This is a genomic window from Phocaeicola coprocola DSM 17136 (assembly GCF_000154845.1).
Taxonomy (GTDB): Bacteria; Bacteroidota; Bacteroidia; order Bacteroidales; family Bacteroidaceae; genus Phocaeicola; species Phocaeicola coprocola.
In genome coordinates this window covers 1-57671 of record NZ_DS981496.1, presented here as the reverse complement: position 1 = coordinate 57671, position 57671 = coordinate 1, and the positions used below count along the sequence as shown (strand labels likewise).

At 39.1% G+C, this 57671-nt stretch carries 46 protein-coding genes, 5 tRNA genes and 2 pseudogenes (1 of these 53 running past the window's edge); 29 read left to right on the top strand and 24 right to left on the bottom strand.

The window, feature by feature from the left end; translation table 11 throughout:
• Positions 1 to 825, top strand: the 3' portion of a protein-coding gene (locus BACCOP_RS14380) for a helix-turn-helix domain-containing protein (protein WP_022125131.1). The gene continues 27 nt to the left of window position 1, outside the view; only the last 825 of its 852 coding nucleotides appear in the window; its start codon lies beyond the left edge, outside the window; it ends in the stop codon at positions 823 to 825.
• 5 nt (positions 826 to 830) lie between these two features.
• On the opposite strand, the gene BACCOP_RS14375 is transcribed toward BACCOP_RS14380, so the two are convergent.
• The gene (locus BACCOP_RS14375; protein ID WP_050756975.1) at positions 831 to 2084 is read right to left on the bottom strand and encodes a multidrug effflux MFS transporter; all 1254 of its coding nucleotides are present in this window, start codon (positions 2082 to 2084) and stop codon (positions 831 to 833) included.
• A 151-nt stretch (positions 2085 to 2235) separates the two neighbouring features.
• Between BACCOP_RS14375 and BACCOP_RS14370 the strand changes: the two genes are divergently transcribed.
• Complete coding sequence (locus BACCOP_RS14370; RefSeq protein WP_007570372.1) at positions 2236 to 3081, top strand: helix-turn-helix domain-containing protein; 846 nt, start codon at positions 2236 to 2238, stop codon at positions 3079 to 3081.
• 65 nt (positions 3082 to 3146) lie between these two features.
• On the opposite strand, the gene BACCOP_RS14365 is transcribed toward BACCOP_RS14370, so the two are convergent.
• The 6 genes from BACCOP_RS14365 to BACCOP_RS14340 all read right to left on the bottom strand — a co-directional run bounded on the left by BACCOP_RS14365 (position 3147) and on the right by BACCOP_RS14340 (position 15315).
• Entirely contained in the window at positions 3147 to 5510 is a 2364-nt protein-coding gene (locus BACCOP_RS14365) for an alpha-amylase family glycosyl hydrolase (RefSeq protein WP_007570371.1), read from the bottom strand.
• 69 nt (positions 5511 to 5579) lie between these two features.
• Positions 5580 to 6281, bottom strand: a complete 702-nt coding sequence (locus BACCOP_RS19295; protein ID WP_007570370.1) for a cadherin repeat domain-containing protein — start codon at positions 6279 to 6281, stop codon at positions 5580 to 5582.
• A gap of 27 nt (positions 6282 to 6308) precedes the next feature.
• Positions 6309 to 7952 carry a RagB/SusD family nutrient uptake outer membrane protein gene (locus BACCOP_RS14355; protein ID WP_040312114.1) on the bottom strand — a complete coding sequence of 548 codons (1644 nt, stop codon included), beginning with the start codon at positions 7950 to 7952 and terminating at the stop codon, positions 6309 to 6311.
• A 12-nt stretch (positions 7953 to 7964) separates the two neighbouring features.
• Complete coding sequence (locus BACCOP_RS14350) at positions 7965 to 10880, bottom strand: SusC/RagA family TonB-linked outer membrane protein (RefSeq protein ID WP_397434038.1); 2916 nt, start codon at positions 10878 to 10880, stop codon at positions 7965 to 7967.
• 234 nt (positions 10881 to 11114) lie between these two features.
• On the bottom strand, positions 11115 to 13295 hold the full coding sequence (locus tag BACCOP_RS14345) for a glycoside hydrolase family 97 protein (RefSeq protein WP_007570365.1): 2181 nt from the start codon (positions 13293 to 13295) through the stop codon (positions 11115 to 11117).
• 166 nt (positions 13296 to 13461) lie between these two features.
• Entirely contained in the window at positions 13462 to 15315 is a 1854-nt protein-coding gene (locus tag BACCOP_RS14340; protein WP_040312113.1) for a glycoside hydrolase family 13 protein, read from the bottom strand.
• Positions 15316 to 15531: 216 nt separating this feature from the next.
• Between BACCOP_RS14340 and BACCOP_RS14335 the strand changes: the two genes are divergently transcribed.
• The gene (locus BACCOP_RS14335; protein ID WP_007570361.1) at positions 15532 to 17154 is read left to right on the top strand and encodes a DUF6377 domain-containing protein; all 1623 of its coding nucleotides are present in this window, start codon (positions 15532 to 15534) and stop codon (positions 17152 to 17154) included.
• Positions 17155 to 17250: 96 nt separating this feature from the next.
• On the opposite strand, the gene BACCOP_RS14330 is transcribed toward BACCOP_RS14335, so the two are convergent.
• Complete coding sequence (locus BACCOP_RS14330; RefSeq protein ID WP_007570359.1) at positions 17251 to 17988, bottom strand: hypothetical protein; 738 nt, start codon at positions 17986 to 17988, stop codon at positions 17251 to 17253.
• A gap of 543 nt (positions 17989 to 18531) precedes the next feature.
• Between BACCOP_RS14330 and BACCOP_RS14320 the strand changes: the two genes are divergently transcribed.
• The gene (locus tag BACCOP_RS14320; RefSeq protein WP_007570355.1) at positions 18532 to 18987 is read left to right on the top strand and encodes a helix-turn-helix domain-containing protein; all 456 of its coding nucleotides are present in this window, start codon (positions 18532 to 18534) and stop codon (positions 18985 to 18987) included.
• 152 nt (positions 18988 to 19139) lie between these two features.
• On the opposite strand, the gene BACCOP_RS14315 is transcribed toward BACCOP_RS14320, so the two are convergent.
• The 3 genes from BACCOP_RS14315 to BACCOP_RS14310 form a co-directional block, all read right to left on the bottom strand.
• Positions 19140 to 20312 (bottom strand): iron-containing alcohol dehydrogenase, encoded by a 1173-nt coding sequence (locus tag BACCOP_RS14315; RefSeq protein WP_007570353.1) that lies wholly within the window; start codon positions 20310 to 20312, stop codon positions 19140 to 19142.
• Between the two features lie 202 nt (positions 20313 to 20514).
• Entirely contained in the window at positions 20515 to 20679 is a 165-nt protein-coding gene (gene rd / locus BACCOP_RS20005) for a rubredoxin (protein WP_007570351.1), read from the bottom strand.
• 72 nt (positions 20680 to 20751) lie between these two features.
• Positions 20752 to 21459, bottom strand: a complete 708-nt coding sequence (locus BACCOP_RS14310) for an NAD-dependent deacylase (RefSeq protein WP_040312120.1) — start codon at positions 21457 to 21459, stop codon at positions 20752 to 20754.
• Positions 21460 to 21597: 138 nt separating this feature from the next.
• Here BACCOP_RS14310 and BACCOP_RS14305 point away from each other — a divergent pair, with 138 nt between their 5' ends.
• Entirely contained in the window at positions 21598 to 22182 is a 585-nt protein-coding gene (locus BACCOP_RS14305) for an FKBP-type peptidyl-prolyl cis-trans isomerase (RefSeq protein WP_007570347.1), read from the top strand.
• A gap of 46 nt (positions 22183 to 22228) precedes the next feature.
• Complete coding sequence (locus BACCOP_RS14300; protein ID WP_007570345.1) at positions 22229 to 23104, top strand: FKBP-type peptidyl-prolyl cis-trans isomerase; 876 nt, start codon at positions 22229 to 22231, stop codon at positions 23102 to 23104.
• A gap of 65 nt (positions 23105 to 23169) precedes the next feature.
• On the opposite strand, the gene BACCOP_RS14295 is transcribed toward BACCOP_RS14300, so the two are convergent.
• Positions 23170 to 24075: a helix-turn-helix transcriptional regulator gene (locus tag BACCOP_RS14295; protein ID WP_007570343.1), complete on the bottom strand. Its 906-nt coding sequence runs from the start codon at positions 24073 to 24075 to the stop codon at positions 23170 to 23172.
• Positions 24076 to 24234: 159 nt separating this feature from the next.
• On the opposite strand from BACCOP_RS14295, the pseudogene BACCOP_RS21160 reads away from it, so the two are divergent.
• From BACCOP_RS21160 to BACCOP_RS14285, 3 genes and pseudogenes are all read left to right on the top strand, one after another.
• Positions 24235 to 24825 (top strand): annotated as a pseudogene (locus tag BACCOP_RS21160) (TolC family protein); the annotation flags it as partial.
• Positions 24826 to 24844: 19 nt separating this feature from the next.
• Positions 24845 to 25156, top strand: a pseudogene (locus BACCOP_RS20705) (ABC transporter permease); the annotation flags it as partial.
• A gap of 12 nt (positions 25157 to 25168) precedes the next feature.
• Positions 25169 to 26230 carry an ABC transporter permease gene (locus BACCOP_RS14285; protein WP_040312118.1) on the top strand — a complete coding sequence of 354 codons (1062 nt, stop codon included), beginning with the start codon at positions 25169 to 25171 and terminating at the stop codon, positions 26228 to 26230.
• A 249-nt stretch (positions 26231 to 26479) separates the two neighbouring features.
• On the opposite strand, the gene BACCOP_RS14280 is transcribed toward BACCOP_RS14285, so the two are convergent.
• On the bottom strand, positions 26480 to 28174 hold the full coding sequence (locus BACCOP_RS14280) for a Na/Pi cotransporter family protein (RefSeq protein WP_007570338.1): 1695 nt from the start codon (positions 28172 to 28174) through the stop codon (positions 26480 to 26482).
• Between the two features lie 81 nt (positions 28175 to 28255).
• On the opposite strand from BACCOP_RS14280, the gene BACCOP_RS14275 reads away from it, so the two are divergent.
• The 6 genes from BACCOP_RS14275 (at position 28256) to BACCOP_RS14250 (ending at position 35022) form a co-directional block, all read left to right on the top strand.
• Entirely contained in the window at positions 28256 to 29929 is a 1674-nt protein-coding gene (locus BACCOP_RS14275; RefSeq protein ID WP_177593510.1) for a nucleoside kinase, read from the top strand.
• Between the two features lie 115 nt (positions 29930 to 30044).
• The gene (gene rpoN / locus BACCOP_RS14270) at positions 30045 to 31523 is read left to right on the top strand and encodes an RNA polymerase factor sigma-54 (protein ID WP_007570334.1); all 1479 of its coding nucleotides are present in this window, start codon (positions 30045 to 30047) and stop codon (positions 31521 to 31523) included.
• A gap of 116 nt (positions 31524 to 31639) precedes the next feature.
• Positions 31640 to 32236: a hypothetical protein gene (locus BACCOP_RS14265; protein WP_050756974.1), complete on the top strand. Its 597-nt coding sequence runs from the start codon at positions 31640 to 31642 to the stop codon at positions 32234 to 32236.
• Positions 32237 to 32271: 35 nt separating this feature from the next.
• A complete protein-coding gene (gene gcvH / locus BACCOP_RS14260; RefSeq protein ID WP_007570330.1) occupies positions 32272 to 32652 on the top strand; it encodes a glycine cleavage system protein GcvH in 381 nt (126 codons plus the stop codon).
• Positions 32653 to 32668: 16 nt separating this feature from the next.
• Positions 32669 to 33178, top strand: coding sequence for a 5-(carboxyamino)imidazole ribonucleotide mutase (purE, locus tag BACCOP_RS14255; RefSeq protein WP_007570328.1), 510 nt, complete (start codon positions 32669 to 32671; stop codon positions 33176 to 33178).
• On the top strand, positions 33178 to 35022 hold the full coding sequence (locus BACCOP_RS14250) for a 4-hydroxy-3-methylbut-2-en-1-yl diphosphate synthase (protein ID WP_007570326.1): 1845 nt from the start codon (positions 33178 to 33180) through the stop codon (positions 35020 to 35022). The genes purE and BACCOP_RS14250 overlap by 1 nt, the downstream gene beginning before the upstream one ends.
• A gap of 640 nt (positions 35023 to 35662) precedes the next feature.
• Here the strand turns inward: BACCOP_RS14250 and BACCOP_RS14245 are convergent.
• Positions 35663 to 37366, bottom strand: coding sequence for a S41 family peptidase (locus BACCOP_RS14245; protein WP_040312117.1), 1704 nt, complete (start codon positions 37364 to 37366; stop codon positions 35663 to 35665).
• 42 nt (positions 37367 to 37408) lie between these two features.
• Positions 37409 to 38395 carry an adenosine kinase gene (locus tag BACCOP_RS14240; RefSeq protein WP_007570322.1) on the bottom strand — a complete coding sequence of 329 codons (987 nt, stop codon included), beginning with the start codon at positions 38393 to 38395 and terminating at the stop codon, positions 37409 to 37411.
• A 79-nt stretch (positions 38396 to 38474) separates the two neighbouring features.
• Between BACCOP_RS14240 and BACCOP_RS14235 the strand changes: the two genes are divergently transcribed.
• The 5 genes from BACCOP_RS14235 (at position 38475) to BACCOP_RS14215 (ending at position 40252) form a co-directional block, all read left to right on the top strand.
• Positions 38475 to 38548: transfer RNA gene (locus BACCOP_RS14235), tRNA-Asn, on the top strand.
• A gap of 25 nt (positions 38549 to 38573) precedes the next feature.
• Positions 38574 to 38650 (top strand) — tRNA-Asn (locus tag BACCOP_RS14230).
• Positions 38651 to 38672: 22 nt separating this feature from the next.
• Positions 38673 to 38746: transfer RNA gene (locus BACCOP_RS14225), tRNA-Asn, on the top strand.
• Between the two features lie 161 nt (positions 38747 to 38907).
• The gene (locus BACCOP_RS14220) at positions 38908 to 39294 is read left to right on the top strand and encodes an ISAon1 family transposase N-terminal region protein (protein WP_007570320.1); all 387 of its coding nucleotides are present in this window, start codon (positions 38908 to 38910) and stop codon (positions 39292 to 39294) included.
• Positions 39260 to 40252, top strand: coding sequence for an ISAon1 family transposase (locus BACCOP_RS14215; protein WP_155162804.1), 993 nt, complete (start codon positions 39260 to 39262; stop codon positions 40250 to 40252). Before BACCOP_RS14220 ends, BACCOP_RS14215 begins: the two co-directional genes overlap by 35 nt.
• Before the next feature lie 109 nt (positions 40253 to 40361).
• Here the strand turns inward: BACCOP_RS14215 and BACCOP_RS14210 are convergent.
• From BACCOP_RS14210 to prmC, 8 genes are all read right to left on the bottom strand, one after another.
• A tRNA-Leu gene (locus BACCOP_RS14210) sits at positions 40362 to 40446 on the bottom strand.
• Between the two features lie 15 nt (positions 40447 to 40461).
• Positions 40462 to 40534: transfer RNA gene (locus BACCOP_RS14205), tRNA-Gly, on the bottom strand.
• 77 nt (positions 40535 to 40611) lie between these two features.
• The gene (gene argH, locus BACCOP_RS14200) at positions 40612 to 41952 is read right to left on the bottom strand and encodes an argininosuccinate lyase (protein WP_007570318.1); all 1341 of its coding nucleotides are present in this window, start codon (positions 41950 to 41952) and stop codon (positions 40612 to 40614) included.
• 11 nt (positions 41953 to 41963) lie between these two features.
• Positions 41964 to 42389: an SRPBCC family protein gene (locus BACCOP_RS14195; RefSeq protein WP_007570316.1), complete on the bottom strand. Its 426-nt coding sequence runs from the start codon at positions 42387 to 42389 to the stop codon at positions 41964 to 41966.
• 104 nt (positions 42390 to 42493) lie between these two features.
• Positions 42494 to 43129 (bottom strand): orotate phosphoribosyltransferase, encoded by a 636-nt coding sequence (gene pyrE / locus BACCOP_RS14190; protein ID WP_007570314.1) that lies wholly within the window; start codon positions 43127 to 43129, stop codon positions 42494 to 42496.
• A 99-nt stretch (positions 43130 to 43228) separates the two neighbouring features.
• Positions 43229 to 43918: a ComF family protein gene (locus tag BACCOP_RS14185; RefSeq protein WP_022124810.1), complete on the bottom strand. Its 690-nt coding sequence runs from the start codon at positions 43916 to 43918 to the stop codon at positions 43229 to 43231.
• Positions 43902 to 44381 (bottom strand): regulatory protein RecX, encoded by a 480-nt coding sequence (locus tag BACCOP_RS14180; RefSeq protein WP_007570308.1) that lies wholly within the window; start codon positions 44379 to 44381, stop codon positions 43902 to 43904. Before BACCOP_RS14180 ends, BACCOP_RS14185 begins: the two co-directional genes overlap by 17 nt.
• The gene (gene prmC / locus BACCOP_RS14175; protein WP_007570306.1) at positions 44378 to 45220 is read right to left on the bottom strand and encodes a peptide chain release factor N(5)-glutamine methyltransferase; all 843 of its coding nucleotides are present in this window, start codon (positions 45218 to 45220) and stop codon (positions 44378 to 44380) included. Before prmC ends, BACCOP_RS14180 begins: the two co-directional genes overlap by 4 nt.
• A 34-nt stretch (positions 45221 to 45254) precedes the next feature.
• Here prmC and ribD point away from each other — a divergent pair, with 34 nt between their 5' ends.
• The 8 genes from ribD (at position 45255) to BACCOP_RS14135 (ending at position 54749) form a co-directional block, all read left to right on the top strand.
• Positions 45255 to 46289, top strand: coding sequence for a bifunctional diaminohydroxyphosphoribosylaminopyrimidine deaminase/5-amino-6-(5-phosphoribosylamino)uracil reductase RibD (gene ribD, locus BACCOP_RS14170; RefSeq protein ID WP_007570304.1), 1035 nt, complete (start codon positions 45255 to 45257; stop codon positions 46287 to 46289).
• A 133-nt stretch (positions 46290 to 46422) separates the two neighbouring features.
• Positions 46423 to 47880 (top strand): DUF6242 domain-containing protein, encoded by a 1458-nt coding sequence (locus BACCOP_RS14165; RefSeq protein ID WP_007570302.1) that lies wholly within the window; start codon positions 46423 to 46425, stop codon positions 47878 to 47880.
• 21 nt (positions 47881 to 47901) lie between these two features.
• Positions 47902 to 48639, top strand: a complete 738-nt coding sequence (locus BACCOP_RS14160) for an isoprenyl transferase (RefSeq protein WP_007570301.1) — start codon at positions 47902 to 47904, stop codon at positions 48637 to 48639.
• Between the two features lie 3 nt (positions 48640 to 48642).
• A complete protein-coding gene (gene bamA / locus BACCOP_RS14155) occupies positions 48643 to 51282 on the top strand; it encodes an outer membrane protein assembly factor BamA (RefSeq protein ID WP_007570299.1) in 2640 nt (879 codons plus the stop codon).
• Positions 51283 to 51399: 117 nt separating this feature from the next.
• Positions 51400 to 51912, top strand: a complete 513-nt coding sequence (locus BACCOP_RS14150) for an OmpH/Skp family outer membrane protein (protein ID WP_022124805.1) — start codon at positions 51400 to 51402, stop codon at positions 51910 to 51912.
• An 80-nt stretch (positions 51913 to 51992) separates the two neighbouring features.
• Positions 51993 to 52541: an OmpH/Skp family outer membrane protein gene (locus tag BACCOP_RS14145; protein WP_007570296.1), complete on the top strand. Its 549-nt coding sequence runs from the start codon at positions 51993 to 51995 to the stop codon at positions 52539 to 52541.
• Positions 52542 to 52648: 107 nt separating this feature from the next.
• Positions 52649 to 53479: a glutamate racemase gene (gene murI, locus BACCOP_RS14140; RefSeq protein WP_007570293.1), complete on the top strand. Its 831-nt coding sequence runs from the start codon at positions 52649 to 52651 to the stop codon at positions 53477 to 53479.
• A 43-nt stretch (positions 53480 to 53522) separates the two neighbouring features.
• On the top strand, positions 53523 to 54749 hold the full coding sequence (locus BACCOP_RS14135) for an anaerobic sulfatase-maturation protein (protein ID WP_007570292.1): 1227 nt from the start codon (positions 53523 to 53525) through the stop codon (positions 54747 to 54749).
• A gap of 279 nt (positions 54750 to 55028) precedes the next feature.
• Here the strand turns inward: BACCOP_RS14135 and BACCOP_RS14130 are convergent, their stop codons facing one another.
• Positions 55029 to 56291, bottom strand: a complete 1263-nt coding sequence (locus BACCOP_RS14130; RefSeq protein WP_007570290.1) for a peptidase U32 family protein — start codon at positions 56289 to 56291, stop codon at positions 55029 to 55031.
• Positions 56292 to 56795: 504 nt separating this feature from the next.
• Here BACCOP_RS14130 and BACCOP_RS14125 point away from each other — a divergent pair.
• A partial coding sequence (locus BACCOP_RS14125; protein ID WP_007570286.1) for a hypothetical protein occupies positions 56796 to 57671 on the top strand: 876 nt, incomplete at its 3' end.

Below are 57671 nucleotides of genomic sequence, written 5' to 3'. Positions count from 1 at the left end.
TCGATTATGCGATATGAAGAAACCGATCTATCTTCACTCACAAAACGCCCCTTTCGGTTTGAGTGTGGTATACAACTGCTTTGCATAAGCGGCAGAAGTATTATTTCTACAGGAGTAGAACAATATGATTTCTGTAAAACATCGGAACTGATTTTTCTAGCAGGAAGTCTTATCGAAGTCATCAAACCTTCTCCTGACTTTAAGGTAAGAATGTTGCTATTTCCTAAAAATATTTTTCTAAAAGCAGCCTTACCTATTGACACTTCTTACTTTAACTACATGAGTGAAGCGCCTTACTTTAACCATGCAGCAAACGATACAAGTTTAGCAAGCTGGAAACGAGTAAATCAATGGATGGATATGGCAGAACTTCTTTTCAGTCACCCTGCCAAATATTTTCGGGAGCAACTAGAACAAAATTTTCTACAAAGTTTGTTTATGTGGATATTCAATACGATTCCACAACAATATCTCTCCATACATAACAAGTATAGTAGAAAACAAATATTGTATCACCGTTTTATGGTCTTATTACGAGAGCATAGTACTCAGGAACATCAAATAAACTATTACGCTAACCAACTTTGTATTACACCGCGTTACCTGAACGAAGTCGTTATTCAATACTCTAATGGACGTACACCCAAACAGCTTATAGACGAACAGCTCACAGCCGAGTTAAAAGTACAATTAAGTAATCCTAGTCTGTCTATAATGGAAATAGCTCAGCTATTCAATTTTCAAGAGCCAGCCAATATGAGCCGCTTTTTCAAAAAGAACACAGGTATGTCACCCAAAGAATTTCGGAGTCGGAACAAGCTTTAAATATTTTATCCACGTTTTCTATTTATAATAGTATAGGGTAAATGAATCATAACATAACATATGCGATACAACAGATTTTTTTCACCCTCTCGAACTGGCATCGCATATCTTGCGCAGAGATATGCACAGACAGCTCCAGCCAGGAACAGCACTCCTGCCGTGTACATCATATCGCCTAAACCTGCTAAAGGAGGGACTAATCCACCAAACAGAAAACCAATAGCTCCCAACAGAGCAGAAGCAATACCAGCATATCTGCGTTCGCAATCCATTGCCAAAGCATTTGATGCAGTATAACTCATACCCACCATAGCAAGTAAACAGAAAATCAATATTTCATATATCCAAAAGTTACAATTCAGTGAAAGACAAACAAGCAGACAAGCAGAAACGACCAGCATGCCATTACTACCGATATGCAAAGCATGTTCCATAGTAGGAAGCTTAACTGATATAGTAGAAGAAATAACCATAGCGATAGCATTGATTCCAAAACACAAGCTGAACATCATAGGAGATAATCCATAGTGCTGCTGCATAATAAAAGGAGCTGAAGCAATATTTACAAAAAGTACTCCCATCGTAAAGCCATATTGCAGAATATAAAATAAATATCGGCGGTTACTCAATACTGTACCAAAATTTCGGCATATACCTTTCCAATTCACTTCCGGGCGGCGATGTGCAGGTAACGATTCTTGCATACGAAAACTACAGCACAGCAATACGCCTCCCAACAAAAATAAAAACCAAAAGATGCCATGCCATCCTGCACCCTCTGCCAATACTCCTCCTGCTATCGGAGCAGCTACCGTAGCAATACCATTAATAGCTCCGATTATAGCTAACATAGTAGCCAATTCACGTGCTGAATATTTATCAGTAGCTATCGAACGAGAAAGAACTACGCCACCAGCTCCAGCTACTCCCTGTACAAAACGCAATACCACAAACTGCATGATATTTTGCGAAAAAATACATCCGACTGTAGAAAACAGAAACAAGAATAAAGCAATTATCAATGGACGTTGACGACCATATTTATCACTTAACGGACCAAAAATCAATTGACCAATAGCTAGTCCTACCATACTGGAAGTAAGTCCCAGCTGAACCATAGAGGAAGTTGTATGAAAATAATCGGACATAGCAGGCAATGTAGGCAGATACATATCCATAACAAAAGGACCAAATGCACTTAACATGCCTAAAAATATCAGTATAAATAGCTTTGAATCTTGTTTCTTCGTCGTTATCATCTTTTTTACCTTCATTTTTTCGACTGCAAAATTACGCCATTCTCACAGAACGATTTATTTCTTTAAAAGTACAAAACATTTCATTTTAGGAACATATGTATATTTCATCAGAGAATATAAGTATATTTGCGGTATAAAACAGAAGTCATTCATGCCATATTCATTACCGTCAGACACACGATATATTTTATACGAAGAAACTGATCTGGCCCAGCTCAAACAAAAGCCATGTCACTTTAAATGTGGTATCTATTTAATATGTACACACGGACAAGCGCTTATTTCGACTGGTGTACAACAATATATATTCGAAGAACAGACTGAGTTAATCTTTCTGACTGGCAGCCTGATACAAGTGGTACAATCATCGTACGACTTTAAAGCACGTATTCTGATGTTTCCACAAGAGGTTTTTCTAAAAGCAGTACTACCAATTGATACTCCCTATTATAATTATACACATGAACATCCCTGTTATCATCATACAGAGGACGAACGAAGCCAAAAGACATGGAAAGAAATAAATTTATGGATGGACATGGCACAAATGCAATTCATGGACAATACACCTCAATTCCGCCAACAGCAGGAATATAACTTTCTACAAAGTCTATTGATGTGGTTATTCAATACTATTCAGGAAAAACTGGCTGTGAAAAAACAATACAGTCGCAAACAGATTCTCTATTATCAGTTTCTGCAACTTGTAAGAGAATATAGTACACGAGAGCATCAGGTAGCTTTTTATGCCGACAAGCTATGTATCACATCACGATATTTGAATGAGATTATTGCTTTATATGTAAACGGAAGAACTCCCAAACAGTTGATCGATGAGCAATTAACAGCCGAAATCAAAGTGTTATTGGATGACCCACATTTATCGGTTACCGAAATAGCACAGCATTTCAACTTCCCCGATCAGTCATACTTAAGTCGCTTTTTCAAGAAAAATACAGGAATGTCACCCAAAGAATTTAGAAGTCAAGCAAGATAACAATATACACACAATAAAAGGGAACATACCTTTAAAGCCGTAAACGATATGTTCCCTTTCTTGCACTATTTTACAGGAATAGAGAAATTCGTATATAAGCCAAAACTGTGTGCTGGAACCTCCAAATGTGTAGCCGTAATGATTTCTGGCATTCCTTCTTTACAGAAGTTATACCATTCTCCCGTTACAGGGAATACATACTGCATATCAACAGGTCGGTCAGTAAAGTTACCTACGACAACAAGTTGTTTACCATCAACAGTTTCCAAACGGATATAGCGTCCGTCATTCCAATCATTATCAGAAACCCTCCATTCCTTAAAGGCATTTTGGCCAAAGACATCAGGATATGCCTTACGCAATGCTAACAACCGACTATAAGTGGTATATAATTCATTTCTTTCTGGTATATCTTTATAAGACCATAAAACAGGCTTAGGATCTGTCTTGTGATCTTCACCAGAAATAACTTCTCCTTGCTGGTTAGCATCTCTCGAAATATCATATCCCAATTCTCCGAATTGCCAGATCATTTTAGGTCCTGATACCATAAAGAAGAAAGCAGCATTTGCCTCTAGTTGTTGCATCTGTACAGACAAATCGGTTTGTAATAATCCATTTCCCCATTGGGTTTGTTTATAAGCACACCGCTCTTCGTCATGACTTTCCATGTAACCAACCCATCCACCTTCTTTCATAGTCGTATTAAAGGTAGTAAGTCCAGTAAAACCACTTCCTTCACTCCATCCCATTGCAGACTGACAATAAGCATTATTCATATTACGCCATAACTTCATTCCTATTTGTGACAATTCGCTTTCCTCCTCAATACCTGCCAAATGTTCGCAAATCATAATAGCGTCTGGATTGACTTCTTTAATAGCCAGATAATAATCCTTTAAAATGGCTACACGACTAGCATCATAATTTCCGGAAGTACCTTCATTACTTGTCTTATTTGTAAATCCCTTTGTTAAATCGAAACGGAATCCATCTATTTTATATTCATCCAAAAGAAATTTAAGATTGCGCTTTACAAAACGACGTGTTAACTCTGACTCGTGATTAAAATCATTGAAAACACTAAATGGATGTGGTGCTGCTTCGTTAAACCATGGATTATTGACCGCAGGACATCCTTTGGAATTGTTCCAATATAGTCTTGCATATGGCATATTTCCCGTGGCATGATTGTAAACGACATCAAACAAAACAGCTATTCCCCTAGAATGACATTCATCAATGAAACGTTTATACATTTCTTTTGTACCATAAGCCTTATCCAATGCAAAGAAAAAACAAGGATTATACCCCCAGCTATTGTTCCCATCAAACTCTTGTACAGGCATCAACTCAACGGCATTGATGCCTAAGGCCTGTAAGTAATCTAACTTTTGTATAGCTCCATTCAAATCACCACTTTCTGTAAAGTCACGTAACAACATTTCATAAATCATCAGATTATCAGCATCTTTTATCTTAAAATCTGTATTTATCCAGCTATATTCTTCTCGCTGTAGCTTAAAAACAGACACGATGCCTATGCCTTTATCAGGATATTGCCTTTCTGTAACCGGATAAGTAGATGCTGCAATATATTTATCGTTATCCGGATCCAGTATCTTTTCAGAATAAGGATCTGCCAGTCGCATGACATCACCTGTTAAAGTCCCTACATAATACTGAAAACGATACTCCTTTGCAGGATCTAAATCAGAAATTGTAATCCACCAGCATCCTGTTGCTTCATCACGATACATCTGGGATGTTTCATCATTAGCCAATGTCCACTCATTAAAATCTCCTACAACATACGCATAGTCTTTATGACTTCCATCAGTTGCTTTATCATACAGAACTAATGTCACGGTACAATTATCTATATCCAAATTAATTCCTTCCTGCACCCCTGAAGGAAGTGATTTCTCCTGAACCTTACCAGGAACGAATCCATGATATTTCATATCCGTAACATTCACAAACTGATCTTTGTCAATACCTTTTTTACTACCATCTGCACTACGAATGATAATTCCCAATTGTTCAACAGGAGTTGTACCGGAAGCAAACCATTCCCGAATAGACGGAGAAAGAGTAATGGTCCATACATTAGCCTCAGTTTGACTTTTAGTAAACTTACACTTTTCAATATTTTCATTCCAATCTGCAGGCACATACAGCCACACTCCCTCACTTACTATTCCTGTATGCAAGTATACATCACCAACATATCCATATAAAGCAGAAGTCGGTGACGCCTTAAATGTAATCGTGAGAGGCTGGTCAGCATCGGGAGTTTCCGGTAAATAAGTAAAGCCTTCTTTCAAATTATCTGTTACACCACCAGGCAAAGTATTCGAATCGGTATCACTACATGAAGTAATAAACCCCAGTGCTAACAATATATAAGTCAATATATAGTTTTTCATAGATAGAAGAAAAAAAGAGTGCGTACAATCTGGCAAAGCCCTATCGACGCACTCCTAATATTAATTTAATTATTTAGCTATCAATTCATAAGTATAATCCGGAGTCGAAAGATCTACTACCACTTGATAATCACCAGCCGTCACACTAATGTTATTTCCTTTTGGAGCCAATTTGCCTTCACTATCTCCTGCACCAAAATCTCCATTAGGAACATCCCACTGATCGTTTGCACGAAACTTAATCGTACCGTCTGTCAATGTCATATCTACTTTCAACTTTAGATCAGCTGGATCATAAACTAAATCGGTATCTTCATTCCAGCCACCAGGAGTAGCATCTCCAATAACACCAAAGTTTACAAGCTGAACTGTATATGTAAGCTCTTTGATATTAAAAGTAAGATAATAATACCCTTCTTCTGCAGTCAGGTTACCAGCATCCTCAGCTGTCGACAATGTTCCTTCAGTCGAACCTGCTCCATAATTAGGGCCACTCCAATTTTGCTGTGAAGTACATTTGTATTCACCGTTCAAATAAGCATATCCGGCATAATTACCCATAGCGTCTATTGGATAAAGTTTTCCTATAACAGCTGCATCTGGAGCCCAATTTTGGTGAGCACCAACCACATACAACTGTTCAGGCCCATCAACCGGAGCCTCAGGTTCCGGTTCATATGGAATAATTCGCCAGTTTTCATTATCTTCACAACTTACAAGCCCCAAAGCAAGCAATAAGGTCAATGCTATATATTTGAAATATGTTTTCATATGTTTCTTTATTCTATAAGGTTTTCTTTATTTTGAATATCCCGGATTTTGTGTCAAATTCTGATTGACAGCCAAAGTGTTAGCATGAATCGGGAACACTTGTAAATAAGCTTCTGTCTTAGGACGATCAGTTATAGCATCATTAAACTTACCAAAACGAACCAAATCCTGACGTCTCCATCCTTCCCATGCCAGTTCCAACATACGTTCTTTCAACAAATTACTTAAAGTAGCATCTGCATGAGGTGCTCCAACACGATTTCTGACTTCATCTAAATCAGCCTGTCCGCTTTGACCATTACGAATCAAAGCCTCAGCACGCATCAATACAACATCTGCATAACGGAACAATACCCAGTCGTTATGAGGACACTGTCCATCTTCGGTTGCAGTCGGATCATCTGCGTACTTATACATTCGTGCTCCAGCCATCTTCATGCTAGTATCACTCTTATCGAATTGAAGCCTGATTGCCATTGGTAAATATTCCAAAGGTTTTCCAGTTTCACTGTTAATAACTTCTTGCCCGTTTACAACAACCCGGCCTGTATAATAAGTTAATTCCAAACGAGGATCAGGAGTTGCAGTTCCGTACCCAAATGCTTTCATTGCTTCAATAGTAGCAGCAGATCCGTTCCAACCTCCATTACCAAATCCTAATGCTTTACCAACATCATAATGGCGTGAACGTACCAGATACATATTACGAGCTTTATACAAGGTTGGATCCATTGGAATAACAAAAATATTTTCCTTAGATCCTTCATTATTAACTACGAAGTTAGAAAGGAATCCATTTGTTCCCTGATTTAAAGAATATCCACACTCCTTGATTTTATCACAATAAGCGACGGTAGCTTCCCAGCAATTTTTTTCTGTGCCATCCACTGTAAATTTAATATTCTTTCCATCAGGACGAGATTGGTCTGTCCAGTCGTTATCAGTATAAACTTCAGCATTCAAAGCCAACTTAGCCATAAGGAAGTAAGCAACAGCCTTAGTCATACGCCCATAATACTCTCCCAGATCAGCACTTTTTTCGTCAGCTAACAATGGAATAGATTCTTCCAGCTCTTTCTTTACAAAATTGAAAACCTCACTGCGTTCTGACTGTTTGACATCCTTCATCTGAGTTAATGAAGATTCAACAATTGGTACACGTGCAAACATATCCAATAAATAATAATAATACATAGCACGAATTCCCCGGACTTCAGCCTTATAAATATCAAAATATTCATTGCTTGGATCCAACTCTTTCAACTCAGTCAATTTATCTATAGATTGATTGCACTGTACAATCACTCCATACAGATAGTCCCAAGTAGATATGATAAGTCCATTATTTACACCCCAGTTATGAGTGAACAGATCTCTCCACAATCCACCATCGTCCCAGTCACCACCTCTTGTCGGGAGGATAGCATCATCGGCACAAAATGTATTCAAGTCATAAAGTCCTCTGTCTGTTCCAGCCAAACCACTTCCTCCTGCATCTGCGCCAATCTTTGTATAAAGGTTAGCAACTGTATTTAAATAAATCATTTCCGGATTTTTATAGGCTTCACTTTCCGGCATCTGATCAACAGGATTTTCTTCCAAGAAAGAAGAACATCCACTAAAACTCATTGCAGCAGCAATAAAAAAGCTATATAATAATTTTCTTTTCATAGTAACATTCATTTAAAAGTTAAGACTAAGTCCCAGTGAGTAAGTACGTGTAAGCGGATAGAAGCGCTTATCATCAACACCTAAATCACTTCCAACAGTAGAGCTATTAATCATTGGTGACAATCCTGAATAATTAGTAATAGTAGCCAAATTATTTACAGAGAATGTCAATCTTAACGAATTAATGTTCTTTAAATTCTTAGTATTCAGATTCCATCCTAATGTTACATAATCAATATGTACATAATCTCCTCTTTCCAACCAATAGTCAGTTACAGTCTGGTCATGAATATTCTTTTCAGGAGCGCCTTTCATTACGTTGTAAGTAGGGAATAAGCTCATATTCATGTATGACAAAGAGGTTCCATTATAAATTTTATGCCCAAACGCACCACTGAACTGAGTCTGGATATCAAACTGTTTGTAACGGAAACTAATATTACCACCCAAATAGAACTTCGGCATAGCTTGTCCTGCTATATAGCGGTCCTTTCCATCAGAAAGATCTATACCTTCTTGACCATCAATGTCAAGAATATGATAAGTATACTCACCATTACCATTCATATCAATGAGTCCATCACATTTAGGTAAATAGAATACTCCCAAGGGTTGTCCTACCATCTGATAAATAACCTGATTATTTCCTCCGATAAATCCAGCGCCATTCATTCCTCCCAAATTCATGTATTCCTTAGCACTCAATGATTGTCCCATATAAGAGCCACTCAAAGACAGCAATTTATTCTTTTGCCATGAGAAGTTTGCAGAAATAGTCAATTCCATATCTTTAGTTTTTACAGGAACACCTGTCACTGCAACTTCAATACCGGTATTTTCCATTTCTCCCAAATTAGCCAACAAAGTATTGAATGCAAAAGGAGGAACAGGTACGGCATAATTATATAACAGATCGCTAGTCTTTGAATAATAATAATCTAATGTTCCAGTCAAACGATCCTCGAAAAATCCTGCATCAATACCAATATCAAACATGCGTTTTACCTCCCACTTCAAGTCAGGATTATCATTACGATTGATTCCGTATGTAACAACAGGCTTGCCATTTACTGTAGTTACACCTGTCGGACTCATCAACTTCAACGAGTTATATGCACTAATGGCATCCTGGTTACCAGTAAGACCATAACCAGTTCTTATTTTTAAATTGGAAACAACATCTACATCTTTCAAGAAACTTTCTTCCTTCAAAACCCAAGCCAATGATGCAGAAGGGAAAAATCCCCATTTATTATTTGCTCCTAATTTAGAAGAACCATCGGCACGCATATTTACAGTTGCAATATATTTATCAGCAAAACTATAATTGAAACGTCCCATAAATGAAGCTATTGAATAACCATTAGAGTATGAGCTGACATCTCCATATTTAACTTCTCCACCAGCGCCTAAATTATTATACTCGAAGAAGTTAGTACCAAACTGCTTTGATTTAGCACCAAAACCAGTATATTTATAATCTTGTAACTCAGCAAGTCCTAAAATATCAATATAATGCTTTCCAAATGCTTTCTTATAATTTGCAGTAAAGTTGCCTAACAACACACCACTCTTGTTATCAGACTTTTCAGCAATACCACTCTGTCCTTGTCCTGCTTTAATATTGTTTGGAGTATATTTTGAATTTTCTTTTACATTATAAGTATATGAACCAAAAGCACTCAATTTTAATCCGTCAATTACAGTCCATGTTATACGCGCATTTGTATTAATGTAGCTATTTGATTCTATATCCTTTATTGTCAAACGTCCCAAAGGATTCTGTGTTTCATTTGCATTAGGATCTTCCGGCCATGATCCATCTTCATTCGCAAAATCAGGGAAAGTAGGATTAAATGCAGCTGCAGAATAGAATGTCTTCTGATAATCATTCAAGTAACGTTTATCAACTTTAGAACCAAACATTCCAAATTCAATTTTTACCTTATCATTAAACATTGTTTGCGAAGCATCCAGTTTAGCTGTATAGTTACGCATATAATTATCCTTAATGATACCCTTTTGATCAATAACACCAATAGAAGCACGATAATTAGACGACTCTGTACCACCTCCAAAAGAAAGACGATGATTCTGCGTATAACCTGTCTGCTGCATTGCTTCAATAAAATTAGTATCATATCCCATATCTAAAGCATTGGCATATCCTCTATCAGCCACAACCTGACGATATGTATTGGCATCCAGCATTTCCAAGTTCTTATAAACGGTTTCCACACCAAAGCTACCATCATAACTTAAAGTCTTAACACCATTTTTACCTTTAATTGTAGTAACTACAATTACTCCACTAGCACCTCTTGAACCATACTGAGCTGTTTCTGAAGCATCTTTCAAAACTGTAAAACTTTCAATATCAGCAGGAGAGATAGCATTCAACATACTCAAATCTCCAAAAACTCCATCAATGATAACCAATGGATCATTACCACCAGACAAAGAAGTTGTACCACGTACACGAATAGAAGCTGATGCAGTCGGGTCACCACCAGATTTCTGAATATTTACACCAGCCACTTTACCCTTTATGGCCTGCAATGGATTCGTTACAACGCCAGCATTCATATCTTCACGTCCGACACGCTGGATTGCACCAGAAACAGTACGCTGGCTTCCCGTAGCATAACCAATAACAATAACGTCATCCAAGACTTCGGTATCTTCATGAAGAACGACCTTCATATTAGCAGCAGCAGGAAGCTCCTGGTTTTTATAACCGATAAAAGAGAAAACTAAGATATCACCTTTTTTAGCCTCCAAAGTAAAATTACCATCAAAATCAGTAATTGAACCATTGGTTGTACCCTTCACCAAAATATTAGCTCCAATAATAGCCTCTCCGTTTTTGTCTACAACACTCCCTTTAACCGCCAAGTTTTGGGCTAATACTTGGAAGGAAATAAGCATACCTACTATCGTCAATAGTAGACACTTTCCTGTGTGTTTAATAAATAGATTCTTGTTCATATTATTAATTTTAAAGTTAAGAAAATTCTCTTGGCTACAATCTATAAACGTGCAGATTGAACTATATATTAAATACCTACTGGAAACAATTATCTTTTTATCTTAAAGATTGTATAATATATCAGAGAAGGAAAATAACCTCTCTGATATATTACAATAAAACAATGCCTGATATCACTTGATCTCTTTAATAGAGATAGCGTAACCACCTCCAATTCCAGCTTTCAGAGTCATTTTGCTCTTGCTGGTAACCTTTTTCTTTGTAATGGTATATGCTTGAGGATTCTTGTCCCAACTTGCATCTTTAGCATCTGCATAAATAATTGCTTCATACTTCTTATCCGGATCAAGGAAGTCGAATGATAATTTTGACACATGACCGTTATAGCCAGCTGTACAGCCCACATACCAATCATTAGTATTCTTAGCACGACGAGCAATTGTTATATATTCTCCCGGCTCAGCTTCCAGATATTTTGTCTCATCCCAATCAACAGCTACATCTTTAATAAATTGGAAAGCATCCATAAAACGTTCATAATTTTCAGGAACATCAGCAGCCATTTGCAATGGACTGTACATAGTTACATAAAGAGCCAGCTGACGTGCCAGAGTTGTACGTGCATGCGACTTATTATTCGGATTCATCTTACTGCAATCAGGTTCAAAAATTCCCGGAGTATAATCCATCGGACCACCAATAAGACGAGTAAACGGCAAAATTGTTGTATGATTTACATTGTTTCCACCAAAGGATTCATATTCAGTTCCGCGAGCTGATTCATTGCCAATCAGATTAGGATAAGTACGGCAAAGTCCTGTAGGACGTACTGCTTCGTGAGCATTAACCATAATTTTATAATCAGCAGCTTTCTTTACAGCATACAAATAGTGATCAACCATCCACTGACCGTAGTGATGTTCTCCTCTCGGAATAATGTCACCTACATAACCACTCTTTACAGAATGATAACCATTATCTACCATAAATTGATAAGCTTTATCCATATGGCGTTCATAATTGCGGACAGAAGACGAAGTCTCATGATGCATCATCATTTCAATACCTTTACTTGCCGCATAACGATGAATTTCTTCTACATCAAAATCTGGATAAGGAGTCACGAAATCGAACACATAATCTTTGCTCTTACCAAACCAGTCTTCCCATCCTTGATTCCATCCTTCCACCAGTACAGCATCAAAACCATGTTTAGCAGCAAAATCAATATAACGTTTTACATTTGCCGTATTAGCAGAATGCTTTCCATTTGGCTTAGTCTGTGAGTAATCAGTTTGTCCCAGTTTTACACTTGGCAATTCATCTGTATATGCCCATGTACCTTTATTGGTAATCATATCCCACCATACGCCAATATATTTCACAGGATGAATCCAAGAAGTATCTTCTATCTTACATGGTTCATTCAGGTTCAAGGTAATTCGCGAAGCCAGAATGTTACGGGCATCATCGCTTACGATAATCGTACGCCAAGGCGAATTACATGGAGTCTGCATATATCCTTTATCTCCCTTTGCATCAGGAGTCAGCCATGATTCAAAAATCATATTCTTATCATCCAAGTTCAAACTCATACAAGAATAATCTTTCAATGCTGCTTCATGCAAGTTTATATAAAGCCCATCATCAGTCTTCATCATCAATGCTGTTTGAACACCTGTCTGTGAGAATACATACTGTGAAGAATTTTCTGTTACAGCCGCACTCATCTTTCCACGTATTTCAGATAAGCGTGAAGTTGTGTAATCGTATTCTTGTGTATCATAATCTCCCGGAATCCAGAATGCTGTATGATCTCCCGTCATAGCAAACTGAGTATGCTCTTCTTTGATAACAAAATAATTCAGATTTTTTTGCTGAGGGAACTCGTAGCGGAAACCTAAACCATCATTGAACAAACGAAAACGGATAATGATATAACGATCATTTTCAGGCTGGTCAAGTGTGACTTCCAGTTCGTTGTAATGATTACGGATTTCACTTTCTTCTCCCCACACCGGACGCCAAACTTCATCGAAAGTAGAAGTACGTGTATCTTTAATCTTAAATCCAGTCATCAGATTCATTTTTTCATCTACGCGTTCCTTATCTTTGCGTTCTGTCCATTCAAATCCGATTCTCTTTTCTGGATCTTCTCTCTTCAGTTCAAGACCAAGAGTACTAGGCTTTATCACAGCTTTATCTTTAAAGAAAAGCTCATATACAGGAGCCCCGTTACTGTTTAAACTAAAGTTCATTTTTAAATTACCATCTGGTGAAGTCAGATTTTGTGCACTCAATGCAAACGCACAGTAGCACATAGCTACAAAGGCAAAGGTTCTTTTTAGATTCATAGTTTTATAAGGTATTATGATTAATAATTTTTTAGGTCATAAGCAAAATTAAATGCGTTATCAGTTTGTTATTTCTTTCATATGAAAAATACAAATCTACAAAACATTTAATTAATTATATTTCAGATAATTGACTCATAAGACAGGAGCAATAAATATAAATCCATTAGAAACAGAGAATCAAAATTTCACGTTCTTTCAGAGATAATTTATCTGTCAAAGCCACATGCTTCCCACTCAAGAAATCTATGCTTTCCGGCTGTGGCAATATCTCCTGATAAGGTTTTAAACTCAATTCCTGCGGACTATCCGTACCATTCATTATTACAACAACAGACTTGCCATTATACACTCGTTGATAAACATAGGTACCCTGACTGATAGAATAATGTTTTAGTGTACCATGAGAAAGTACTTTATTTCCCTTACGCCAATTCAACAATTTACGAGTAAAATCGAATGCTTCATTCTGCAATGCTGTACGTCCATCTGGTACGAAGCAATTTATTTTATCTTCTTGCCAGCCCCCAGGAAAGTCCTTTCTTAATTCTCCATCTCCATTTCCCTTGTCACCAGTCATCAAAATCTCTGTACCATAATATATCTGCGGTATTCCGCGTGTAGTAAGCAAAAATGTTATGGTCTGTTTATACCTCGTCAAGTTATCAGCCTTCTCATCAGTTGTAGCAAAACGAGAAGTATCATGGTTATCGAAGAATACCAGCAGGTTCATCGGATCAGCATATACGATATCTTGTGTCAGATAGTCGTACAATTTATACAGTCCTCCTCCCCACTCTCCAGTTTCTTCATCAAAAGCTTGGTTCATCAAACTTTGTAAAGGGAAATCCATTACTGTCGGTAAATTGGAATTTCGTGGAGCTGCCAGTTTGCTATCCTTCTGCCAATAAGAAACTAAGACATTACTATTTAACCATGTTTCACCTACGATATTAAAATAAGGATACTCTTCAAGTACTTCCTTACACCATTCACTCATAAAATCAAAATCGGCATACGGATGAGTATCCTGACGAATCCCATTAATGCCAGTGTACTCAATCCACCAGATACTATTTTGAATAAGATAACGTGCTACATGACGATTACGCTGATTCCAGTCAGGCATAACTGAAGTAAACCATCCATCAGTAGCAATCTTACGTTCATACTCACTGGCATGTACATCCATTACGCTAGCTGTTTTAAATGAAGTCTGCACATATTCCGAGTGAAAATTAAACCATTCTTTAGAGGGTTTATCTTTAAACAGGTAATTTTCACTACCACAATGGTTGAAAATCATGTCCATCACAACCTTCAACCCTTTCTGATGTGCCTTTTCAACCAATGTCTTAAATTCCTCATTACTTCCTAAACGACGATCCAGCTGATAATAATCTGTAATGGCATAACCATGATACGATCCCTCTTTCATATCGTTCTCCTGAGTTGGATTCAGCCAAATAGCTGTTACCCCCAAATCTGCAATATAATCCAGATAATCAGCAATGCCTTGTAAATCACCTCCATGCCGAGCAAAAGAGTCATTACGGTCTACTCTATTTTCGAGCATTCCTTCAACAATATCATTATCTGGATTCCCATTAGCAAAGCGATCAGGCATAATCAAATAAAGGACATCTTCAGAAGTAAAGCCTTTTACATCTTCTCCTTTACGTACACGTGGCTTCAGCTCATAAGGTATCGTAAGTTTCTTTTTACCATCTTTTAATGCAATATTAAAGGTTTGCGCTTCAGCTTCAGACAAATCAATATACAATAGTAAATAATTCGGATTATCTTGTTTAACGACCTCTTTTAATATAACCCCTTTACCAGATAAAGACACTTCAGAAGAAGAGATATGGTTGCCATATAATAGAATCTGCAACTCAGGATTCTTCATATCAGCCCACCAGTAGCTCGGAGCAATCTTATCTACCTTTATAGTCGCAGCAGCACGGCAAATACCGCAAAAACTAAAGATAACCATAAATAAAAGCCGTGTATGTTTCATGATATTTAAGATTAATATGATTTGAAATGTTTTTCGATGCAAAAGTATACCTTTGACAATATTTTTATTATATTTGGAAAATAAATATAAACGCCTTGTGAACATAAAATACAGAAAACAAAGAACTTAACCTAATACAACCATATCAATTATATAAATAGTTTTAGCACTAAATTTTGTATTATGATACACTTTTAAACATAGCTATAGCACCAAATGAAACAAAATATCCGTATTTTCATAGCAAGATATAAATTCATCTGGCTATTAACCAGTATGATTTTATTAACCCTGTCTGCTCAAGCACAACAAGCTAATCATGAAAAAGTTTTGCAGCAACTCGATGAAGTCATTACTAAGAAAGCTTCTTTTCGCACTGAACGAGAAACAACAATATCTCAACTTAAACAGCAACTACATTACGCAACAACAGAAGAAGACAAGTATAAACTATGTAATGAATTACTCGGACTATATTTACATTATCAAGCAGACTCAGCTCTGTATTATATAAACAAAAAATCGGAATATGCACTATTATTAAATAAGCCGGAGTTACATGACGAAATCATTATCAATCGTGCAGAAGTCATGGGAGTCATGGGTATGTACAATGAAGCATTAACAGAGTTACAACAAATATCTCCCAGTAAATTAGACAAGAAAAACTTAATATACTATTACTTTACAGCACGTACATGCTACGGATGGTTAGCCGACTACACTATAGGACATGATGCTAAACAAAAATATTTACATCTGACAGATTTATATCGTGATTCGATAATGAATAGTATCGATTCCGGAGTAGATCGCAATATTGTTTTAGCAGAGAGATTCATTCTTTCTGCACAACCGGATAAAGCCCTTCCCATGCTTAATCAAATGCTTACTACGTCCCTTGATTTAAGGCAAAAGGCATATATATATTATACATTATCAATGGCATATGAGGTAAAAAACGAACCTGATATGCAAATCTATTATCTGGCGCAAACTGCAATCATTGATTTAAGCACATCTGTCAGAGAATATGCCTCGCTACAAAAACTGGCACGACTCATCTATCGTCATGGCGATTTAAAAAGAGCATATAGCTACTTAAGTTGTTCTATGGAAGATGCCGTAGCCTGCAACGCTCGTCTGCGTTTTGCCGAAGTTACAGAATTTTATCCAATTATCGACCATGCATATTCTCAAAAAGAAGCTCAAGAAAAAAGAATGGTTGTCATACTCTTAGTATGCATGGGAATATTAGCCGTTCTATTAATTATCCTAGCATCATACTTGTATTATGGTCTGAAAAAATTATCTATCACACGAAAACATTTATACCTTTCCAACAAAGAACTGCAAGCAGCCAACGAAAGTTTGGCCCAAACCGGAAAGATTAAAGAAGTATACATAGCACGGTATCTGGATCGTTGTGTCAGTTATCTTGAAAAGCTTGAGCAATATCGCCGTTCGTTGGAAAAACTTGCAATGGCTTCACGTATTGATGATCTATTCAAAGCTATACGTTCTGAACAGTTCCTTCGTGACGAACGGAAGAATTTCTATAATGAATTCGATAAATCATTTTTAGAGTTGTTCCCTAATTTTATAGAGGACTTCAATAAATTACTAACAGATGAAGGGAAAATATACCCTAAACCGGGTGAAATACTAAACACAGAACTCCGTATTTTCGCTTTAATACGTTTGGGAGTAACCGATGCCAATCGTATCGCCCATTTTTTGGGTTATTCACTAGCGACTGTTTACAACTATCGCAGCAAAATACGCAATAGAGCGAAAGGTGACAAAGATCATTTCGAACAAGAAGTAATGAATCTATAGCAAATCGATCACCAGCCTTGTTTTAATGGAAAATATATAAAACAAATAGCCCCTCATAAAATTCATTTTTGAGAGGCTATTTGATTTTTGCACATATTAAAAACTTAATCCCGCAACAAAATAAAGCCCTTCCGTAGAAGGATTCCATATTGCTTTAGCAAAAAGAGGCAATGACCAACTTTCCGAAATCTTTATTTCTTTCGAAGCCTCTATACCTACTTCACAAACAGCAAAACCATTTATCATATCTTTCGAATAACTGGAATTTTCTCCTCCTGTATAGAAATCATTTTCCCAAGGAGTTGCTCCAGCCTCTACAGTCCAGTCTAGTCCTCCCAAAACAAAAGGAACAGAAACTGAAAAATAGGAAGCATAAGCTTTACTTCCATCTGCTTTATAACCGATATTTCCAGCAAAGTTCGTAAACCAGTCCACCGATAAGAAGCCAAAGTCATATCCAATCTGCGCTTCAAATGTATGACTCGTATTATGTGCCCCATAGTGGAAGTATCCCGGTCCACCATTAGTCCAATAATCAGTTACAGAGCAACTGAATCCTTTCACTTCATAACCTAAGGTCAGATCAAACTCTTTTATATCATCTTTATCAAATCCAACAGTTCCCCATCCTGTAAGAGAAAAACCTTTGTAAGCCAACGACACTTCTGGCTGAATGCTGACATTTCCCAAATCCTGACCACGCCAAATATAGCCACTTACTAAATCCATACCAACACTTGCATCGAACTTGTCTTGAGCTTTCATTCCAACCGGATAACAAATAAGTACGCCCCAAAGTAATAATATTGCATTTCGGACTGTTTTCATCATCATAATCTACACTTATTAATAACCATTAATTAAAAAACGGCTGCAAAGTTAGAAAATAAAACTTCCTCAAACACCATTAAATTTATTATCATTCTTATTTTTGCAAATACATAAATAAGAGAATCATGATATCTCAAGAAAATCTCATAGAAAAAGAAACGATTATCTTCAAAGACTTATCAGATATATTAGGCCCCAATGTGCACGAACAATCATTTGTATTCAAAGGATTCATTTTCGGTATTTGCACGAAGGGATATATTAAGCTTAAGATAAACTATAATACCCATCATATCTGTCAAAATGGAATATTTATTATTATTCCCCAACACATCATTCATATCAAAGAATGTTCGTCCGACTTCGAAATGAAAGTGATGCACATATTACCCGACTTTCTATGTGCGCTACCTATTACCCCCGATTTTAACCTGTTAAAACAAACAGCCTCAACACCTTGCCTACAACTTCAAGAGAAAGACTCAGAAGAAATAATAACCCATTCTTTCTCTAAACACAAGTACACTCAGTTACTTACAAGAAACAATGCATTTAATTTCTGAGAGTTTAGAACAGTTCCGTTTCTATAAGAGTGGTATAATCAGTCATTTGTGCAATTTTTTATTACTACAAATAACAGATATACTATGCCAGAATAATCAGGAAGTATCAATTTGCATCAAGCGCACCGACGAGATATTTCGTAATTTCAAAAAACTTTCAAGTCATAATTACAGAAAGCACCATGACATACTATTTTATGCAAACAATTTAAACATCTCAACAACCTATCTATCCAGAATCGTAAAGAACATTACAGGACATACAGTTCACTTTCATATATCAGAACTTCTCTGCACAGAAGCTAAAAGACTATTAGATACTACTGATATGGGGATAAAGGAAATAGCAGATGAACTAGACTTTTCTGATCAGTCTGTCTTTGGAAAGTTTTTCGTAAAAGCAACAGGAGTTTCTCCACTCAAATATCGTAAAAGATAACTTGTGACAAGTAACTCTAACCTGTAAAAAATAGCTTTATTACCTCTTTAAAATTATCTTCTTATGTTTCAATAAAATAAAATGGTATGTGAAAAAGAGAATAAAAGAATTCTATTTGCACATACCATTTTTTACAATCTACATCAAACTACTTATTTATACGATTGTCTATAGATATTCAAAACTTCATCATCAGTCAACGGACGTGGATCTAATGTAAATAATCCGCCCATTGTATCACGAGCATTCTGAACCATCTTCGGAAGGTCTTCTTCTTTCAGCCCCCACTCGCTCAATTTTATATTGTCCACATGACATTCCTTTTTCATACGAGCCAATGCATCAATAAAGTCACTTGGACGATTACTCTTCTGCTGCGTCATTACATCTGCCATTTTCATGTAACGCTTCATACAATCATTACGGAAAGTTTCGAAATATGCTTCACTAAGCGCTATCAGTCCAGCACCATGAGGCAACTGTGGATAATATGCACTCATTGCGTGCTCCATAGAATGTTCAGAAGTACAACTGGAAGTTGCTTCTACCAATCCGGCAAGCGTACTAGCCCAAGCAACTTTTGCACGTGCCTTTAAATTCTTACCGTCGTTTACAGCTACTGGAAGATATTTATAAAGCAAACGTATAGCCTCTAAAGCATAAAGATCGCTAATTGGAGTAGCACAATTTGCAATAAAACCTTCAGCAGCATGGAAGAAAGCATCAAAACCTTGATAAGCTGTTAAATGCGGAGGTATCGAAATCATCAATTCCGGATCAATGATAGAAAGAGCCGGGAAAGTAAGACTGCATCCAAAACCGATCTTTTCTTGTTTTTCTTCATTTGTAATTACAGCCCACGGATCAGCCTCCGTACCCGTTCCGGCAGTAGTAGGGATAGCAATAATTGGAAGAGCTTTTGTTACCGGACGTCCTTTACCACTTCCACCTGTTACATAATTCCAGAAATCTCCATCATTACATGCCATCACAGCAATAGCCTTAGCAGAATCGATGGTACTTCCTCCACCTAATCCTATAATAAAATCACATCCTTGTTCCCGACAGATCGCCGCAGCTTCCATTACATGCGATTTAATAGGATTGGGAAGTATTTTATCATAAACAACAGATGCTACATCATTTTCTGTCAAGAAGCCGATTACCTTATCTAAATATCCGTATTTTCTCATTGAAGTTCCACCGGAAATAATAATCATCGCCTTTTTTCCGGGAAGTGTTTCGGTTGCCAACTTCTTTATCTCACCACATCCAAACAAGATTCTTGTTGGGATATGCAAACTGAAAACAGGATTTGCGTTCATAATATTCAGGTTTTTAAAGTTTGTATATGTTCAAATATACGAATAAAACTGTATGATATAATACGTAGAATGTTAAATTATATAACAAACATATATTTATAGGCCATCACTGATTAGAAAATATGAAAAATAAAAAAGTTTCGGCTTGTTTAGGAAAATCCACAAACAAGCCGAAACTTTTTACGTATATTTCAAACCGAGATTATTCTTCTACCGGCTGGAAATCTTCTTTTCCGACACCACAAACCGGGCAAACCCAATCTTCCGGAATATCCTCAAATGCTGTTCCCGGTGCAATGCCACCTTCAGGATCTCCAACTTCAGGATCATAAACCCAATCGCATACTGTGCAAATGTACTTCTTCATAATTTTATCGTTTTATTCTAAGTTAGTATTAATTATTTCTTTAATATGAAAACAAATATAGAAAGAAATTGTTTACGCTGTTTCATTTAGTAACATCTTTTTAAGTTCACACATTCCTTCGGAGGCTCCCTTGCGAATAACATTTACATGCCTGCCCGAAGTTATGGCAACTTCTTTCGGATCTATAAGATAAACCGAGACATGGGCTGGAACATAATTTAACAGTCCTGCTGCCGGATACACATTCAGAGATGTTCCGATAATGACAAAAATATCAGCTTGCTCCGCGTAGTCAATGGCAGTTTCTATCATTGGGACAGCCTCACCAAACCAAACGATAAACGGGCGTAACTGAGAACCATCGGCCGCCGTATCTCCCATTTTCACCTCATATTCTTCCGGTTTTAGTTCTTTTATATATTTCGGGTTATTCGGTTGCCAACTAGATGTAACCTTTGTCAGTTCCCCATGCAAATGAATAACATGATGACTGCCTGCACGTTCATGCAAGTTATCAACATTCTGTGTAACAACAGTTACATCAAAAAAATTCTCCAACTCAGCTATCAGCTCATGCCCCCTGTTAGGCTTGACTGTAAGCAATTGTTTACGGCGTTCATTATAAAAATCTATTACCAGCTTCGGGTTAGCAGCATATCCTTCGGGAGTAGCTACTTGTTCTACCGGATAACGATCCCACAGACCTCCCGAATCGCGGAATGTACTAATGCCACTTTCAGCACTCATCCCTGCTCCAGTCAGTATCACCAGCTTTTTCATAGGCAGATATTTTCTTTTCATTTTATATACAGTCACAAAAATAAGAATTTTTAATCGCTCAAAAAGCCTCATATTCAAAGAAAAAAGATACCTTTGCCGTGCTTTTAAAGAATATTACACACTAATAAATATAATCACATGGACAAATTCAGTTACGCCATTGGTCTGGGTATAGGCCAAAACCTGCTGAGCATGGGTGCCCGCGGCATTGAAGTAAACGACTTTGCACAGGCTATCAAAGACGTATTAGAGGGAAACCAAACAGCAATCACTCACACCGAAGCTCGTGAAATCGTGAATAAATATTTCACTGAGTTGGAAGAAAAAATGAATGCTGAAAACATAGCAAAAGGAAAGCAGTTCCTCGAAGAAAACAAGAAAAACCCTAAAGTAGTAACTTTACCTAGCGGACTGCAATATGAAGTTATAACCGAAGGTAACGGCAAACAGCCTAAAGCAACTGACCGCGTACGTTGTCACTATGAAGGTACATTAATAGACGGAACATTGTTCGACAGTTCTATCAAGCGTGGTGAACCTGCCGTATTTGGAGTAAACCAAGTTATCAAAGGTTGGGTTGAAGCATTGCAGTTGATGTCGGAAGGTGCAAAATGGAAACTTTATATCCCTTCTGAACTGGCATACGGAGCACAGGGAGCTGGTGAAATGATCCCTCCTCACAGCACACTTATCTTCGAAGTTGAATTAATAGAGGTGCTCTAATACACAAAAGCAAATCAGTAAAATTATAATTTAAAATATAAAGTAAATGAAAAAAAGTTCTTTAATCATGATGTTTGCAGCCGCAACTGGACTGGCATCATGTACAGCTCAGAGCCCAAAGGCAAACATGAAAAGCGATGTTGATACTCTTTCTTATATGATGGGTGTCAGCAACACACAAGGATTGCAAGAATACGCTATGGGACGTCTGGGTATCGATTCTACTCACATGGCAGACTTCATCAGAGGTATTGAAGAAGGTTTGAAACAGACAGATGCAAAACAGAAAGCTTACATGGCTGGTATCCAGATCGGACAGCAAGTAAGTGGTGATATGTTCGACGCTATCAACGATCGTATCTTCAACGGCGACTCTACACAGAACTTAAGCAAAGAAAACTTCTTGGCTGGTTTCGTTTCTGCTGTAAAGAAGCAGGCACTCGTTGCTCCTGATTCTGCTGCTGTATATGTAAATGCTAAGGCAGAAGCTATTAAAGAAAAAGCTTTGGAAACAAAATATGCTGACTATAAAAAACAGAACGAAGACTTCCTGGCTACTAACAAGAGCAAAGAAGGAGTAAAAGTAACTGCAAGTGGTCTGCAATATAAAGTAATCACTGAGGGTAAAGGTGAAATTCCTGGAGAAACAGCAAGAGTTAAAGTTAATTATAAAGGTACTTTAATCGACGGAACTCAGTTCGACAGCTCTTACGACCGTAAAGAGCCAACTACTTTCCGTGCAAACCAGGTAATCAAAGGATGGACAGAAGCTCTGACTATGATGCCGGTAGGATCTAAATGGGAATTGTATATTCCTCAGGAACTGGCTTATGGCTCACGTGAAACTGGTAAAATCAAACCGTTCTCTACATTGATTTTTGAAGTAGAATTGGTTAGCATCGAAAAAGAAGATAAGAAATAATAACTGATTATTTCATCTTATAAAACACAGGTATGGACATGATTATCAGTCTGTACCTGTGTTTTTTATTTTCCATGCCTATATTCATGAGGTGTCTTACCCGTCAGTCTCCGGAAATATTTGCAGAAGAAAGATGCATTCGGAAAGTTCAATTCATCAGCTATCTGATAAACCAGTTTATCAGAATGACGAAGTAACAATTTTGCTTCTTGCACTACAGCCTCATTCACCCAGTCCATCACTGTACGGTCACTTGTCTGTTTTATCAATGTACTCAGATAACGGGGAGTCAGGTACAGCCTGTCGGCATAAAACACTACACTTCTTTCGTGTATGGCATACTTATTAACAAGCGACAAAAATCTGTTGAAAACTTCTTCCTGACGCGTGAGCCGACCGCTTTCTTCCGATATTTCCCTCATACGATATATATTTATCTGATGAAACAAAGCCGAAATAAGACTTCTTACCATATCTCGAGGGAAAGGCTTATCGTGTACGATATCCCACAATAAATCGAAAAAGGCAGCAATCCGTTTTTCTTCCTTTTCCGGTAAATCAAGCTGTACATAAAGTCTTCCTTGCAAAAAGGTCTGCAACAATACTTCTTTTTGCCAACCTTCCATGAGGCCATTGGTAAAGGCAAACATTTCCAATTCACAATCTTTCGATATTTCAATTACCTGAAGTATTGTACCTGGTGAAGCTACAATCAACTGATGAGGTTTAAGCGTCAATTCTATAAGATTCGCTCGCACACGAATACACCCGGCATGCATAAACAAGACACGACCTTCCGTCAGACGATAAGGCTGGCCGAAAGCAAATATCTGCTCTGAAATTTCCAATACTCCTCTCATTGAACGGACAAAACCCAGTTCGGCAGAAACAAACCGATATTTATTACAAGGTATAGCGGAAAGTTCAAATATCTGCTTTAAAGCTAAGAGTAAAAGATTATTCTGTTCCATGATAACATTCTCATTTCCCGCAAAGATAATAATATAGCCCTATAAGAAGCTATTTTTCGCACATTATCGAACAATTAGGACATTTACAACAACCAATGGAGCCTTATGTATATACTGAAAGCATTTAACTTTGTATCAGAACAATAAAAACGACAAACAATGAAACGGATTCTTTTCTTCATTATGTTTTTTACAGTTGCCATATCCACAAGGGCACAAGTTACACTAGACGAATGCAGGCATGCTGCACAAGAGAATTATCCCCTGGTCAGACAATATAACCTCATTCAACTTGCTGAACAATATAATCTTTCGAACGCATCCAAAGGTAACCTTCCACAAATCAATATCAGCGGCAAAGCATCTTACCAGAGCGATGCAACTACATTCCCGATAGATATTCCGGGAATAGGTATCAAAGGATTGCCCAAAGACCAGTATCAGGCACTGATAGAAGTTCAGCAAAACATTTGGGACGGCGGACAGATTCATCACCAGAAAAAAGAGATCAAAGCCGTTTCGCAAGAAAATAAGTATCAACTGGACGTAAGCATGTATGCACTGAACGAACAAGTCAATCAGGTATTCTTCGGGATATTACTCTTAAACGAACAGTTGCATCAGAACGCTCTGCTCCATGATAACTTACAAAGAAACTTAAAGAATATAGAAGCTTACCGAAATAACGGTATAGCCAATGATGCCGATGTGGATGCTGTAAAAGTAGAAATACTAAACACAAAGCAACAGCGTATACAACTCTCAGAAAACCCTTGCTCTTGGACTGCTCATATCGTGCATCACCCACACGCAGGTAGCTGCCCTGCTAGCCTCGGCAATGGTACTGATGATACCTACTATCATTTTATCAGGAATCATTTTCCCGATAGAAAGTATGCCAGCTATACTGCAATGGATCTCCTGTGCCATTCCTGCCCGCTGGTATGTATCACTGGTAAGACAACTGATGATAGAAGGAGTACCGCTATCTTATGTATGGAAAGAAGTATGTGTACTCCTGTTTATGGCTGTGATACTAATAGGTATTACCTCTAAAATATTTAAAAACCGCTTAGAGTAAATAAAGAATATGATATTACGATACCTCATAGAAAAAGAGTTCAAGCATCTTATACGGAACAGTTTCCTGCCCCGCCTGATTCTGATATTCCCATGTATGATCATGCTGGTGATGCCATGGGCTGCTACGCTGGAAATAGAAGACTTACGTATAGCCATCATAGACAATGACCATACCCCTTCTTCTCTCCGACTGACACACCGGATAGAATCTTCTCCCTATTTCAAGTTAGTTGCACTTCCGGATACTTATCACAAAGCGGTGGAATGCATCGAAAGAAATCAGGCTGACATGTTATTGGAAATTCCTAAAGGATTTGAAAAAGAACAAGTCAACGGACGTCCGGCATCGGCTTTGGTAGCCATTAATGCCGTAAATGGAACAAAAGGAGGATTAGGGAATACATATCTGCAACAGATACTTAACCCACAATCTACATCGGTAACTTCAATCCGGTACCGTTTCAATCCACATCTGGACTATAAAACCTTTATGGTTCCTGCCCTGATGACTATGCTGCTGGTTATGCTTTGCGGATTTCTGCCTGCCTTGAATGTAGTTGGTGAAAAAGAAGCCGGTACCATTGAGCAAATTAATGTCACTCCGGTAAGCCGCTTTACCTTTACTCTTTCCAAGCTGCTTCCTTATTGGCTTATAGGCTTTATTGTATTGAATCTGTGCATGCTGCTTGCATGGGCCGTATATGGCCTGACACCTGCAGGAAGCATATTCACCATCTATCTGGCAACACTCATATTTGTACTGGTCATGTCAGGACTCGGACTGGTCATTTCCAATTATTCGTCTACCATGCAACAGGCTATGTTCGTCATGTGGTTCTGCATGCTTATTTTTATTCTGATGAGTGGCCTGTTCACACCCATCAGCAGTATGCCCGACTGGGCACAGTACATCACTTATATCAATCCGCTACGCTACTTCATGGAAATGATGCGTATGGTATATCTAAAAGGGAGCGGTATCGGCGATATCGTGCAACAACTTTGTGTATTATCCTGCTTTGCAACAATCTTATACAGCTGGGCGATACATAGTTACCGCAAACAACAGTAGTCAAACAATCTCTTTCGACAGATATCAAGAATAAGTCGCGGAAACTACAAGAAAACCATGCTGAAATCTTGCTCATTTTTTGTACAAATCTCCTGAGTATTCGTACAAAAAATTAAAAAACATCGAGAAGTTTTAATGAAAAATTGCTGAATTATTTTTATAACAATAGTCTAGAGTAAAAAAAGGGCATCTCCACGTTCTGAAAAACATGCAGATGCCCTTTATATATAGCCTGTTCTATTTATTTTCTCAAGCTTTTTTCTCCTTTACATCAGAATGTGCTTCTACCACATTCACTACATAATCGCCCAGCTTTTCACATTCACCGATAATGTCCATATAGTGGATACCCATCTGATAGCTATATTCTTTATTGTTCACATCGACTATGTTCTGATTCTTCAGCTGATTGCGGTAGTTATTGATTTCATTCTCCAGATTAAATGATTTGTTCACATCTACGATATGATGCACATCTTCCACCAGCTTTATCATCTGCGTCAGTGCATTGTCAGTCAAAGCAAACATCTGATGAATATGCTCATATTGCTTTTCTGTAAAATCAATATTTCCTCTGCGCTTACGGTTAATAGTTCTTGCCAGGTTGTAACAGCTATCACCAATACTTTCTATTTCTGTTACTTCACGGAGCATTTCACGTATCTGAAGTTTACTTTCCGAACTCAAACGACCTTCAGAAACCTGATTCAGATAGTTGGCAATCTCTACCTCCATATTGTCACTGATATTCTCGTATTTCTCTATACGGCTGAACAATTTATTAAAATCATTCTCATTTTCCGTATGTAACAAATCACGAACCATACGGAACATCCGCTGGATGCGCTCTGCAAAAAGGTTGATTTCTTTACGAGCCTGCAAAACAGAAAGTTCGGCTGTCGACAACATACCACCAGTAATAAATTGCAGGCGATACTCTTCTTCCTGTTCCTTTTGAGGAATAAGCTTGCAGACTGTTTTTTCTATCAGCTTAACGAACCATATCAGAATCAGCACATTGCATACATTGAAGCAAGTATGGAACGCCGATAATTTAAATGAAACAGCAGCACCGTCAGCTTCACTGATATTCATAAAGTCAGAAATTATCCAGTCTACCATCGACAGGAACGGCTTAAACAATATCAAAACCCAGATTACACCAAATATATTAAACATCAGGTGAGCCATAGCAGCTCGTCTGGCCTGAGTATTGGCAGTCAGAGCAGCAAGATTTGCCGTAATGGTAGTACCGATATTCTCTCCCAGCACCAGTGCTGCTCCCAGCTCAAAGCTGATCCATCCGTTAGCACACATGATAAGCGTAATCGCCATCGTTGCCGCAGACGCCTGTACAATCATGGTCAGGATAGTACCGATAAAGACAAACAGAAGTACGGAAATGAATCCCATATCGGTATAATTCTGGACGAAAGCCAACATATCAGGGTTGGCGCTCAAGTCTGGAGCATTGGTTTTCAGTAAGTTCAATCCCATAAACAGGAAAGCAAAACCGAAAATAAACTCACCGATAGACTTACGGGAACTCTTTTGAGAAAATAAAAGCGGAATACCAAAAGCCAGAAGAGGTAAAGAGAATAAAGAAATATCGACTTTAAAGCCGAGAGCGGAAATAATCCAAGCGGTAACGGTAGTACCAATATTGGCTCCCATAATTACACCTATGGATTGTGAAAGGGTCAGCAATCCTGCATTGACAAAGCTGACCACCATAACTGTCGTAGCAGAAGAAGATTGAATTAAGGCCGTAATAAGCACACCAGTCAATACACCGGTCACTCTGTTGGTCGTCATAGCGGTCAGGATACTACGAAGTCTGTCACCGGCAAACTTCTGAAGCCCCTCACTCATGATTTTCATTCCATAAAGGAAAAGCGCTAACGAACCGAGCAACGCTAAAAAATCATAAAAAGTATATTCCATTTGTAATTAATTAAGTCGGAGGTAGGCTCTTAATTGTTTAATGTGTAAATTAATTGCCAAATCACCGAGTTAGTAACACATATTACAATTATGCTACAAATATATTGCAAAAATAACAATTTAACAAAAGATTTCCCCGAGGGAAGCACGCTTTTGGATATTTATAATGGTTTTAATTTAGAAATGCCCTACGGACCTGTCAGTGCGAAAGTTAACAATAAGGTAGAAGGGCTCAACTTTAAGGTATATTACAATAAAGATATTGAGTTTCTTGATATAACTAATCCGTCGGGCATGCGTACCTATTTCCGATCGCTTTGTTTCATCCTTGTAAAAGCTGTAGAAGAGCTTTATCCGCAGGGAAGCATTTCCCTGGAACATCCCGTATCGAAGGGTTATTACTGTACGCTGCATCTGGACCGTTCCATTGGTTTGGATGATGTTACACGTATCAAGCAGAAAATGCAGGAAATAATTACCGACAACATTCCTTTCCAACGTATAGAGTGCCATACAGAACAGGCCGTCGAATTATTCACCCAAAGAGGAATGATGGACAAAGCAAAACTGCTGAAGACTTCCGGACAGTTATATACTTTCTATTACAGATTAGGAGATACCATCGACTATTATTATGGCAGTCTGGTTCCAAGTACAGGATACATCAAACTGTTCGATATAGTAAAATACTATGACGGATTGTTGCTGCGTATTCCAAACAGAAAAAACCCGCAAAAACTGGAGGAACTTGTAAAACAGGAAAAGATGCTGGAGGTATTTCAGGAATATCACCGCTGGAACCAGATATTGGGAATCAGTACGGTTGGGGATTTCAACATAGCCTGCAACAACGGACATGCTACCGACCTGATAAATGTATCGGAAGCACTGCAAGAAAAGAAAATTGCACATATAGCCGACGAAATCACTCACCGGAACCAAAATGGAGAAAGAGTGAAACTGGTATTGATTTCCGGACCGTCATCTTCGGGAAAGACTACGTTCAGCAAACGTCTCAGTATTCAGTTAATGACCAACGGGCTGAAGCCTTATCCGATTTCACTGGATGATTATTTTGTAAACAGAGAAGATACTCCACTCGATGAAAACGGTGAACACGATTTCGAGTCACTGTACGCGCTGGATCTTCCTTTCTTCGAAGCTCAGTTAAAGGAGTTGTTAGATGGTAAGGAAATTGAATTACCCCGATTTAATTTTACAACCGGCAAACGCGAGAACAGTGGCAAGAAACTGCATATTGACGAAAATATGATATTGATACTGGAAGGGATACATGCGCTGAATCCGGCACTGACCCCCAATATTCCGGCAGCCAATAAATATAAGATATATGTATCTGCCCTGACTACAATCTCACTCGACAACCATAATTATATTCCTACCACCGACAACCGGTTGCTACGCCGAATCATACGCGATTACCGATACCGCAATTACTCGGCAGAAGCGACAATTTCTCGATGGGAAAGTGTCCGTGCAGGGGAAGACAAATGGATATTCCCTTATCAGGAATATGCAGATGCAATGTTCAACTCGGCTCTGCTCTTCGAACTTGCCGTGTTAAAGGACTATGCAGAACCCATTTTACGAAAGGTACCCAATAACTGTCCGGCATACTCGGAAGCTCACCGCCTTCTGCGTTTCCTTGCCTATTTTGTTTCAGTACAAGACAATGAACTTCCGCCGACTTCCTTGTTGCGCGAGTTCTTGGGAGGAAGCAGTTTCAGATATTAAATTCCACAGATATTGGTAGAGAAGCTGGTTGTCCACATAAAATAAAATTAAGTGAAAACCATATAATCCGTATCTAATTGTTTATTTTTGCAGCGAAAAAATCAAATTCATTTTTATGGCTATAAATTCACGTCAAGTACAAACTCAGGCCCAGCAGCAGGTTCAGACTTTATCTCCACAGCAGATATTGGCAGTCAAATTATTAGAGCTGCCTACTGTAGAATTGGAAGAACGTATTCATTCTGAACTTTTGGACAATCCTGCTCTAGAAGAAGGCAAAGAACATACTGAAGAGGCTGAGGGACATGAAGATGACTATCCTGCCGATGAAAATGAAGAATCCGGAACCGACTATAATGATGATTTGTCGTTGGGAGATTATCGCACAGAGGATGACATTCCCGACTATAAGCTTCAGGAGAACAACCGTTCTAAGGGAGAAACTCCCGAAGAGATCCCTTTTTCGGACAGTGTTTCATTTTACGAAACGCTGAAAGAGCAGCTTGACATGCAAGACCTTACTCCCGAAGAAAAACAACTAGGCGAGTATCTTATCGGCTCTTTGGATGATGACGGTTTATTGAGAAAAACAACAGAAGCCCTGATGGACGAACTTGCCATCTATCAGGGTATTTATACAACTCCTGAACAACTGGAGCATATCTTGTCTATCATACAGGATTTTGATCCTGCGGGAATAGGAGCACGAAGCCTTCAGGAATGCCTCTTGCTGCAAATCAAGCGGAAAGAAAACTCTCCGTTGAAACAAATAGAATATGATATCATCAACAAATGTTGCGATGATTTCACCAAGAAAAATAAAGATAAAATATTACAAAAGTTAGGGATAACTGAAGAACAATATAATGCAGCCGTAGTGGAGCTGACCAAGCTGAATCCGCGTCCGGGAAGTTCCATGGGAGAAACAATCGGTAAAAACTTGCAGCAAATTATTCCTGATTTTATTGTTGAGACAGAAGAAGACGGTACTATTCATCTTAGCCTCAACAACCGGAATGTTCCTGAACTGCGCTTAAGCCGTGAATTTACTGAAATGCTTGATGAGCATACACGCAATAAAGCTAATCAAAGTAAGGAATCGAAAAACGCATTATTATTCCTCAAGCAAAAGGTAGATGCAGCTCAGGGATTTATCAATGCTGTTAAACAACGCCAGCAGACATTGCTCAGTACGATGCAGGCTATTATAGACTTGCAACGACCGTTCTTCCAGGATGGTGATGAGTCTTCACTCCGACCTATGATACTGAAAGATGTGGCCGAACGTGCACAACTGGATATTTCAACAATTTCACGAGTGAGCAACAGCAAATATGTACAGACTAACTTCGGAATATATCCACTCAAGTTTTTCTTCAGCGACGGATATGTAACAGAAAACGGAGAAGAATTGTCTGTGCGTGAAATCAAACAGTTTCTGAAAGAGTGTATCGACAAGGAAAATAAGGATAAACCTTACACCGATGACGAACTGGCCGACATGCTAAAAGAAAAAGGATATCCGATAGCACGACGTACGGTTGCCAAATACCGCCAGCAGCTTAACATTCCAGTCGCACGACTAAGAAGATAAACCAAACGACAAAAAACAATCATAACACAAGGATGGAAGAAACTAATATTCCCGATCAGTTAACATATCATGCTCCTTCTCAGGAAACAACAAAAGAGCCTAAAGATGCACTATTTATGGCAGCACGTATCATCTCTGCCATATTTACACCTTTTATGGTTCCTTTTGTAGCGTTTTTGCTGCTTTTCTTTTTTACATATTTACGAATACTCCCCCTGCAATATAAACTGACAGTTCTGATCATGGTATATTGCTTTACCATTCTCCTTCCGATGCTTGGTATATACCTTCTTCAGAAAATCAATGGCTGGACGTTACGGGAGCTGGGGAAGAGAGAGAAACGCTTTCTGCCATACCTGATTACGATCATGAGTTATACAGGATGTTTTCTGACCATGTACCGGATTCATCTTCCACGCTATATGAGCGGAATAATCATAGCTACTCTGCTTTGTATGGTTATCTGTACCAGTATCAACTTGAAATGGAAAATCAGTACTCACATGGCCAGCTGTGGTATGATTATCGGAGGATTACTTTCATACAGTTTCATTTTCCAGTTCAATCCTATCTGGTGGCTCTGCGGTTTTATTTTACTGGCAGGAATGTTAGGTTCCGCACGAATCATCGTCCGCCAACATACTTTAAACGAAGTTGGAGGAGGTTTTTTAGTCGGTTTGTTTTGCGGTATCACTGGAATTTTGTTTATTTGAAACATAATTATATTAACCTCTAAAATACTAAGATTATGAATTTCCCAACTAATGTAAAGTACACGAACGAACACGAATGGATTCGTCTGGAAGGTGATGAAGCTTATGTAGGAATTACAGATTATGCACAAGAACAATTGGGCGACATCGTCTTTGTAGATGTAACGACCGAAGGTGAAACTCTAGAAAAAGGTGAAGTATTCGGAACCATTGAAGTTGTAAAAACTGTATCCGACCTTTTCCTTCCCATTGGTGGCGAAGTACTTGAAATCAATCCAGAGCTGGAAGAACATCCGGAACTGGTAAACAAAGATCCATATGGTGACGGCTGGCTAATCAAGATCAAACCAACTGACACTACAGAAATGGATGAACTGCTGGATGCTGAAGCATACAAACAGATCATTAATGAATAAAACTAAATAAACAGACATGAAACCAATTGTAAGTATCATCATGGGTAGTACGTCCGATCTTCCTGTTATGGAGAAAGCGGCGAAACTGCTCGACGAAATGCAAGTTCCTTTCGAAATGAATGCTCTTTCGGCACACCGTACACCTGCTGAAGTGGAAAAATTCGCAAAAGAAGCTGCCGGACGAGGTATTAAAGTCATTATTGCAGCAGCAGGAATGGCTGCAGCTTTGCCAGGCGTGATTGCAGCGAATACTACACTTCCTGTTATCGGAGTTCCCGTAAAAGGTTCTGTGCTCGATGGAGTGGATGCGCTTTATTCTATCATCCAGATGCCTCCCGGCATACCTGTAGCAACAGTTGCTATCAATGGTGCTATGAATGCAGCTATCCTTGCAGTACAAATGTTGGCATTATCTGATGAAGGACTCGCCGAAAAATTTGCAGCTTACAAGGAAGGTCTGAAAAATAAGATAGTCAAAGCTAACGAAGAATTGAAAGAAGTAAAATACGCTTATAAAACAAATTAATGGATTACTTCAACTATTCACGCCGAGAGGCAAATGAGGTATATGTTGGTGCCACTCCTATGGGTGGCACTAATCCTATCCGTATACAAAGTATGACCAATACGGTCACAATGGATACTGAGGCCTGTGTAGAACAAGCTAAACGCATCATTGAAGCAGGAGGTGAATATGTACGCCTCACTACTCAGGGAGTACGTGAAGCTGAAAACTTAAAGAATATCAATATCGGACTGCGTTCACAAGGGTACGACACTCCGCTGATAGCCGATGTGCACTTTAATCCCAAAGTGGCAGAAGTAGCAGCATTGTATGCTGAAGGAGTACGCATCAATCCGGGAAATTATGTAGATGCCGCGCGCACTTTCAAGAAACTGGAATATACGGATGAAGAATATGCTCAGGAAATTCAGAAGATACGTGACCGCTTCATTCCATTCCTAAATATCTGTAAAGAGAATCATACTGCTATCCGTATTGGAGTAAATCACGGTTCATTGTCCGACCGTATCATGTCACGTTATGGTGATACTCCTGAAGGTATGGTAGAATCGTGTATGGAATTTCTCCGTATCTGTGTAGATGAACAGTTCATGAACGTCGTTATTTCCATCAAAGCCTCCAATACGGTCGTAATGGTCAAGACAGTCCGACTGCTGGCAGAACAGATGGAAAAGGAAGGTATGTCATTCCCTCTTCATCTGGGAGTTACCGAAGCTGGTGATGGAGAAGACGGACGTATCAAATCGGCATTAGGTATCGGCGCTTTGTTGTGTGACGGATTAGGAGATACTATCCGCGTTTCACTGAGTGAAGCTCCTGAAGCAGAAATCCCAGTAGCCCGCAAACTGGTGGATTATGTACTCCAACGCGAGAATCATCCCTATATACCAGGAGCAGAAGCAGCCGAATTTAACTATACCAATCCAAACCGACGCCATACAACAGCTGTTGAAAATATTGGAGGTGAACATGTACCGGTTGTTATATCTGCCCGTCTTGACGGTAATATGCAAATCAATGAGCAGTTCTGTCCGGACTACATCTATTGCGGACAGCAGCTTCCTGAAATGCGTCGTACCAATATCGGCTACATTGTAGATGCAAACATATGGAAAGGAGAAGAGGGAACTTATCCTGCCTTCAATTACCAGCAACTGGTTGAGTTGCACCACTGCAATGCAAAAGTCAAATTCTTATTCACTCCATATATGGGACTGAATGAAGAAGCTACAGCTTGTCTGCGCATGCATCCAGAAGTTGTTATCATTGCCCAAAGTAATCATCCGAATCGTCTCGGCGAATTTCGGGGAATCGCACATCAACTGATGAATCAAGGTTTAACCAATCCATTGGTATTCTTCCAATTTTATCAGGAAAACAATACAGAAGATTTGCAGATCAAATCGGCAGTCGATATGGGAGCATTGATATTTGATGGTTTCTGCGACGGTATTTTACTATATAATCACGGAAATGCTATTACTGATGAGAAAGTAGATGAAACTGCATTCGGCATTCTACAAGCAGGCAGAGCGCGTACATCGAAGACAGAATATATTTCCTGTCCCGGCTGTGGACGTACGCTATACGATCTGGAAGCTACCATCGCTCGTATCAAAGCTGCGACCTCGCACCTGAAAGGGCTCAAGATCGGCATCATGGGCTGTATTGTCAATGGTCCCGGTGAAATGGCAGATGCAGACTATGGTTACGTAGGGGCCGGACGAGGCAAAATCAGCCTGTACAAGAAAAAAGAATGTATTGAAAAGAATATTCCGGAAGAGCAGGCAGTAGAAAAGCTGATTGAACTAATTAAGGCGAACGGAGATTACAAGGAAAAATAAACTGCAATCTCAAGCAAAAAATCAGTATTCTGTACTATCAAATGTAATATTACAGAATAGATTTCAAAGAATGGAGCTGCCTCAAAATAAAACTGTGAAAGTAAAAATCTTATAGATTAAAACTTAAAAATAAAAATCTCCTGCTTTAGTCTTTGCTCATTTCGATATAGGGCTAAAAGCAGGAGTTTTTATGTTATAACTTATAGATTATTAGTATCTGATAAACATATTCAATAGACTGATTATTAATATCGTTTTATAGACAAACCCTCTGTTTACGTTATTGTTCAAATTCATATATATCAATGAGTCATTGATGGCTTGAAAAGTGTTATCGGAGAAACAATGATAGATTATAAATAAGCTTATCTCTGCTTTTATTTTGAGATTCTTTCTCTGTTCTTGCTCTTTATAAATAAGAAGCCGCAGGTATAAGCTTTTGTCAATAAAGAACGCGTCAAAACAGAAAAGGTCTTACTTTAAAAGCATAAACTAAAAGGTTAAAAAAGGGTCGTATCAAACCTCATTTTGAGTAATGATACGACCCTTTTCATCTATAAGTGATGTGTAAGCTTCAAATTAGAGATTCCATCTTTTCCTATAATTTGATTTGATGGCTCATCTTCTATCTTACAGTTTCCTATTTCTGCTTCTCTGCAACTTTCACTGGAACCGACAATATCTCCTTGTATTTTTCTGGAGAATTCAGAACTTCAATAGCTTTATCCAAGTCCTCATCGTCTTTCAGACGTTGCATAACAGCTCCACGCTGATAAAAATATCGGGTTGCTATTTCTTCAGCAATTTGTTCTTTTATCGGTTTTGCAAAATAATCAAGATCACGGTCCAAGTTATGATTCAACTTTTGTTCCAAAGCCTTAAACTCCTCTGCTGCCCCTTCCATATAGCCTTCAAATTCGGCAACTTCTTTCAACGTCTTTAAAAGTCCTTCACTCTGACGGTCGTAAGTAAAATTAGCAGCCTTGACTTGTTTCTTAAATTCAGCATAATCAGCATCAGTAATCCGTATCGAATCGACAGAAGTAACAGCAGGATGCGTCAGACAATACTGAGTAACATAATCAAAAATCAAATCATCGTTCATCAAATAGAACAATATATTCGGGAACTTATCCCCTTTCACTTCAATATCCGGACGAATACCTCCACCGTCACGAACTTCACGTCCGGCAGCTGTATGGAATACAGTTGTCAAACTATCAGGGATACGTGCTACCGAACCGTCTGCATTCTTCTTTGCATAATCGATAGCCTGAATGCAACGGCCACTTGGAATATAATATTTAGATGTAGTAACCTTCAATGTACCATTATACGGCAATGGGCGAGTAGTCTGCACCAGACCCTTTCCATAAGTACGCGTACCAATAATCACCGCACGATCCATATCTTGCATAGAACCGCTCAAAATTTCAGAAGCAGAAGCCGTATTACCATTTACAAGCACAGCCAGAGGCATTTCTGTATCTATTGGTTCATTCTGAGTTTTGAATGAACTGGCAGCCTGACGAATTTTTCCTTTCGTCACTACTATTTCTTTTCCTTTCGTCACAAAAAAGTTAATAATTTCTACAGCTTCCTGCAAAGAACCTCCTCCATTATCTCGTAAATCTATCACTAAAGACTTAGCTCCACGCTGCTTTAACTCAATAAATGCCTTTTTCACATCCTTGGCACAATTATCTGTAAAACCAGTCAGCGACAAATAGCCTATACTATCTTTAATTATACCATAATAAGGAACCGGATTGTTACGGATATTCTTGCGCGTAATTTTAAACTCCATCACGGTACTATCGTTCTTCAATGGACGAAGCACTTTTAAAACAAAAGAAGTACCCGGTTCACCACGCAAAGCCTCACTTACTTTCGATGAAAATTCCTGAGGGTTCATATTTCCTCTCAGCATTTCCTTTCCACCAACCGAAAGAATAATATCGCCCGCCTTTACACCAGCTTCTGCAGCCGGCATACCTTCAGTAGGTTCCACAATGGCAATACGATCTTTTTTCTTATAATATCGTATAGCAGCTCCGATACCACCATACTTTCCCGTAATCATTTCTTTCAGACTGCTGATACCTTCCTCCGGATAATACTCGGTATATGGGTCGGTCAGAGCCAGCATACCGTTAACCCCATTTTGAATCATTTTTTCAGGATCGATAGTATCTACATAAAATAAATCCAGCTCCTTAAAAATAGAATTGAAAATATCCAGATTCTTTGATATCTGAAAATTACGGTCATCATCTTTAAAGCTGGAAAGTCCCAAACCAAGAAAAATGATAAAAGCTCCAATCAGCGTTCTTTTTGTATTCATAGCTATCATGATTTTAGCTTGCAAATAAACATATTATTCTGCTCAAGCCTGCAAGACGGACTCAATATTTAACTTTATTTCGTTCCATTTCTTCTTTGTCAGGGCTGTTCCCACTGTCTGAATAACATACCCAGCCAAAATGGAGCTTATCTGTGCACACTTTTCAAGTGAATAGCCACATGTAAGACCATATAAGAAACCTGCTGCATAAAAATCGCCAGCCCCCGTTGTATCAACTACTTTCTTGACAGGGAAAGGATTTACACGAATAACCTCAGTACCTTTTTTTACCAATGAACCACTTTTACCTGTTTTTATGACTACAATGCTGCATTTAGATGATATTTCCTGTAAAGCTTCTTCAGGTCCTTTACCCGTATAGGCGCGTGCTTCGCTTTCATTAGCAAATACAATATCCACATATTTTGTAATCAACATATCGAAAAACTCACGCTCGGCCTCAACCACATTGTAGCTAGCCATATCAAGACAGATTTGCAAACCAGCCTCTTTTGCTAATTGCATGGCACGTACAATAAGATCATGATCCTGCAACAAATAACCTTCAATATAAAAATAGGAATAACCTTCGAACATTGAACGCGACAAGTCATCAGCACAAAGTTTGGCTGATGCTCCCAAATATGTACCAAAAGTACGTTCACCACAAGGTGATACAAATGTGGAAGCAACTCCCGAAGGGCAGTCACATTTCAACAAAGAAGTTTCTATTCCTCTTTTTTTTAATGTCCGCTCAAAAAATTGTCCGAATTCATCTGTACCAATTTTCCCAATAAATCCAACTTCTGCATCCAGCCCTGCAAGTGCACATATTGTATTAGCTGCAGCTCCTCCAGTTGCCCGATGAAGTTTCTGCCCAGCTGTCTTAGTACGTATATTAAATAATGTGTCCTCGTCTATTAACTGCATACTTCCTTTAGGCAAATTCAGGTCATTTAGCACCTCATCACTATCGATTAAGACCAAAACATCGACCAAAGCATTGCCCATTCCAATAATTTTATCCATTTATCAATATTTTTTTTGCAAAGATATTGCATATTTCAAAATATCCTACTACCTTTGCCACGCAATTGAGAAAAAACCTTCTTCAGTAGCTCAGTCGGTTAGAGCATCTGACTGTTAATCAGAGGGTCGTTGGTTCAAGTCCAACCTGAAGAGCAAAATACTCAGATTGCAAAATGATTCTTCAGTAGCTCAGTCGGTTAGAGCATCTGACTGTTAATCAGAGGGTCGTTGGTTCAAGTCCAACCTGAAGAGCCATTCTTTTTAAACATATTAATCTTCTTCAGTAGCTCAGTCGGTTAGAGCATCTGACTGTTAATCAGAGGGTCGTTGGTTCAAGTCCAACCTGAAGAGCAAAAAAGTTCGTTCACAAGACGAACTTTTTTTGTAACCTAAAAATAAAAATAATCATGGACGATTCAAACTCGCGAACGTGCACAAGTAGTATTAACGGGTCAGTAGAAATTTCGTGGGGATTATTTTTTATACTCGTAAAGTATTGCTTACTTCGCATTATGAAAAACGATTATTTGAACATGCTAGCCAGCCTCGTGTTGCCGGCTCAGATATTAGATTACTTTCTTATCTCTGGAGTTGAACAAACCTCTCAAGAGATTCATATTAGTCTGGATGAAAAGATGAATCCCAAGTTAAGCAATGACGAACATTTTGAATCCAAAGGTTTTATGGAAGCTGTTAATGTGACAGACTTTCCCATACGGGACCATAAGGTAATCCTCAAGATCAGACGTCGTCGTTGGACGGACTTGCGCACAGGTAAAAGTTTCAGTATTCCCATCGACCTCGATGTTGTAGCCAAGGGAACCAGATACTCCAAAGAATTTGGGGCTTTTTTAAAAGAAACGTATGGAGACATCCCCAGTGACCTGCCGTACGCTTGAGGAATTCTATCATATAGATGGTCATACATTTGAAAAACAGTACAAGGAGGTCCTCAGCGGATATCGTAATTGGGAACAGTTATCCCATGCCGGTGAATGGATGCTGTTTCCGGAAAATATGGGACCGTATCTGGCGATTGACGAGACCTCACTCTCCAACGGTGAACTTTACACCTTTGTAACCAACCGTGATGCCTGTACGAGAGAGTGCTCCCTGGTAGCTGTCGTGGCAGGAACTAAATCAGAGGATGTAATAGCTGTGCTGCAACGAATTGACGAGGAAAGCCGTTATGCCGTTAAAGAAGTGACACTTGACCTTTCAGACTCCATGCGCAAGATTGTACGGACTGCATTTCCTGAAGCCAGCCGTGTGATAGACCGTTTTCACATTCAGAGATTAGCTTGTGATGCTGTGCAAGAATTACGCATCAAACACCGTTGGGATGCCATACAGCAGGCCAATGAGGAAATGGAAGAAGCTAAGCGGAAGAACGAAGATTATGTCCCATACCGATATTCCAATGGCGATACCCGTAGGGAATTACTTATACGCTCCCGGTATCTGCTTTTCAAGTCAGCTGATAAATGGACAGAAAAACAGAAGCAAAGGGCAGCAATCCTATTTGAGGAATACCCTGACATCAAAAAGGCATACGGTTTGTGCCATTCCCTGCGGATGATTTTCTCTAAGAACACCATAAAGGACGCTGCACGTCTGGCTATGGCACGATGGTATAATAAAGTAGAAGAAGCAGGGATGCATTCTTTTAATGTCATTGCTGCTACTTTCTATGAGCACTATGATGAAATACTGAATTTCTACAACCATCGTTCTTCAAATGCGATGGCAGAATCGTTCAATGCAAAAATTAAACTGTTCAGAGCAAATCTAAGAGGAGTAGCTGATAAGAAGTTCTTTTTATTCCGCATTGCGAAGCTATATGCGTATCCCCACTAAATTTCTACTGACCCTTGATCCGTTTTTACGTTGATTCCAAATGTGGTGCAAGTATATAAAATAAAAATCGCAACTACCTGCTATCCAGATAATTGCGATTTTTATTTCGTACTCGAAGCGGGACTTGAACCCGCACAGCCGCAATGGCCAAGGGATTTTAAGTCCCTCGTGTCTACCGATTCCACCATTCGAGCAGCCTTTCAAAGAAGAGCGGAAAACGAGACTCGAACTCGCGACCCTAACCTTGGCAAGGTTATGCTCTACCAACTGAGCTATTTCCGCGTTTACGGGTGCAAATGTAGGGAGTTTTATAATAAGCTCCAAACATTTCTCCCGTTTTCTTTACAAAAAAATATATTTTATCGACCTAAAAGGCTTTTTTCAGCTTGTTCTACTGCTGAGAAGTTAAACCCTTTCGATATTTCTTCCATTAAACCGACTATTTTATCATTGCATAAATTACCTATACTTCCGGCATGGGTATGATGCACCTGTTTGTTATGAGTAAATTTGCCAGCTTCAATATCCAATCCTACTTTCTTATAAGCATCACGGAAAGGCATACCTTCTGCTGCCAGACGGTTAACTTCTTCCACACTGAATATATACAGATATTTATCATCGTCCAATATATGCTCATTTACCTTTATCTTATCCATAATGTAAGCAGACATACGCAGACAATCTTTCAATTCTTCGAATGCGGGAAGGAAAACCTCTTTGATAATTTGCAAATCACGGAAATATCCGGAAGGAAGATTATTCATTATCATCATAATCTGCTGAGGGAGTGACTGCAACTTGTTACATTTTGCACGAGTCAACTCAAATACATCCGGATTCTTTTTATGAGGCATGATACTAGAACCTGTGGTACATTCGTCGGGGAGCTTCACAAAGCCAAAGTTCTGGCTGCTGAACATACAAGCATCAAAAGCCATTTTCGAAATGGTTCCGGCGATAGAAGCCAATGCAAATGCCACATTGCGCTCCATCTTTCCACGTCCCATCTGAGCATAAACCACATTATAATTCATTGAATCGAATCCCAAAAGGCGGGTCGTCATTTCGCGATCGAGCGGGAAAGATGAACCATAACCGGCTGCCGAACCTAAAGGATTGCGGTTACACATTTTATATGCTGCCTGCAAAAACATCATGTCGTCAACCAGGCTCTCGGCATAAGCACCAAACCACAAGCCAAATGAAGAAGGCATAGCTATCTGCAAATGGGTATATCCCGGCATCAATACATCTTTATATTTATTACTCTGAGAAATCAATACATGGAACAAATCTTCCACAGCCTCAGCAATCTGCTTAAGTTGCTCGCGAGTAAAGAGTTTCAAATCGACCAGTACCTGATCATTTCGCGAGCGCCCGCTATGTATCTTTTTTCCAACATCTCCCAACTTACGAGTCAGCATCAGCTCTACTTGTGAATGTACATCTTCTATTCCGTCTTCGATGACAAACTCGCCACGTTCGGCAGAAGCGTAAATATTCTTCAGTTCTGCCAATAAAACCTGCAACTCATCTGCCGACAACAGACCAATACTTTCAAGCATAGTAATATGAGCCATCGAACCTAAAACATCATGCTTAGCCAGATAAAGGTCCAGCTCACGGTCTTTTCCTACGGTAAAACGGTCTATTTCCTCATTTACCTGAACGCTTTTTTCCCAAAGTTTCTGAGCCATAGTTCTATTTTTTAATAAGGTATCATAGCTAACATATCTGCCAGTCTTTCTACTCCTTCCTGCAACGGTTTAGAAATCATAGCTTTCATAAACATATTCACTTCGGCACGAATGGTTACTTTAATTTTAGCCTCTGCTTCTGTTACCGGAAGTATTTGTATCCATAAATTCAATGGAACAGGAGTTTTGTCGCCTTCGAACTTAACACACTTCATCGGTTCACGTTCGATGATACGCAATGTCAAATTGATACCTTGTACTTTTAATGTTAATGAATCACGGTCGAAAGACAAGTCCTCTATTTTACCACCCAACTTATCTTTCATCATATCCAGACGGTCGCGCACTGATTCCAGATTGCTTAAATCCGACAATTTATTATATACCCGCTCTTGGCTATAAGGTATATGTTTTACTGTGCTTTCAAATTGTACCATAATCTTTTATAAAAAAAGAGCACGGATTACACAGAAAACACGGTTTGCTGACAAAAACCGTGCACTCCGTGTAATCCGTGCTCAGTATAATTATTTAATTTCAATTATTTTCCAGTCCAGTGTGCAGGATCTTCTCTCCAAGCCTGAAGAACCGGTATATCCTGTTCGTCAATATAATCAGTCTTCAAAGCTGCATCCAACACTGCATTGTAGTTGGTCAATGTAACCAGCTCTACTTTTGCATTCTTGAATGCTTCTGCTGATACATCGAAACCGTAAGTGAACGAAGCTACCATACCGATAACATCGCATCCATTACGACGAATAGCATCAACAGCCTTCAAGCTGCTGCCACCTGTAGAAATCAAATCTTCTACTACAACAACTTTCATACCCGGACGAAGTTCACCTTCAATCAAGTTTTCGAGTCCATGATCTTTTGGACTTGAACGTACATATACAAACGGGAGGTTCAATTCTTCTGCCACCAAAGCACCCTGAGCGATAGCTCCTGTTGCTACGCCGGCAATAGCGTCTACCTCACCAAACTTTTCAAGAATAACGCGGCAAAGCTCCAACTTCACGAAATTACGTAATGCTGGATAAGACAAAGTCTTGCGGTTGTCGCAATAAATAGGCGATTTCCAACCAGAAGCCCAAGTAAACGGGTTAGCCGGCTGAATCTTTACGGCTTTTACTTTCAGCAATTTTTCTGCAAATAATCTTTCCAAAGCTTTCATAACCTTAATATATCTGATAAACGTTGGTGCAAAATTATGTAAATCCTACGTGATTAGGAAATATATGTGTATCTTTTTTAGTTAAAGAAATCATTTTGTTCATCGGGCCCATGCCAAAGTCAACACACTAATCTTTATATTTTCCACTCCAAGCAGTGCGTCGGCACAAGCTACCAGCGTAGCTCCTGTAGTAAGAACATCATCAACCAGCAAAATATGTTTATCATGCAAGTTTGCAGCATGGGGTGTAGGCAAAAACAGCCGGTCTACATTTTGCCAACGTGCATAACCGCTTTTGTGGGTTTGAGTCGCATTATTACGAGAGCGCACTACTGCATCTGTACAGAGAGGGATACCCGTTACACATGATATCCCCCGCGCCAGAAGCTCACTTTGGTTATATCCTCGCTGACGCAATCGGGAAGAGAACAAAGGAACCGGAAGCAGATAATCTATTCCTTCAAAAAAGCCGGAATCACACAATTCTCCAGCCATATATTCACCCATCCTGCAACAAAGTTTTTTCCGCGCATGATATTTCATGGCATATAAAATCTGAGCCACATCTCCTCCTTTTGCATAATAAAAAAGTGAAGAAGCACGAACAACCGGAAAACGTCCCCAAAAGCATTTCTCCATTTCATTGCCTGAAGTATTACCTAAATGCGTATATGGTAATGACGAAAAACAGGATATACAAAGTCCGTCTTCGCTTTGCAAGAGTTTCTTCCCACACGACAGGCATAAGCGAGGAAAAAGGAAATCCCGTATGTCAGTCCATAAATTCATCAGGATCTTTCTGTTTAATATAGCGCAACACCTCATCTACTGTAAACCCTCTGCCTACAGCAAAACGAATAAGTTTTGTATTGCGTTCGTATTCGTTTTTCCCCGAAACAGTTTTACTCTTCTGACGCAACAGTTCTTTCAAGTTCTCACAGTATTCGGTTTCGTCTATTTCATCCAGACCTGCAGCAATATCTTCCGAAGAAAGTTGCTTCTGACGAAGTGCCTGAGCAATTTTCATCCTACCCCAACGCGCAAACCGATATTTATCGCAAGCAAAAGCTTTACAAAAGCGCTGAGTATCCAGATAACGTTCTTTTTTCAAATGCTCCAGAATATGTTCTGTCACTACATCATCGGCTCCCCAAAGATTCAACTTAGATATTACTTCAGAAGGGCAATGTTCGGCCGTTGAGCAATATGCTTCGGCTTTATATTTCAATTCATCTTCGGTATATTCTTTCATGGTCTGAATGCTTTTATCATACGGTCGTTGCCAAACATATCTTTTCTTAATTCTACAGATTGATACCCCATTCCTTCAAGCAACTGCACTGTTTCTTTGCCATATGCCCGATTAATCTCATAATACAAAGTACCACCTGAAACTAAAATGTCACAACCTACTTCTGCTATCCGTCGGTAGAATAAAAGCGGATCACTATCCGGAACAAACAAAGCGAGTTCAGGCTCCCAATCCAATACGTTTCGCTCCATCCCGCTACGTTCTTTCTCTGTAATATACGGAGGATTGCTCACCAGAACATCGACATGAATATCCGGTAACGCAGTATCGAAGATATCGACTTGAGCTAAAGTGATATCAACCTGGTTGAGAAGTTTATTCCGCCGAGCAATATCCAATGCTTTTTCTGACACGTCCCATGAAGTTATTTTACTTTGTTTTAATTTTTTGCCCAATACGATAGGTATACAGCCACTACCCGTTCCTACATCCAAAATCCGTACTCCGGCTTTATCTGTGTAATCCGAGATAATCCAGTCTATCAGTTCAGCAGTTTCGGGCCGGGGGATTAAGGCTCCAGGTGCCACTTCAAAAGGTAATCCACAAAAATCGACCTTACCCAATATGTATTGTAAAGGCTCATATCGTTTCAGGCGGGAAAGAATATCTTCCAGCCTGTCACACTCGTTCTTAGAAAAATTCATATCTTTGCCCGCATAGAGTTCCGTGGTGGACAGACAAAATACATCTGTCAATATCCACTTTGCCAATGCCGCTGTTTCCTCTTCCGGGTAAACTCCTGCAAGCGTCTGCCTGATGTAAGTATAAATAGGATGCATAGGTACAAATGTAAGAATAAAAAACAAACCGAATATGACAAAAGATGAAAAATATATCCGCCGCTGCATACAGCTGGCGCGTAACGGGATGTGCAATGCTGCACCAAATCCAATGGTAGGAGCCGTAATTGTCTGCAACGATCGTATTATCGGTGAAGGTTACCACGTACGTTGCGGAGAAGGCCATGCCGAAGTCAACGCAATCCGTTCTGTAAAAGATGAGAGCTTGCTTAAAAAATCTACTATTTATGTCAGTCTGGAACCATGCTCTCACTATGGGAAAACACCTCCTTGTGCCGATTTAATTATAAGTAAAGGAATTCCTCGCGTAGTAGTAGGATGTGTCGATCCTTTTTCACTTGTTTCAGGCAGAGGTATACAGAAATTAAGAGATGCCGGAATCGAGGTAACAGTCGGAGTTCTGGAGAATGAATGTCGGGCATTAATAAAACGTTTCGTTACTTTCAATATCCAGAAACGCCCATACATAACTTTAAAATGGGCAGAATCGGCAGACGGATTTATTGACGTGAATCGTGAAAGCGGCCAGCCTGTTATACTTTCTACTCCAATAACATCTATGTATGTACATAAGCAACGGGCAGAACATCAAGCTATCCTGGTCGGACGTAAAACAGCCTTACTGGATAACCCTTCACTCACAACACGCAACTGGTATGGTAAAAACCCTATCCGACTGGTTATAGATAAAGAGCTGACTCTGCCTTTGAACTTAAAATTATTCGACGGTAAGACCCCGACATGGGTATTTACAGCTTTAGAAAAAGAATCGACGACAAATATTATTTACTACAAACTGGATTTCAATCAGAATATTCTGCCACAAATATTACAAATATTATACGAAAACAAACTTCAGTCATTACTCGTAGAAGGAGGCAGTCAACTCTTGCAATCGTTTATTGACGAAGAAATATGGGATGAAATTTATATAGAATACTCTGAAGCACTACTCCATAAAGGAGTAAAACACCCTGTTGTTCCTGCAGGATATGGCAAACAGGTTTTGTCAAAAGATAAAAACACAATCATTCATTATGAAAAATAAGCACAAAAATATGCCAATTCACAGATAAAAAAGTTACGCTTATCCATAATTTTATATAAAACTTGATATAAAAGTTCCTATTCGAAAAAAAACTTTCTACTTTTGCAACTTGTAATCAAAGACAATTTTATAAATGAAAATAAAGTTTTTACCCATACTGCTAGTTAGCTTACTCGTCACAATGTCTGCAATGACTTCATGTCTGGACAATGATATTGAGCAGGTTACTTATAGTTCTGAGACAAGCATTACTTCATTCTCACTTGGTACACTGCATGTCAAGAGAGTTGGAAAAGACTCGAAAGGAGAAGATTCTACATATACGGATACCATTTCCATGGCAAATTATCCTTTCACCATCAATCAGGCTATGAGAACCATTGAGAATAAAGATTCACTTCCTGTTGGAACTGATATCTCAAGAGTGCTCACAAAAATCACAGCTGACACTGATTACATTCTGTATGGTAAAATCGATTCAGAAGGAGCTGAAGCCAAAGACACTCTCTGGACTTCAAGCGATTCTATCAACTTTGCATTTGCTCCAACAGAAGGACTTTCTTTCAAAGTTTTGGCTTATAGCGGCGTAATGGGTAAGGCTTATCGTGTAAAAATCAATGTTCACAATCAGGAACCTGACTCTTTACAATGGACAAAAGAACCCATCGGAGCAGGATTTACTTCCGGCACTTTAATCAAACAAAAAGCAGTTTATGCCAATGATAAGATTTATGTATTCGGAACTACACAGAATGGCAAACAGGTAGTTGAATACACGTCTGTTTCAAACGGAACGCCTGGAACATCATGGACAACAATTAATTTGCCTGATGCTACAGATACTTACTCTGCAACACTTTGCCAAGGTAATATTTACTTCCTCGTAGAACAGGTTTTGTATAAACTGACAGATAATGGTTGCGAAGCATCTTCGGTTTCTAATTTGTCTCAACTTCTTGCTGGCATAGACAATCTGTTATATGCACGCACTGCCAAAGATGAATCGTATATATATGATGTACAAGCCAATAGTGGAACAACAGAAAATTATAATATAACAGATTTTCCTAGCAAAGGTACAAGAACATTATCGGTAAATATTCCGGTTTCTTACAATACCAGCCTGACCCGTGCTGTCGTTATGGGATATAATACAGAAAAAGCAGATGGTTCTGGTATCGTTTCTACACGCCTGACAAACGATAATACATGGAGCACTTATAATTATGAAGAAGCAGACACCTTCAGATGCCCGAATATTGTTGATCCTTCATTGATTTATTATAACAAGAAGCTATATGTATTCGGCGGTGAAATTACAAGTAAAGATTATACAGACTATAAGAATCCGTTCAGTACACTCTTCTGTTCTACAGATAACGGTCTGACATGGGAAACCGTTAAAGAAGATATGACATTTGCTACAGAAGGTACATCTTTCGTAGAATTGTATAACAGAGGAAAAGTTAAGGGTGAAGGAAGTTATTCGTGTGTTGTTGACAAAGATAACTTTATTTGGATAATCTGGAACAACGGATACATGAGTAGAGGACGAATTAACCATTTTGGATTCCTTCCTAAATGGGAATAATACATTTATAATCCGAAAGCTATGCTATATAAAGACCAAGTGGATAAGACACGAATCCCCGCCCACATCGCCATCATCATGGATGGAAACGGGCGATGGGCAAAACAGCGAGGACTAGTTCGTTCGCTCGGACATCAGGCGGGTGCAGAAACTGTTCATGTCATTGCAGAAGAAGCATCAAATCTGGGAGTAAAATATCTCACACTTTATACTTTTTCTACCGAGAACTGGAATCGCCCAGCAGACGAAGTAGCAGCATTAATGAGTCTTCTGATAGATTCTATCGAAGAAGAAACCTTTATGAAAAACAATATCAGTTTCCGTATTATTGGAGAAACTGAAAAATTACCAGCCGATGTACTGAATCGTCTGAATCAATGTGTACAACGAACTTCAAAAAACACCGGTATGTGTCTGGTATTGGCATTGAGTTATTCTTCAAAATGGGAAATAACCAAAGCAGTCAAAGAAATATCAGAGAAGGTGGCTTGTGGAGAGCTGAATATAAATGATATAACCGATCAAACGGTCAGCCAATATCTGGCAACCAACTTTATGCCTGATCCCGACCTGCTGATACGGACAGGAGGAGAAATCCGCCTCAGCAACTATATGCTATGGCAATGTGCCTATTCCGAACTTTATTTTTGCGATACATTCTGGCCTGACTTCAAGGAAGAAGAATTATGTAAAGCAATCTGTGATTATCAACGAAGAGAACGCCGATTTGGCAAAACAAGTGAACAAATATTGAAGTAAAAAATGCGATACTGTCTTTCTATCATTCTATTGGCTTTGGCTTGCATTTTCAGCTATTCAACTGTTAATGCACAAGAAAATAACAAAACAGAAAACGACCAGCCGGTAATTTTGTATAATGGAACACCCAAAAAGTATGAAATTGCCGACATAAAAGTTACAGATATTGAAAACTACGAAGACTATGTCTTGATTGGAATCTCAGGACTTGCCGTAGGACAGACAATCACTGTACCGGGTGATGACATTACCAGTGCTATCAAACGCTACTGGCGTCACGGGTTATTCTCTGATGTTAAAATCACAGCAGAAAAAATAGAAGACAATAAAATCTATCTGTATATCCATTTGTCTTTACGCCCACGTATTACTGATATCCGATTCCACGGAGTAAAGAAAAGCGAACGTGAAGACTTGCAGGCAAAATTGGGTATGGCAAAAGGAAGCCAGGTTACTCCTAACCTGATAGACCGTGCAAAGATCATTATCAAAAGACATTTCGATGATAAAGGTTTCAAAAACGCAGAAGTCAATATTGTAGAAAGCGAAGATCCTGCAAACAAGGAACAGGTATATGTTGATGTAAACATCGATAAGAAAGATAAAGTAAAAGTCCACAAGATTACAATCGATGGCAACAGTGTACTGACAGACAAGAAATTGAAGCGCGTTATGAAAAAGACCAATGAAAAAGGAAAACTGGTCAACTTATTCCGTGCCAAGAAGTTCATCGATGAAAGATACCAAGAAGACAAGCAGAAGATCATAGACAAATATAATGAGCTGGGATATCGTGATGCAATCATCGAGATAGACAGCGTTACTCCCTATGATGAAAAGACAGTAGATGTCTACATGAAGATTTATGAAGGTAACAAATATTATCTGCGAGATATTACATGGGTAGGTAATACAGTTTATCCTTCAGACCTCCTGAATGAACAACTTCGAATGAAGCGAGGAGATGTATACAACCAGAAACTGTTGAACGACCGTATCAGTAACGATGAAGATGCTATCGGTAACAATTATTACAACCGTGGTTACGTATTCTATCACCTTGATCCGGTAGAAGTTAATATCGACGGTGACTCTATCGACTTGGAAATGCGTATCGTAGAAGGTCCACAGGCAAGTATCAGTCATGTACGTATCAACGGTAACGACCGATTGTATGAAAATGTAGTCCGCCGTGAACTTCGTACCCGTCCGGGAGACTTGTTCAGTAAAGAAGCTCTTGAACGTTCTTACCGTGAAATTGCACAGATGGGACACTTCAATCCGGAAAATATCAAACCAGATGTTCAGCCAAATTACGAAAATGGAACAGTTGATATTAACTGGGGACTTGAATCAAAAGCAAACGACCAGGTAGAATTCTCAGCTGGTTGGGGACAGACAGGTATTATTGGTAAATTGAGTTTGAAGTTTACAAACTTCTCATTTGCAAACTTGTTCCGCAAGAATGATAACTTCCGTGGATTCCTTCCACAAGGTGACGGTCAGACATTGACCATCAGTGGACAAACCAACGGACAGTACTACCAGTCATACAGTATATCATTCCTTGATCCCTGGTTTGGTGGAAAACGTCCTAATTCATTGTCTGTATCAGCATTCTACTCTGTACAGACAGACGTCAGCAGTCAGTATTACAACTCTGCATATATGAACAACTACTATAACTACTTAAGTGGATATGGAAACTACTATGGTGGTTATTATGACAATTACGAATCATATTACGACCCTGACAAGTCTATTAAGATGTTCGGATTGTCATTAGGTTGGGGTAAACGTCTACGCTGGCCGGACGACTACTTTACATTAATGGCAGAATTATCTTACCAGCGATTCATGTTGAAAGACTGGAGCTATCTGTATATCATGCTGAACAACGGACAGTACATGAATACCGGTAACTGTAACAGCTTAAGCCTGAACCTGACATTATCACGTAACTCAACCGATAACCCGATATTCCCGCGTTACGGTTCTGAATTCAGCGCTTCTTTGCAGATTACTCCGCCTTACTCACTGTTCAGTAAGAAAGATTATTCTACTTATGGAAAGAATAATTATGATGAAGCAGCCAGCATGTATAAGTGGATTGAATACCACAAATGGAAATTCAAAGCAAAAACTTATACAGCCCTGATGGATATCCAGAAATGTCCGGTTATCATGACACGTACAGAGTTTGGTATTCTGGGACACTTCAACAAATACAAACGCTCACCGTTTGAAACATTCTATGTAGGTGGTGACGGTATGACAGGATATAGTTACAACTACGCTTCAGAAACAATCGCATTGCGTGGTTACGAAAACGGATCTTTAACTCCGTACGGTAGTGAAGGTTATGCTTACATCCGCCTGGGAGCTGAATTACGTTATCCGTTGATGTTGGAAAATTCAACAAGTATCTATGCTTTGGGATTTGTAGAAGCAGGTAACGCTTGGAATGATGTAAGTAACTTCAACCCGTTCCAGTTGAAACGTTCTGCCGGAGTAGGTGTACGTATCTTCCTGCCGATGATTGGTATGATGGGTATTGACTGGGCTTATGGTTTCGATAAGATCAACGGTTCTACTCAATATAGCGGAAGCCAGTTCCACTTCATCATCGGACAAGAGTTCTAATACAGACAAACCAATTTAATGAAGAATAGAAGAATGAGAAATGAAGAATCCAAAGCCATGGCTAACAGCCAGTTCTTCATTTATCATTCTTCATTACATTTAAAAACAACATTGCTTATGAAAAAAGTTTTCTTTCTAGCAGCATTGCTCGTGTGCAGTATAGCAGCACAAGCTCAGCGATTTGCTTTGGTGGATATGGAGTATATCCTGAAACAAATCCCTGCCTATGAACAAGCGAACCAGCAAATGGAAAGCCTGTCAAAACAATGGCAAAGTGAAGTAGAAGCTAAAGCTCAAGAAGCGAAAACAATGTATGATGAGTATCAGAAAAACGCTTCTAACTTATCAGCTACTCAAAAAACCGCACAAGAAAATGCCATTATCGCCAAAGAAAAAGAAGCAGCAGATTTACGGAAAAAGTATTTTGGTCCCGAAGGTGAAGGCATGAAAAAACGTCAGGAACTGATTACTCCTATTCAGGATGCCATATACAATGCTATTAAAGATATTGCAACACAGAAAAATTATGATGCAGTAATCGACCGAGCATCAGCACAAAGCATGATTTTTGCTTCTCCACGTATAGACATCAGCAACGAAGTGCTCGCTAAATTAGGATATTCAAATTAATTTTATACTTTTGCAAAGTCTAAGAAAGACAGCAAATAAAAAACGGAAATAAATTAATAACAAATAGAAATAATAAGATTATGTTGAAAAAAATTGCTTTATTACTTTTACTTATCGCTCCTATGAGCGTATTCGCACAGAAGTTCGCACACTTCAAGTCTATGGACATTATCCCTGTGATGCCAGAATATACAAAAGCTCAGACAGACATTCAGGCATTGCAGAAACAGTATGAAGACGAAATCAAACGTGCTTCTGATGAATTCAACAAAAAGTTTGCTGAATATCAACAAGAACAGAAAACTCTTCCACAAAATATCCAGGAACGTCGTCAGAAAGAATTACAAGAGCTGTCTGACAAAGGAATGCAGTTCCAGCAAGATGCACAGCAGCAGTTGCAAAAAGCTTATGCAGATATGATGGAACCTATCTATAAGAAACTGGAAGATGCAGTAAAAGCAATCGGTGCAGCAGGTGGTTATACTTATGTGTTCGACCTGAACCGTACAGATATTCCTTACATCAACGACACGATGTCTAAGGACGTTACAAATGATATCAAAACAAAATTAGGTATCAGCCTGACAGCTGTTCCTGCAGCAGCACCAGCAGCAGCTCCTGCTCAATAAGAAATACGTTTTCAACGTAACAAAATAAAGTTGTCATTGGCTCTCACTCCAGCCAAAAGGGTGAGGTCAATGACAATTATTTTTTCACACTTAATCAAGTCATATCCATGCTTTCTGCCACAGGACCAATCGGAGTATTTGATTCCGGATATGGAGGGCTGACAATCCTTGATAAAATCCGTGAATTACTGCCTCAGTACGATTATATCTATCTGGGGGACAATGCCCGTACCCCATACGGAACAAGATCATTCGAAGTTGTTTATGAGTTTACACTGCAAGCTGTACGCAAGCTGTTCGATTTAGGCTGTCCATTAGTCATTTTGGCCTGCAATACTGCTTCGGCAAAGGCCCTGAGAAGTATTCAGGAAAACGATCTTCCACATATAGATGCAACCCGTAGAGTTTTGGGAGTAATCCGTCCTACAGCAGAATGTATCGGTGACATCACAGTTTCGCGCCATGTTGGCTTGCTTGCCACAGCCGGAACAGTAAAATCCCAGTCATACCCGATAGAACTGCATAAGCTCTTTCCGGATATACAACTCACTGGTGTAGCCTGTCCGCTTTGGGTTCCGCTAGTGGAAAACAACGAATTCAACTCTCCGGGAGCAGATTATTTTGTACAGGAATATATTAATCAACTTTTGGAACAAGATCCGAAAATAGATACCATCATCTTAGGCTGTACACACTATCCCTTGCTGATAGAGAAAATACGTCAGTTCACCCCCCCACATATCCGTCTGGTAGCTCAAGGAGAATACGTAGCAGCCAGTTTAAAAGATTACCTCCGCCGTCACTCGGAGATAAGAACACGTTGCACAGCAGGCGGAACCTGTGAGTTTCTCACAACCGAATCTGTTGAAAAGTTTCAGGAAGCAGCATCCATCTTCCTGCATCAGAAAGTACATGTAAAAAGTATTACACTAGAATAATACCTGATAAATAGAATCACTCCTAACCTAATATCATACAATAATGAACACATTCGCCCCGTTTGCACGCCCGATGTATATCATGGCAAAACCAGTGGGTTCTCTTTGCAACCTGGCATGCCATTACTGCTACTACCTGGAAAAGGCTAAACTTTACCAGGACAACCCCAGGCAGATAATGACAGATGAACTATTGGAAAAGTTTATCAAAGAATATATCGAAAGTCAGACTATGCCACAAGTCCTCTTCACCTGGCATGGTGGAGAAACACTGATGCGCCCACTCGACTTCTATAAGAAGGTAGTTGCCTTACAAAGAAAATATGCAGGAGGCAGAACAATCGACAACTGTATTCAGACCAACGGAACTCTCCTGACCGATGACTGGTGCCGTTTTTTCCACGACAATCACTGGCTGGTAGGTGTTTCTATTGACGGGCCGCAGGAGTTTCACGACGAATACCGGAAGAACAAGCAGGGAAAACCTTCATTTGTAAAAGTAATGCAAGGTATCAACCTGTTAAACAAACATCAGGTAGAATGGAATGCACTTGCAGTAGTAAATGATTTCAATGCTGACTATCCGCTCGATTTCTATCACTTCTTTAAGGAAATAGGGTGCCGATACATACAGTTTACTCCCATCGTAGAGCGTATATTCCAACATTCCGACGGGCGTTATCTAGCCTCGGTAGAGGAAGGAGCAACAGAAACCGTAACCGATTTTTCCGTTACTCCCGAACAATGGGGAAACTTTCTCTGTACCATTTTCGATGAATGGGTACGAAATGATGTCGGCGAATATTTTATACAATTATTCGATGCTACACTTGCCAACTGGGTAGGTGAGCAACCTGGAGTTTGCTCTTTGGCAAAAAATTGTGGCCATGCCGGAGTAATCGAATTCAACGGCGATGTATATGCTTGCGACCACTTCGTATTTCCACAGTACAAATTAGGAAACATTTATTCAAAATCGCTGGTAGAAATGATGTACAGTGAAAAGCAATTACAGTTCGGCCGGGATAAATCTGAGAAACTGCCGACACAATGCAAGGAATGTCAGTATCTCTTTGCATGCAACGGAGAATGTCCCAAAAACCGTTTTTGCAAAACAGCTTCCGGAGAAACCGGACTAAATTACTTATGCAAAGGTTACTATCAGTATTTCGACCATGTAGCTCCTTACATGGATTTTATGAAAAAAGAATTACTGGCTCAGCGTCCACCTGCCAATATCATGGAAGCTATCAGAAAAGGCACATTATAACCAAGGCCGAAAGACTTATCATTCACTAATAAAGATATAACGGGCTCATGCTACTTAGATGACAAAGTTCCTTTCACAATGTCGGCATGAGCCCTGTTTTTTTTGTACAAACTCGACGAACCTTCGTACAAAAAAAATTAAAAATTCTCGATGTTTTCAGTAAAAGATGCTGTTGTTTTTTGCAAAGTATGCACAGAAAAAAATAAAATATCCTCTTTATACTTTTTTCATTGGAGAATAATGTATAAAGAGGATATTGCAATGTGATAATAATAGAAATTATTTCTTTTTCAACTCATCGGCAGGAACTATACGATAAAGCTTGTCGCTAGGACGAATACGGTCGGGTACCTTAAACGAAACATGTACCCCCTTCTTTACCACATCTACCGGTTTCAGGTCAACACGTGCTTCTTCCAAAGTAACATACATGGCTCCCGTAGTAGGACCTGTAATCAGAAGTTTATCTCCAACTTTTATTTCGGAAGCTTCGATCAGGAATTCAGCTACCCCGATATTCGAGAAATATTTGATACCACGTCCGGCATATACCTTACGTTCGGTAGCCTCCGAACCATAGTTCTTGCTCCATTCACCCAGACGTTGTCCCAGATAATAACCGTTCCAGAATCCACGGTTGAATACAGTCTTGAGACGAGTATCCCAGTCAGCTTTCTTCTCTTCTGTAAAAGTACCTTCCAGATACGAGCGTATAGCCTCCTTATAACATTCCACTACAGTTCGTACATACTCAGGTCCACGTGCACGACCTTCGATTTTGAACACCCGCACTCCAGCCTCTATCATCTCATCCATGAAATGAATAGTCTTCAAGTCCTTGGGCGACATGATATACTGGTTATCTATTTCCAGTTCGATATCGCTTTCCTTATCCTTCACAATATACGAACGACGGCATACCTGCATACAAGCTCCACGGTTTGCCGAAGCATTCAATTCATTCAAACTCAGATAACATTTACCCGATACGGCCATACACAAAGCTCCGTGACAGAACATTTCGATACGTACAGGCTGCCCCATAGGTCCCGTAATATGCTGTTCCTGAATAGCATCATAAATTTTACGTACTTGCTTCAGATTCAATTCACGGGCCAAGACTACTACATCGGCAAACTGCGAATAAAATTTCAAAGCTTCCGCATTACTGATATTCAGCTGAGTAGACAAATGTACCTCCTGTCCTATCTGATTACAGTATGCCATGACAGCTACGTCGGCAGCAATCACAGCGCTAATACCGGCTTCTTTTGCAGCATCTACAATTTTCCGCATCAGAGCCAGATCCTCATCATAAATAATAGTATTTACCGTAAGGTAGCTTTTCACCCCATTCTCGTCACATACTTTCGCTATCTCACGCAAGTCATCAACAGTAAACGTATTTGCAGAACGGGCACGCATATTCAGGCTTTCAATGCCGAAATAGATAGAATCTGCTCCTGCATGAATAGCCGCAGCCAGCGACTCTCGAGAGCCGACCGGTGCCATAATTTCGAAGTCCTTTATTGAGTAATTCATCTTTTCTTATTGATTTCGGACGCAAAGGTAACGAATTTCCGGCAAACACACGAACAAGCGGACAGAAACCCCTGAACGATCTTTCTAAAACAGTACATAAATAAAGCATACATATAGTGTCAGTATGCAGAAAGTAGAAAAACGAACAAAAAATATTACTTTTTATTACATCTTATATAAATTATTTTATATTTTTGTCGTTCGACAAAAAACATAAGGCAAAAAGACACAAAAACCTTTAAAAAAAGTATCAATGTTTTCATTGAGATGAAAACAAGCAATACTTCGGTAAATTTTTACCGATAAATTAAAATTAAACATAGAATCGGCATAATCCGGTTCAAAAATATATTCAAGAGATCATTGAAATACTGTCAAGAATGAATCGTCAAGGAGTAAGAAAAGGGATGAAAAAGATATGCTAAACAGCTGAAAACCAACAGAAAAAGTATTGCATAATTTGTTGATTATTAGTAAATTAGAAGTATTCCACCACTTTTAATTATGACTAAAGAATCACTCCTTATGCAATACCAATCCGAGTGCAGAAACGCTCTCGAATCAGTTGTAAATATAAGCAAATCTTTTCAGAAAGTATTCATGGATGCAATGAAATTGTTCATGGCTATACCTAACCGCGTCAATTTCCTTCAAATGGGACGATATGGATGTTTCTCGGAACAGACATACCGGAACAATTTTGAGAATGATGACTTTGACTGGTTTTCCTTCAATGAAGCCATCATCAGGGAACACCTTAAAGGTGGTCGCAAGGCGATAGCCGTTGATCCGTCTTTCATTCCAAAATCAGGCAGCAAAACGCCGTGGATTGGCTATTTCTGGTCCGGTTGTGCCGGTGAATACAAACGTGGACTGGAAATAACCGGTATTGGAGTTATAGACGTTGACAACCATGAATGTATGACTTTGGGCTCTGTACAGACACCTGATAACGCAACGTTGGAAAGCTACGGGAAGAATCTTGTAGACTGGTACAGTTCTTACCTTATCAGCATACAGGAACATCTGAAACGTATTTCTGGCACTGTCGTATGTGATGCGTTCTTTTCAAAGGCAACTTTCATCAAACCATTGTGTGAGAACGGATTCCACGTTATAAGCCGCTTCAGAAATGATGCAGTGTTGTTTTATCCCACCTTAGAAAATAGGACAGGAAAACGCGGACGTCCAAAATTGTATGACGGAAAGATTGATTTTGAAAATCTGGACATCACAAGATGTACCGAGTATAAAGTGAACAAGGGTAAACTTTATGGACTGAAAGCATACTCCAAAGCACTCAAACGTTTTGTGAGCTTAGCTGTATGGTATCCTATGGATGGAAGAACGGACAAATGGCAGCTGTATTTCTCCACGGAC

Coding starts and splice junctions, on each gene's coding strand:
- BACCOP_RS14315 (WP_007570353.1), bottom strand. CDS start 20,312: ATGAACGCAAATCCTGTTTTCAGTTTGCATATCCCAACAAGAATCTTG.
- BACCOP_RS14195 (WP_007570316.1), bottom strand. CDS start 42,389: ATGGTACAATTTGAAAGCACAGTAAAACATATACCTTATAGCCAAGAG.
- BACCOP_RS14310 (WP_040312120.1), bottom strand. CDS start 21,459: ATGAAAAAGCTGGTGATACTGACTGGAGCAGGGATGAGTGCTGAAAGT.
- BACCOP_RS14370 (WP_007570372.1), top strand. CDS start 2,236: ATGCCATATTCATTACCGTCAGACACACGATATATTTTATACGAAGAA.
- BACCOP_RS14240 (WP_007570322.1), bottom strand. CDS start 38,395: ATGGATAAAATTATTGGAATGGGCAATGCTTTGGTCGATGTTTTGGTC.
- purE (WP_007570328.1), top strand. CDS start 32,669: ATGAAACCAATTGTAAGTATCATCATGGGTAGTACGTCCGATCTTCCT.
- gcvH (WP_007570330.1), top strand. CDS start 32,272: ATGAATTTCCCAACTAATGTAAAGTACACGAACGAACACGAATGGATT.
- rpoN (WP_007570334.1), top strand. CDS start 30,045: ATGGCTATAAATTCACGTCAAGTACAAACTCAGGCCCAGCAGCAGGTT.
- BACCOP_RS14185 (WP_022124810.1), bottom strand. CDS start 43,918: ATGAATTTATGGACTGACATACGGGATTTCCTTTTTCCTCGCTTATGC.
- BACCOP_RS14150 (WP_022124805.1), top strand. CDS start 51,400: ATGAAAAAAGTTTTCTTTCTAGCAGCATTGCTCGTGTGCAGTATAGCA.
- BACCOP_RS14355 (WP_040312114.1), bottom strand. CDS start 7,952: ATGAAAAGAAAATTATTATATAGCTTTTTTATTGCTGCTGCAATGAGT.
- BACCOP_RS14250 (WP_007570326.1), top strand. CDS start 33,178: ATGGATTACTTCAACTATTCACGCCGAGAGGCAAATGAGGTATATGTT.
- rd (WP_007570351.1), bottom strand. CDS start 20,679: ATGAAGAAGTACATTTGCACAGTATGCGATTGGGTTTATGATCCTGAA.
- BACCOP_RS14135 (WP_007570292.1), top strand. CDS start 53,523: ATGAACACATTCGCCCCGTTTGCACGCCCGATGTATATCATGGCAAAA.
- argH (WP_007570318.1), bottom strand. CDS start 41,952: ATGGCTCAGAAACTTTGGGAAAAAAGCGTTCAGGTAAATGAGGAAATA.
- BACCOP_RS14295 (WP_007570343.1), bottom strand. CDS start 24,075: ATGGAACAGAATAATCTTTTACTCTTAGCTTTAAAGCAGATATTTGAA.
- pyrE (WP_007570314.1), bottom strand. CDS start 43,129: ATGAAAGCTTTGGAAAGATTATTTGCAGAAAAATTGCTGAAAGTAAAA.
- ribD (WP_007570304.1), top strand. CDS start 45,255: ATGACAAAAGATGAAAAATATATCCGCCGCTGCATACAGCTGGCGCGT.
- BACCOP_RS14180 (WP_007570308.1), bottom strand. CDS start 44,381: ATGAAAGAATATACCGAAGATGAATTGAAATATAAAGCCGAAGCATAT.
- BACCOP_RS14340 (WP_040312113.1), bottom strand. CDS start 15,315: ATGAAACATACACGGCTTTTATTTATGGTTATCTTTAGTTTTTGCGGT.
- BACCOP_RS14130 (WP_007570290.1), bottom strand. CDS start 56,291: ATGAATTACTCAATAAAGGACTTCGAAATTATGGCACCGGTCGGCTCT.
- murI (WP_007570293.1), top strand. CDS start 52,649: ATGCTTTCTGCCACAGGACCAATCGGAGTATTTGATTCCGGATATGGA.
- BACCOP_RS14245 (WP_040312117.1), bottom strand. CDS start 37,366: ATGAATACAAAAAGAACGCTGATTGGAGCTTTTATCATTTTTCTTGGT.
- bamA (WP_007570299.1), top strand. CDS start 48,643: ATGCGATACTGTCTTTCTATCATTCTATTGGCTTTGGCTTGCATTTTC.
- BACCOP_RS14220 (WP_007570320.1), top strand. CDS start 38,908: ATGAAAAACGATTATTTGAACATGCTAGCCAGCCTCGTGTTGCCGGCT.
- BACCOP_RS14320 (WP_007570355.1), top strand. CDS start 18,532: ATGCATTTAATTTCTGAGAGTTTAGAACAGTTCCGTTTCTATAAGAGT.
- BACCOP_RS14345 (WP_007570365.1), bottom strand. CDS start 13,295: ATGAATCTAAAAAGAACCTTTGCCTTTGTAGCTATGTGCTACTGTGCG.
- prmC (WP_007570306.1), bottom strand. CDS start 45,220: ATGCATCCTATTTATACTTACATCAGGCAGACGCTTGCAGGAGTTTAC.
- BACCOP_RS14365 (WP_007570371.1), bottom strand. CDS start 5,510: ATGAAAAACTATATATTGACTTATATATTGTTAGCACTGGGGTTTATT.
- BACCOP_RS14265 (WP_050756974.1), top strand. CDS start 31,640: ATGGCAGCACGTATCATCTCTGCCATATTTACACCTTTTATGGTTCCT.
- BACCOP_RS14280 (WP_007570338.1), bottom strand. CDS start 28,174: ATGGAATATACTTTTTATGATTTTTTAGCGTTGCTCGGTTCGTTAGCG.
- BACCOP_RS14145 (WP_007570296.1), top strand. CDS start 51,993: ATGTTGAAAAAAATTGCTTTATTACTTTTACTTATCGCTCCTATGAGC.
- BACCOP_RS14305 (WP_007570347.1), top strand. CDS start 21,598: ATGGACAAATTCAGTTACGCCATTGGTCTGGGTATAGGCCAAAACCTG.
- BACCOP_RS14330 (WP_007570359.1), bottom strand. CDS start 17,988: ATGATGATGAAAACAGTCCGAAATGCAATATTATTACTTTGGGGCGTA.
- BACCOP_RS14335 (WP_007570361.1), top strand. CDS start 15,532: ATGAAACAAAATATCCGTATTTTCATAGCAAGATATAAATTCATCTGG.
- BACCOP_RS19295 (WP_007570370.1), bottom strand. CDS start 6,281: ATGAAAACATATTTCAAATATATAGCATTGACCTTATTGCTTGCTTTG.
- BACCOP_RS14300 (WP_007570345.1), top strand. CDS start 22,229: ATGAAAAAAAGTTCTTTAATCATGATGTTTGCAGCCGCAACTGGACTG.
- BACCOP_RS14160 (WP_007570301.1), top strand. CDS start 47,902: ATGCTATATAAAGACCAAGTGGATAAGACACGAATCCCCGCCCACATC.
- BACCOP_RS14375 (WP_050756975.1), bottom strand. CDS start 2,084: ATGATAACGACGAAGAAACAAGATTCAAAGCTATTTATACTGATATTT.
- BACCOP_RS14165 (WP_007570302.1), top strand. CDS start 46,423: ATGAAAATAAAGTTTTTACCCATACTGCTAGTTAGCTTACTCGTCACA.
- BACCOP_RS14350 (WP_397434038.1), bottom strand. CDS start 10,880: ATGCTTATTTCCTTCCAAGTATTAGCCCAAAACTTGGCGGTTAAAGGG.
- BACCOP_RS14215 (WP_155162804.1), top strand. CDS start 39,260: ATGGAGACATCCCCAGTGACCTGCCGTACGCTTGAGGAATTCTATCAT.